The 57,671-nt window shown below is 41.7% G+C and carries 51 protein-coding genes, 3 pseudogenes and 1 riboswitch (2 of these 55 running past the window's edge); of the genes and pseudogenes, 34 read left to right on the forward strand and 20 right to left on the reverse strand.

The window, feature by feature from the left end; all coding sequences use genetic code 11:
* The 8 genes from QSH61_RS07860 to QSH61_RS07895 all read left to right on the forward strand — a co-directional run.
* Positions 1-618, forward strand: partial view of an isopenicillin N synthase family dioxygenase gene (locus QSH61_RS07860; protein WP_010604058.1) — the 3' portion only. The gene continues 225 nt to the left of window position 1, outside the view; 618 of the gene's 843 nt are visible here — the last part of the coding sequence; the start codon falls outside the window, past its left edge; it ends in the stop codon at positions 616-618.
* Between the two features lie 310 nt (positions 619-928).
* Positions 929-1,840 carry an N-acetylglucosamine kinase gene (gene nagK / locus QSH61_RS07865; protein WP_206472714.1) on the forward strand — a complete coding sequence of 304 codons (912 nt, stop codon included), beginning with the start codon at positions 929-931 and terminating at the stop codon, positions 1,838-1,840.
* Positions 1,840-2,964 carry an N-acetylglucosamine-6-phosphate deacetylase gene (gene nagA / locus QSH61_RS07870; protein ID WP_206472717.1) on the forward strand — a complete coding sequence of 375 codons (1,125 nt, stop codon included), beginning with the start codon at positions 1,840-1,842 and terminating at the stop codon, positions 2,962-2,964. Before nagK ends, nagA begins: the two co-directional genes overlap by 1 nt.
* A 237-nt stretch (positions 2,965-3,201) precedes the next feature.
* Positions 3,202-4,335 carry a transmembrane glucosamine N-acetyltransferase NagX gene (gene nagX / locus QSH61_RS07875; RefSeq protein WP_206472719.1) on the forward strand — a complete coding sequence of 378 codons (1,134 nt, stop codon included), beginning with the start codon at positions 3,202-3,204 and terminating at the stop codon, positions 4,333-4,335.
* A gap of 262 nt (positions 4,336-4,597) precedes the next feature.
* Positions 4,598-5,392, forward strand: coding sequence for a glucosamine-6-phosphate deaminase (gene nagB, locus QSH61_RS07880; RefSeq protein ID WP_010604062.1), 795 nt, complete (start codon positions 4,598-4,600; stop codon positions 5,390-5,392).
* 147 nt (positions 5,393-5,539) lie between these two features.
* Positions 5,540-6,442: an NAD(+) diphosphatase gene (nudC, locus tag QSH61_RS07885; RefSeq protein ID WP_010604063.1), complete on the forward strand. Its 903-nt coding sequence runs from the start codon at positions 5,540-5,542 to the stop codon at positions 6,440-6,442.
* A 2-nt stretch (positions 6,443-6,444) separates the two neighbouring features.
* Positions 6,445-7,623, forward strand: coding sequence for a cystathionine beta-lyase (locus QSH61_RS07890; protein ID WP_206472721.1), 1,179 nt, complete (start codon positions 6,445-6,447; stop codon positions 7,621-7,623).
* A 215-nt stretch (positions 7,624-7,838) separates the two neighbouring features.
* Positions 7,839-8,126, forward strand: coding sequence for a hypothetical protein (locus tag QSH61_RS07895; RefSeq protein ID WP_095727881.1), 288 nt, complete (start codon positions 7,839-7,841; stop codon positions 8,124-8,126).
* 241 nt (positions 8,127-8,367) lie between these two features.
* Here the strand turns inward: QSH61_RS07895 and QSH61_RS07900 are convergent.
* Positions 8,368-8,616 (reverse strand): annotated as a pseudogene (locus tag QSH61_RS07900) (site-specific integrase); the annotation flags it as partial.
* Positions 8,617-8,954: 338 nt separating this feature from the next.
* Here QSH61_RS07900 and QSH61_RS07905 point away from each other — a divergent pair.
* From QSH61_RS07905 to QSH61_RS07930, 6 genes and pseudogenes are all read left to right on the forward strand, one after another.
* Entirely contained in the window at positions 8,955-9,317 is a 363-nt protein-coding gene (locus tag QSH61_RS07905; protein WP_206472723.1) for a hypothetical protein, read from the forward strand.
* A 9-nt stretch (positions 9,318-9,326) separates the two neighbouring features.
* Complete coding sequence (locus tag QSH61_RS07910) at positions 9,327-10,055, forward strand: hypothetical protein (RefSeq protein ID WP_206472724.1); 729 nt, start codon at positions 9,327-9,329, stop codon at positions 10,053-10,055.
* Between the two features lie 94 nt (positions 10,056-10,149).
* Positions 10,150-10,854 carry a hypothetical protein gene (locus QSH61_RS07915; RefSeq protein ID WP_102056615.1) on the forward strand — a complete coding sequence of 235 codons (705 nt, stop codon included), beginning with the start codon at positions 10,150-10,152 and terminating at the stop codon, positions 10,852-10,854.
* Between the two features lie 295 nt (positions 10,855-11,149).
* The gene (gene tnpA, locus QSH61_RS07920) at positions 11,150-11,452 is read left to right on the forward strand and encodes an IS66 family insertion sequence element accessory protein TnpA (protein WP_174169042.1); all 303 of its coding nucleotides are present in this window, start codon (positions 11,150-11,152) and stop codon (positions 11,450-11,452) included.
* The gene (tnpB, locus tag QSH61_RS07925; RefSeq protein WP_102056525.1) at positions 11,449-11,793 is read left to right on the forward strand and encodes an IS66 family insertion sequence element accessory protein TnpB; all 345 of its coding nucleotides are present in this window, start codon (positions 11,449-11,451) and stop codon (positions 11,791-11,793) included. Before tnpA ends, tnpB begins: the two co-directional genes overlap by 4 nt.
* A gap of 173 nt (positions 11,794-11,966) precedes the next feature.
* Positions 11,967-12,152 (forward strand): annotated as a pseudogene (locus QSH61_RS07930) (IS66 family transposase); the annotation flags it as partial.
* A 4-nt stretch (positions 12,153-12,156) separates the two neighbouring features.
* Here the strand turns inward: QSH61_RS07930 and QSH61_RS07935 are convergent.
* Positions 12,157-13,235, reverse strand: a protein-coding gene (locus QSH61_RS07935; protein WP_502935079.1) for an IS3 family transposase whose coding sequence is annotated in 2 segments (ribosomal slippage) — positions 12,157-12,983 and positions 12,983-13,235 — 1,080 coding nt in all. Because the reading frame shifts where the segments join, the coding sequence is not laid out codon by codon here.
* A 69-nt stretch (positions 13,236-13,304) separates the two neighbouring features.
* On the opposite strand from QSH61_RS07935, the pseudogene QSH61_RS07940 reads away from it, so the two are divergent.
* Positions 13,305-13,583 (forward strand): annotated as a pseudogene (locus QSH61_RS07940) (IS66 family transposase); the annotation flags it as partial.
* Between the two features lie 307 nt (positions 13,584-13,890).
* Here the strand turns inward: QSH61_RS07940 and QSH61_RS07945 are convergent.
* From QSH61_RS07945 to QSH61_RS08000, 12 genes are all read right to left on the reverse strand, one after another.
* Positions 13,891-15,402 carry an NAD(P)-binding domain-containing protein gene (locus tag QSH61_RS07945; RefSeq protein WP_206472728.1) on the reverse strand — a complete coding sequence of 504 codons (1,512 nt, stop codon included), beginning with the start codon at positions 15,400-15,402 and terminating at the stop codon, positions 13,891-13,893.
* A 2-nt stretch (positions 15,403-15,404) separates the two neighbouring features.
* Entirely contained in the window at positions 15,405-17,141 is a 1,737-nt protein-coding gene (locus tag QSH61_RS07950) for an ABC transporter ATP-binding protein (RefSeq protein WP_174169038.1), read from the reverse strand.
* A gap of 3 nt (positions 17,142-17,144) precedes the next feature.
* On the reverse strand, positions 17,145-18,437 hold the full coding sequence (darE, locus tag QSH61_RS07955; RefSeq protein ID WP_010604503.1) for a darobactin maturation radical SAM/SPASM protein DarE: 1,293 nt from the start codon (positions 18,435-18,437) through the stop codon (positions 17,145-17,147).
* A 12-nt stretch (positions 18,438-18,449) separates the two neighbouring features.
* Positions 18,450-19,124 (reverse strand): ABC transporter ATP-binding protein, encoded by a 675-nt coding sequence (locus QSH61_RS07960; RefSeq protein WP_102056618.1) that lies wholly within the window; start codon positions 19,122-19,124, stop codon positions 18,450-18,452.
* A complete protein-coding gene (locus QSH61_RS07965; protein ID WP_010604505.1) occupies positions 19,117-20,355 on the reverse strand; it encodes an HlyD family efflux transporter periplasmic adaptor subunit in 1,239 nt (412 codons plus the stop codon). The genes QSH61_RS07960 and QSH61_RS07965 overlap by 8 nt, the downstream gene beginning before the upstream one ends.
* 8 nt (positions 20,356-20,363) lie before the next feature.
* Positions 20,364-22,667: a darobactin export ABC transporter permease subunit gene (gene darB / locus QSH61_RS07970; RefSeq protein ID WP_206472736.1), complete on the reverse strand. Its 2,304-nt coding sequence runs from the start codon at positions 22,665-22,667 to the stop codon at positions 20,364-20,366.
* A gap of 1 nt (position 22,668) precedes the next feature.
* Complete coding sequence (locus tag QSH61_RS07975; protein WP_206472738.1) at positions 22,669-23,745, reverse strand: hypothetical protein; 1,077 nt, start codon at positions 23,743-23,745, stop codon at positions 22,669-22,671.
* A 65-nt stretch (positions 23,746-23,810) separates the two neighbouring features.
* On the reverse strand, positions 23,811-23,987 hold the full coding sequence (gene darA, locus QSH61_RS07980; RefSeq protein WP_157782782.1) for a darobactin family peptide antibiotic: 177 nt from the start codon (positions 23,985-23,987) through the stop codon (positions 23,811-23,813).
* A 388-nt stretch (positions 23,988-24,375) separates the two neighbouring features.
* Positions 24,376-24,927: a DUF4136 domain-containing protein gene (locus QSH61_RS07985; protein WP_010604509.1), complete on the reverse strand. Its 552-nt coding sequence runs from the start codon at positions 24,925-24,927 to the stop codon at positions 24,376-24,378.
* Between the two features lie 107 nt (positions 24,928-25,034).
* Positions 25,035-27,812: an Mks condensin complex protein MksF gene (locus tag QSH61_RS07990; RefSeq protein ID WP_174169034.1), complete on the reverse strand. Its 2,778-nt coding sequence runs from the start codon at positions 27,810-27,812 to the stop codon at positions 25,035-25,037.
* Complete coding sequence (locus tag QSH61_RS07995) at positions 27,809-28,357, reverse strand: condensin complex protein MksE (protein ID WP_206472740.1); 549 nt, start codon at positions 28,355-28,357, stop codon at positions 27,809-27,811. Before QSH61_RS07995 ends, QSH61_RS07990 begins: the two co-directional genes overlap by 4 nt.
* A gap of 4 nt (positions 28,358-28,361) precedes the next feature.
* Positions 28,362-29,606: an MksB family condensin complex protein gene (locus QSH61_RS08000; protein WP_206472742.1), complete on the reverse strand. Its 1,245-nt coding sequence runs from the start codon at positions 29,604-29,606 to the stop codon at positions 28,362-28,364.
* A gap of 156 nt (positions 29,607-29,762) precedes the next feature.
* On the opposite strand from QSH61_RS08000, the gene nhaD reads away from it, so the two are divergent.
* From nhaD to QSH61_RS08020, 4 genes are all read left to right on the forward strand, one after another.
* Positions 29,763-31,010 carry a sodium:proton antiporter NhaD gene (nhaD, locus tag QSH61_RS08005; protein WP_174169031.1) on the forward strand — a complete coding sequence of 416 codons (1,248 nt, stop codon included), beginning with the start codon at positions 29,763-29,765 and terminating at the stop codon, positions 31,008-31,010.
* A 145-nt stretch (positions 31,011-31,155) separates the two neighbouring features.
* Positions 31,156-31,326, forward strand: a riboswitch (Lysine riboswitch).
* Positions 31,327-31,414: 88 nt separating this feature from the next.
* Entirely contained in the window at positions 31,415-32,761 is a 1,347-nt protein-coding gene (lysC, locus tag QSH61_RS08010; protein WP_206472743.1) for a lysine-sensitive aspartokinase 3, read from the forward strand.
* A 122-nt stretch (positions 32,762-32,883) separates the two neighbouring features.
* Complete coding sequence (locus QSH61_RS08015; RefSeq protein ID WP_206472745.1) at positions 32,884-33,414, forward strand: DUF924 family protein; 531 nt, start codon at positions 32,884-32,886, stop codon at positions 33,412-33,414.
* Positions 33,415-33,493: 79 nt separating this feature from the next.
* Positions 33,494-34,819, forward strand: a complete 1,326-nt coding sequence (locus tag QSH61_RS08020) for a sodium-dependent transporter (RefSeq protein ID WP_206472747.1) — start codon at positions 33,494-33,496, stop codon at positions 34,817-34,819.
* A gap of 61 nt (positions 34,820-34,880) precedes the next feature.
* On the opposite strand, the gene QSH61_RS08025 is transcribed toward QSH61_RS08020, so the two are convergent.
* Positions 34,881-35,681 (reverse strand): DUF2989 domain-containing protein, encoded by an 801-nt coding sequence (locus QSH61_RS08025; protein WP_206472749.1) that lies wholly within the window; start codon positions 35,679-35,681, stop codon positions 34,881-34,883.
* Between the two features lie 188 nt (positions 35,682-35,869).
* Here QSH61_RS08025 and QSH61_RS08030 point away from each other — a divergent pair, with 188 nt between their 5' ends.
* The 7 genes from QSH61_RS08030 (at position 35,870) to QSH61_RS08060 (ending at position 44,857) form a co-directional block, all read left to right on the forward strand.
* Positions 35,870-37,315, forward strand: a complete 1,446-nt coding sequence (locus QSH61_RS08030; RefSeq protein ID WP_010604517.1) for a glyceraldehyde-3-phosphate dehydrogenase — start codon at positions 35,870-35,872, stop codon at positions 37,313-37,315.
* A 245-nt stretch (positions 37,316-37,560) separates the two neighbouring features.
* Positions 37,561-38,688, forward strand: coding sequence for a M14 family metallopeptidase (locus QSH61_RS08035; protein ID WP_174169028.1), 1,128 nt, complete (start codon positions 37,561-37,563; stop codon positions 38,686-38,688).
* 135 nt (positions 38,689-38,823) lie between these two features.
* Positions 38,824-40,494 (forward strand): alanine/glycine:cation symporter family protein, encoded by a 1,671-nt coding sequence (locus tag QSH61_RS08040; protein WP_174169027.1) that lies wholly within the window; start codon positions 38,824-38,826, stop codon positions 40,492-40,494.
* A gap of 108 nt (positions 40,495-40,602) precedes the next feature.
* Positions 40,603-40,929, forward strand: a complete 327-nt coding sequence (locus QSH61_RS08045) for a hypothetical protein (RefSeq protein WP_010604520.1) — start codon at positions 40,603-40,605, stop codon at positions 40,927-40,929.
* A gap of 2 nt (positions 40,930-40,931) precedes the next feature.
* Positions 40,932-41,213, forward strand: a complete 282-nt coding sequence (locus tag QSH61_RS08050) for a YeaC family protein (protein ID WP_010604521.1) — start codon at positions 40,932-40,934, stop codon at positions 41,211-41,213.
* A complete protein-coding gene (locus QSH61_RS08055) occupies positions 41,203-43,887 on the forward strand; it encodes a DUF349 domain-containing protein (protein ID WP_206472751.1) in 2,685 nt (894 codons plus the stop codon). The genes QSH61_RS08050 and QSH61_RS08055 overlap by 11 nt, the downstream gene beginning before the upstream one ends.
* Before the next feature lie 355 nt (positions 43,888-44,242).
* On the forward strand, positions 44,243-44,857 hold the full coding sequence (locus QSH61_RS08060) for a MarC family protein (RefSeq protein WP_010604523.1): 615 nt from the start codon (positions 44,243-44,245) through the stop codon (positions 44,855-44,857).
* Between the two features lie 146 nt (positions 44,858-45,003).
* Here QSH61_RS08060 and QSH61_RS08065 read toward each other — a convergent pair whose 3' ends face one another.
* Positions 45,004-45,666 carry an FMN-dependent NADH-azoreductase gene (locus QSH61_RS08065; RefSeq protein ID WP_206472753.1) on the reverse strand — a complete coding sequence of 221 codons (663 nt, stop codon included), beginning with the start codon at positions 45,664-45,666 and terminating at the stop codon, positions 45,004-45,006.
* Positions 45,667-45,773: 107 nt separating this feature from the next.
* Here QSH61_RS08065 and QSH61_RS08070 point away from each other — a divergent pair, with 107 nt between their 5' ends.
* The 5 genes from QSH61_RS08070 to QSH61_RS08090 all read left to right on the forward strand — a co-directional run bounded on the left by QSH61_RS08070 (position 45,774) and on the right by QSH61_RS08090 (position 52,565).
* Positions 45,774-46,661, forward strand: a complete 888-nt coding sequence (locus QSH61_RS08070; protein ID WP_206472755.1) for a LysR family transcriptional regulator — start codon at positions 45,774-45,776, stop codon at positions 46,659-46,661.
* Between the two features lie 119 nt (positions 46,662-46,780).
* The gene (locus tag QSH61_RS08075) at positions 46,781-47,584 is read left to right on the forward strand and encodes a PhnD/SsuA/transferrin family substrate-binding protein (RefSeq protein ID WP_206472983.1); all 804 of its coding nucleotides are present in this window, start codon (positions 46,781-46,783) and stop codon (positions 47,582-47,584) included.
* Between the two features lie 31 nt (positions 47,585-47,615).
* Positions 47,616-49,229, forward strand: coding sequence for a sensor histidine kinase (locus QSH61_RS08080; RefSeq protein ID WP_227387192.1), 1,614 nt, complete (start codon positions 47,616-47,618; stop codon positions 49,227-49,229).
* Between the two features lie 244 nt (positions 49,230-49,473).
* Entirely contained in the window at positions 49,474-49,971 is a 498-nt protein-coding gene (locus QSH61_RS08085) for an RNA polymerase sigma factor (RefSeq protein WP_174169024.1), read from the forward strand.
* A gap of 182 nt (positions 49,972-50,153) precedes the next feature.
* Positions 50,154-52,565: a TonB-dependent siderophore receptor gene (locus QSH61_RS08090; RefSeq protein ID WP_206472757.1), complete on the forward strand. Its 2,412-nt coding sequence runs from the start codon at positions 50,154-50,156 to the stop codon at positions 52,563-52,565.
* A 51-nt stretch (positions 52,566-52,616) separates the two neighbouring features.
* Here QSH61_RS08090 and QSH61_RS08095 read toward each other — a convergent pair whose 3' ends face one another.
* On the reverse strand, positions 52,617-52,991 hold the full coding sequence (locus QSH61_RS08095) for a VOC family protein (protein WP_227387189.1): 375 nt from the start codon (positions 52,989-52,991) through the stop codon (positions 52,617-52,619).
* Positions 52,992-53,220: 229 nt separating this feature from the next.
* Here QSH61_RS08095 and QSH61_RS08100 point away from each other — a divergent pair, with 229 nt between their 5' ends.
* Together QSH61_RS08100 and QSH61_RS08105 are read left to right on the forward strand one after the other, a co-directional pair.
* Positions 53,221-53,526: an NIPSNAP family protein gene (locus tag QSH61_RS08100; RefSeq protein ID WP_010604531.1), complete on the forward strand. Its 306-nt coding sequence runs from the start codon at positions 53,221-53,223 to the stop codon at positions 53,524-53,526.
* A 27-nt stretch (positions 53,527-53,553) separates the two neighbouring features.
* Positions 53,554-54,069, forward strand: coding sequence for a GNAT family N-acetyltransferase (locus QSH61_RS08105; protein WP_174169022.1), 516 nt, complete (start codon positions 53,554-53,556; stop codon positions 54,067-54,069).
* Between the two features lie 49 nt (positions 54,070-54,118).
* Here QSH61_RS08105 and QSH61_RS08110 read toward each other — a convergent pair whose 3' ends face one another.
* A complete protein-coding gene (locus QSH61_RS08110) occupies positions 54,119-55,018 on the reverse strand; it encodes a DMT family transporter (RefSeq protein ID WP_206472758.1) in 900 nt (299 codons plus the stop codon).
* Between the two features lie 116 nt (positions 55,019-55,134).
* Here QSH61_RS08110 and QSH61_RS08115 point away from each other — a divergent pair, with 116 nt between their 5' ends.
* Positions 55,135-55,617 carry a MarR family winged helix-turn-helix transcriptional regulator gene (locus tag QSH61_RS08115; RefSeq protein WP_174169020.1) on the forward strand — a complete coding sequence of 161 codons (483 nt, stop codon included), beginning with the start codon at positions 55,135-55,137 and terminating at the stop codon, positions 55,615-55,617.
* A gap of 654 nt (positions 55,618-56,271) precedes the next feature.
* Here the strand turns inward: QSH61_RS08115 and speB are convergent.
* Together speB and speA are read right to left on the reverse strand one after the other, a co-directional pair.
* Positions 56,272-57,192, reverse strand: a complete 921-nt coding sequence (gene speB, locus QSH61_RS08120; RefSeq protein ID WP_174169019.1) for an agmatinase — start codon at positions 57,190-57,192, stop codon at positions 56,272-56,274.
* 3 nt (positions 57,193-57,195) lie between these two features.
* Positions 57,196-57,671: the 3' end of a biosynthetic arginine decarboxylase gene (speA, locus tag QSH61_RS08125; protein ID WP_206472761.1), read on the reverse strand. Its footprint extends 1,438 nt past the window's final position; only the last 476 of its 1,914 coding nucleotides appear in the window; its start codon lies beyond the right edge, outside the window — the gene reads right to left on this strand; the stop codon is at positions 57,196-57,198.

A 57,671-nucleotide genomic window follows, 5' to 3' on the forward strand; every position in this document is an offset into this window, starting at 1 on the left:
GAAGTTGCGAAAGGTTTTACAGTAAAAGACATAAAAGAGTACTTTCACGTTTATCCAAAAGGTCGCGTACCGGCTCAATTAGAAGCAGAGATTCGTGAATATTACCGTTTAGCGAGCGAGTTTGCTCAAGAGTTGCTAAGCTGGGTACAAGCGGAAGCGCCTGCAGATGTGAGAGCGAGATTCTCTATTGATCTCAAAGATATGATCAAAGAATCAGAGCAGACACTACTGCGTATTCTTCATTACCCACCAATGACAGGCGATGAAGAACCAGGTGCAATTCGCGCCGCAGCTCATGGTGATATCAATCTACTTACTGTATTGCCTGCGGCAAATGAGCCTGGCCTACAAGTGCAAAGACAAGATGGCAGCTGGTTAGACGTACCATGCGACTTTGGTTCGTTGATTATTAATATTGGTGACATGCTACAAGAGGCGTCGGGTGATTACTTCCCATCGACAATTCACCGTGTGATTAACCCAACAGGCAAAGCGTCGACGAAATCTCGTATTTCATTGCCGCTATTCTTACATCCAAAACCGGATGTTGTGTTGTCAGAGCGTTACACTGCAGATAGCTATTTGCAAGAGCGTTTGAGAGAGCTTGGGGTTAAGTAATCAGCGAATAACCTGAACGACAAGGTTAAATCGATAAAGCGACTTGATGTAATATTGAGTCGCTTTTTTATTATGTGTCTAACAATCCCTAATCTCTGTTAGTCCTTGTAATTTGACGATTATTGCAATTTTTCACTGACAATCCTCACAATCTGTGCAATATTAGTTTTTTTCAAAATGAAGAAATTTCTTGAAAAATTTAATGACAACGCTGTCATTTGTTGTGTAACATCAATTCAACATGAATGAAAAACCGTGTCTAACGAAAATAATAACGCGGTCCAATCCAGAACAAAGTAGGGGTCTTTACATGATGGCTAAACAGGTTAACCAAGACCAACTATACATCGGCGTCGATGGTGGTGGAACAAAATGCCGCGCTACAATTTATTCTCTTCAACATGGCGTTTTGGGTACGGGTCTAGGCGGTCCTGCGAATCCCTTACATGGTTTAGAGCGCACGCTTGAATCTATCATGGTGTCGACACAAATGGCGTTACAAGACGCGGGTCTTCGTGTTGAACAAGTACATGAGCTAAATGCAGGCCTTGGCCTTGCAGGTGTTAACTTACCCGCGCTCTATGACAAAATCATGCAATGGGAGCATCCCTTTAAACAAATGTTCCTTACCACAGATTTACACACCGCGTGTATTGGTGCTCATGAGGGTAGCGATGGTGCAGTGATTATTACGGGCACCGGCTCCTGTGGTTTTGCCTTAGTTGATGGTAAAACAGTGAACTATGGTGGCCATGGTTTTGCGCAAGGCGACATGGGCAGTGGCGCTTGGATGGGGTTAGAGGCGGTCAAAGCTGCGTTACTCGATCTTGATGGCCTTGGCGAAAAAACATCATTGAGCCAAGTATTACTAGAGCACTTCAGTGCGAAAGGGGCGATGGGTATTGCTGAACAAATGGCTGGGCAGCCGTCTAGTGGTTATGCAAAGCTGGCTCGTTATGTATTAGAACAAGCTAAGCAAAATGATGAAATTGCCCTTTCTATCGTAAAGTCTGGTGCGGAATATATTAGTTGTTTAGCGAAGCGTTTACTTGAATTAAACCCACCTAGACTCTCTATGATCGGCGGATTATCAGAGCCGCTACAACCTTGGCTCGACCCAGAAGTTGCAAAACAAGTCCAATTACCTAAACAACCTCCTGAAATGGGGGCAATTTACTTTGCAATTCAAAGTGCAGGTCAAGAATTAAAAAAGGCGAACTAATGACGACTCAATGTTATTTTGCTCCAGAATTTTTTGATGGTGAAAGTTTTAGAAAAGACGTTTATTTCGAAGTAAACAACGGCCAAATTCGTTATGTAACTGAGTCGCTAGTAACCAATGTATCTAAGCTATCAGGGCTAGTTGCACCAGGTTTTATTGATGTACAAGTTAATGGTGGTGGTGGTGCATTTTTTAACGCCGAGCAATCGACGGCATGCTTGGCGACTATGGTTAAAGCACATGGCCAATTTGGTTCCACGGGATTAATGCCAACCCTTATCACTGACAAAATTGAAGTGATGCAACAAGCGGCAGATGCAACAGCAGAAGCTATTGCTACTAATCAGCCCGGAGTGCTTGGGATCCACTTTGAAGGCCCACACTTATCTCACCCGAAAAAGGGTACGCATAGCGAAAAGTTCATCAGACCAATTTCAGAGCAAGAATTTGCGGTTTACGCGCGTCAAGATTTAGGCATCAAAATGGTGACTTTAGCACCTGAAACTCTGCCACTTAGCGATATCGAACGCTTGATCTCATTGGGTGTGAAAGTGTGTATCGGTCATTCAAATGCGGACTATGACACCGCTAACGCCGCACTTAATGTTGGCGTTGATGGCTTTACGCACCTATTTAATGCAATGTCTGCGTTTACTTCCCGTGAGCCGGGCGTTGTCGGCGCCGCGCTTTGGAATGACAATAGCTGGTGTGGTTTGATTGTTGATGGCCATCACGTTCATCCATTGTCGGCGCAGCTTGCGATTCGTACTAAGCAGCGCGGCAAAATGATGCTCGTGACGGATGCCATGCCTCCAGTTGGGACAGATGATACGGAGTTTGACTTTTTTGATGGCAGAAAAGTTATTCGTACTGGCGATCGGTTGAATTCAACAACCGGTGAGCTTGCTGGCAGTGTATTGGATATGGCAAGTGCGGTGCGAAACGCCGTTAATACGCTTAACGTGAGCCTAGCGGAGAGTTTACGCATGGCTTCTCTGTACCCTGCACAATATCTTGGCCTGTCTCACAAGGGGCATCTAAGATCGGGCGCTGATGCTGATTTCGTGGTGCTCGACAGCGATTTGATTGTGAAGCAAACCTATATTGGTGGTCAGTTGTTATAACTGATTTGTAATTGAAGAGTGGACGAAAACGGCCGCTTAAGTTTCCCTGATCAAACCTCGCAGCAGTACCGCGGGGCTTTGCTTTTTTAGCTTAGCCGATATTATTGGCTAAGCATGGGTGGATCGACAACTCAGAAAGTTACAGTAATGTGCGTAATGCTCAAACCAAACCTTGAAGCAAATGGATTTGCTTGATTGAGCGATCCATAGTTAATGTTTTCACGCGGATAAATAGCAATGACAACGAATAATAAGCCAAAGCGACTAGCGTCTTTAGATGCCTTACGCGGCATGGATATGTTCTGGATCTTAGGTGGCCAGTCTATTTTTGCGGCACTGTTTGTACTGACCGGATGGCAAGGGTGGAAGGCTTTTGAAGCGCACACACTGCACAGTCCTTGGCATGGCTTCACTTTTTATGATCTTATCTTCCCACTGTTTATCTTTTTATCGGGTGTGGCGATGGGCTTGTCGCCTAAACGTATCGATCATCTGCCCTTTAATGAACGTAAATCGTTTTATCTCAAAGCACTGAAGCGCCTTTTGTTACTGTGTGCTTTTGGCGTGTTATACAATCATGGTTGGGGAACTGGGATCCCAATGGCTCCAGACGGTGTTCGCTACGCTAGTGTATTAGGTCGCATTGCGTTTGCTTGGTTCTTTTGTGCTTTACTGGTTTGGCATACGAGCTTGCGAACCTTGGCTTATGTGGGTGTAGGCATATTGACATTTTATTGGTTACTGCTTTGCTTTATCCCGGTTCCTGGTGGGCAAGCGGGGGACTTAAGTGCAAATGGTGTTGGTAGTTGGAATGCGTTCATTGATACGTATTTACTACCAGGGACCAGTTATCAAAATCGTCCGGTTGACCCAGAAGGTGTGCTGTCAAGCTTACCTGCCATTGTAAATGCTATCGCAGGTGTATTTGCTGGTCGTGCGATCGCCAATGCACAAACGCAGGGAGAATGGAAAACCGTTGGTATTTTGGCCGGCTCTGGTGTACTCGCCTTAGCACTAGGTTGGCTTTGGGACATGCAATTTCCAGTTAATAAAGAATTGTGGACAAGCTCATTTGTGCTAGTAACCGTCGGCTGGAGTGCAATTCTACTAGCGGTATTTTACGCGATAGTAGATGTACTGAGCTTTCAACGTTGGGCGTATCCATTTGTTATTATAGGAGCCAACTCCATTATTATTTATTTGGCGTCAAGCTTAGTGAATTGGACCTTTATTAGTAAAAGCGTATTCGGTGGCGTGATTGCCGCCGTGCCGGCTGCGTGGCAACCATTAATTGCTGTTTTTGCGCTACTGGCGGTACAGCTTTTAGTGCTGCACTGGATGTATAAACGCCGTATTTTTGTAAGTGTATAATATTCACAAGCCTCCTTTCAAAAAGCCCACCATTGTGGGCTTTTTAACACCTTTAGATTGCATAGAGTAAAAAATATCCATATTTTTTTTCACTTTTGCTTTACAAGCGAATTATTTCTGATAATAATGACAGCGTTGTCATAATGGTAATAACCTAATGTTGTGTATCCCAATTAGGTTCGATCTGACCTTGCTTTGATTGCACGCGAGGCAAGGCTCAGATCCCATTTTATTCTAATCATCTCAACATTTGGTTAATCGTATGCAAGTAGTCATTTTAAAAGACGCTGCCGAAGTGGCAGCATATGGTGCAGACATTTTTACAACGCAATTAAAGCGTAAAGCTAACTCTGTGTTGGGATTAGCGACGGGTTCAACACCGGTTGCTTTGTATCAAGAATTAATTAAGCGTAACCAAGCAAACGAAATCAGTTTTGCGGAAGTTACCAGCTTTAATCTAGATGAATATTTAGGCTTAGATGGCTCGCACCCACAAAGTTATCGTTACTTTATGCAGCAGCAGCTATTTGACCATATCAACATTGATAGAAGTAACACGCACGTACCGCCGGGGGATGCAAAAAATCCAATTACGGCGTGCGGCGAGTATGAAGCACGTATTAAATCTGCTGGTGGTATTGATGTACAACTGTTAGGTATTGGCAGAAATGGCCATATTGGCTTTAACGAGCCATCTTCTGGATTGACGTCACGCACTCGGGTTAAAACCCTAACGAAAGCGACGATTGATGATAATGCTCGTTTTTTTAAAGCTGATGAGTACCAACCTCATTTGTCAATCACAATGGGTATTGGCACGATTTTAGATGCTAAAAAAGTCGTGTTATTAGCGACTGGTGAAAACAAAGCTGATGCCGTTGTTGCTATGGTGGAAGGCCCGTTAACTGCGGCGTGTCCGGCTTCGGCACTACAAATGCATCGTGATGCTGTAATCGTCATCGATGAAGCTGCGGCATCTAAGCTAAAAGATATTGAATTCTATAAGCATATTGAAAACGAAAATCAAAAGCTGTTGGACTATCTTGCCTCTCTGTAGTGTGAAATCACACTGTAGTTTTCAAAAGCCCATTTATGGGCTTTTTTTTTGCCTGCACCTTTGTGCTATGGTAGCTTTAAGGTCTCGCCGAGGTGGATAAAATGTTCCAGAACACGAAGGAATAGGGGCTTGCTGTATTACACTCAAATGACGTTAGACAGAGCGTCTAACGAAAGAAAAGATCAAAACTGGTTATTATCTCAAATGGGTGACAATAGTCGCTGGTTATTAATTCAAGACGACGCTAATTTAGTGCGTGTCGGAGATAATGAATTACATTATCTTTCTCGCACAGAAGTCGCTGATTTAGCACTTCAAGACGCGATATTCTTAGGTCGTGACGAAGCGCACAGCTATTTTGCGCTTGACGTCTCTAAACAACGAGACAAGCTTTCTTTTATTGACTCCGAGTCAGAATTCATCGATATGCGCCAAGTGGGTCGTAACTTACCAAAGCAACAAGGCTCAATTGGTGTGCTTGCACGAGGCTTATGCTACTGGCATAAAACCCATTGTTTTTGCGGACGTTGTGGGCAACCCAATAAAATGGTTGAAGCAGGTCATGCAAGACGTTGTGTTAACCCTGAATGCCGCCACATGACGTTTCCACGTACAGATCCAGCCGTTATCATGCTTGTCACTCATGTTTTCCCTGATGGCGTTGAACGCTGCTTGTTGGGCCGTCAGGCTGTTTGGCCAGAAGGGGTATTTTCGACGCTGGCTGGGTTTGTTGATCCCGGCGAATCGTTAGAGCAAGCCGTGATAAGGGAAGTGATGGAAGAGGCGGGTGTTGAAGCATACGACGCCACTTATATTGCCTCACAGCCTTGGCCGTTCCCGTCATCACTTATGCTGGGGTTTATCGCGAAGGCAAAAACCACAGAGATTTTTGTCGAGCAAGATGAGCTTGAGCAAGCTAAATGGTTTTCACGGGCGGAGCTTAATACATTTTCAGAGTGGGGTGATACAAAGCCCGGCTATAAACTCACCAGAGAAGACTCTATCTCCAGATATTTAGTTGAATACTGGCGTGCACAATCAGAAGAGTAATTATGAAAAAGCATACTAAAATCGTTGCTGCTGGAAGAAAAGCAGAATATACCAAAGGGGTAGTAAACCCAGTTGTTCAGCGCGCCTCTACTGTAGTTTTTGAGAGCGTTGCCGAAATGCAAGAAGCGATAAAAGGCCGTGGACATCGCACCCTGTTTTACGGCCGCCGTGGCACCAATACCCATTTCGCCTTGCAAGATGCCATTACTGAGCTTGAAAATGGTGCGGGTTGCGCCTTATATCCGTCTGGTGCTGCTGCTATCGCACAGTCACTACTGTCATTTTTAAAAGCAGGCGATCACTTGCTGATGGTGGATACTGCCTATGAACCAACCAGAGATTTGTGCGATAAGCTGTTAAAAGGCTATGGTATCGAAACCACTTATTATGACCCTATGGTTGGCGCTGGTATTGACGCGTTAATTCAAGACAATACCAAAGTGTTGTTCTTAGAGTCTCCAGGTTCAATCACCATGGAAGTTCAAGATGTGCCAGCGATGGTTGAAGTTGCAAAGCGCCGTGGCGTTATCACTATGCTTGATAATACGTGGGGTAATGGCTGGCAGTTTCGTCCGCTCGATCATGGTGTTGATATCAGCATTCAAGCGGCAACCAAGTATATTGTTGGGCATTCGGATGTCATGATGGGGGTTGCCGTTGCAAATGAGCGCTATTGGCCTGAGCTTAGAGAGCACTCGTATTTACTTGGTCAATGTACCTCCGCAGATGATGCCTATTTAGCACTACGTGGGTTACGTACTATGCCTGCGAGGTTAAAACAACATGAGCAGTCGGCAATGACAGTGGCGAAATGGCTCGAAGCGCATCCGCTCGTGGATCACGTTAGACATCCCGCTTTTGAGACTTGCCCTGGCCATGAATTCTTCAAGCGAGACTTTGATGGCAGTAATGGTTTATTTTCAATCGTAATGAAAGAAGGTAGCCAAAAGGCGATTAACCGTTTCTTAGATGCCTTATCCCATTTTAAAATGGGTTTCTCATGGGGCGGCTATGAAAGTTTAGTTACAGCCAATAAAACCATGGAGCATTTGCGATCAACTACAGGTTGGACACTTGGCCCCGTGATCCGCCTTCACATCGGTCTTGAAGATGTAGAAGACTTGATAGAAGATTTAGAACACGCACTTAAGGTCTACGAACAAAACCTCGCGAAATCTTAAAACTTCGGCTCAACTTATCAGTATTGGGTGCTTCACTTTTAACGAGGCACCTCGGATTTATTGAGCCATAATCGCTGTTGGATCAAGACTGAAAACTGTAGAAAGCAATACCAGTTTGGCGCAGTTTAAGCGTAAAGCACAGGGAACCTTTAGAGGGAGGTAATGTCCAAGAGCTACGTCATGAAAGTATTGCAAACTGAATTCAAGGAAAGGTGATGAAGTTAAACAGACTGATTATGTTACCGATAATCTCACTCAGCGCTTGTGTAGTAATGCCTGTGCAAGATACTGCTCACACCAACAAGTGCGAGATTTCATCGGATAGAAAAACCCTAAAGATAGTCGATGTTGCAGATGAAACCAATACGTATTATTCCGTGAGTGGAATTATATTAACGCCGATACTCGTTCCTACTACTGCTATTATTTCGGGAACTTATGTGCTGGCAAATAATGCCTATCGTCTTGGGGAAGAGACGATAAAATGCGAAAACAAATCTTAAAACTAACTACAAACTTATTTAATTGTTGCGTCGTGTTTTGTATTTGAACATAGCGCAACGCCTCAAAACCACTTGTGCGAGCACCTTGGGTTGCTGCGTTTTTATTAAGTATCTAGCCTTCAGATATCTCCTTTTTTACAACTGTTTTCTAATACATTGAAAAAATATAGATATTTTAATGCTTTTAAGTTGTTTGCGTTTCCTTTTTCCCTTCAGAGCGAACGTCCATATATGTCACTTATTTTCCTCTCAAATAGGCTAACGCGTTAAGTGCAATTTTTTGTGTGTTGATAGCCATATTTCGTTGGTCGGCAAGGAAGACTAAAAATTGTGTAACCTCTTCCGTTCCCATTGTCTCAGGGTGACGCTTGTGGTGAAAGTTAATGAATGCCTTAATCCAATATAGGTAGGTTTTTTCTGTACTAATGCTGTAACCACGCATACGCATTTCTTCCTGAAGACCTTTCAGAAATGGGCTTTTTAGACTCATGATAACTGCTTACCTTATGTGGCTGTGTACATATACAGTGTTATCTGAAGTTCTCGGATATCAAGGAAAATAATGAAAAAAATTTTGCGCGTTTACGTATGAATAAATTAAAAATGTTATTTTTATCAATAGGTTATTTGTTTTTGATTTGAAATAATAGGTTTGGGAAACGCGCATGCGCATTTTTCCAGATGGTATATTTAGCAGAATGCTGATAAGTTCTTTGCATACTGATAGTTAACTGCGCGCGTTTTCACTGGTCTAACGAGGTAAACGCGCATGCGCATGAATAAAATGTTAGGCATCATCATGAACATACATATATACAAGGAAACAGAATGGGCTCAGAGGTAATCTTGCCAGGAATTCTGCTAGTTTTGGCATTTTTCCTGAAACTATCAATAGATCGGGAAGTTGACATTCCTAATTCAATATATGCATTTCTAGAGCTACCTGTTGATATATCATTTCTTGCAACTTCATTTATTGCTGCATTCACAATTTCTGCTAACCATCCGGAAAGTGAGAAAGGCTTTATTTATTTTATTTGCTATCTTTTTCTCGCTGGCATGGTGATATTCTTATGGCGAAAGGCCTGTCGCCTATTTGAGGCTGGGAAACACAAGTCAACCATCGGCATTAGTGTTTTGAATTACACGATTTGCTCTGCATGTTTAGTTCGTGCAATTCAACTGGTATAGGAGAGAATAATGTCGATTTTTGCCCAAACTGAAGTTATTTCAATCGCCGTTGCCGTTGCCGTAATGACCCTGGCCCAAGTGGTTGTTTTCTATATTTATAAACAAAATAAGGAACGGAAGTACGATGAAGAGAAGCGCAGAGTGGAAATGGAAAAGCTCCGCGAGTCCTTTGAGAAACGAATTTATGATCTAACGGAAAGACTGATTAGTCGAGAAGACAGATGGAGAGATGTAAACCACTTGGTATTTGATTCGAAGGCGAATAACCGTAATTTTCCAGCAAAAACTGAGAGAGCAAAATATTCCTCATTCTTGTCAGCTTCTGGTTTAAATGACAGTGACTATGAAGTGGAAGGTGATCTCGTATTCGTTATCACTCCATTTAACGAGAAATATGACTCAGACTACGAACAAATATCTAAAGTTTGTAATGAGGTTGGCCTTAGGTGTATTCGGGGTGATGAGCAGTTTATTAAAGGTGATATCCTTTCTCATATCCTAAAGCACATAGTCAAAGCTCGCCTTGTTATTGCAAATATCAATGGACGAAACCCAAACGTATTCTACGAGCTTGGCATAGCACATGCCCTTGATAAGCCGACGTTGATTACATCTAAAACTGTTGAAGACATACCCTTCGACCTAAGAACACAGCAGCTAGTAATTTACAATGAAAAGGAGCAGCTAGCAGAGCAGCTAAGCAAAGCTTTACTTAAGGTCACGCTGAAAAATGCCTAACAAGCGCATGTTGTCGGACTGGCTTTCCACTGCGCTCCAAGCCAGCCGCAAATGCGGGCGTTAGGGCAATTAGAGTTTTGCGAAAGGAGTAAGAATGGCAAATATAGGAACGGTTGATTTTTATATTGGTGTACCAAGTTTACCTCGTGAGGACTTTGAAAATTATTCAACACAGCTATTCGATGAATGGGAAGCTTATGTTGAAAAAAACCTTGATTTAAAAGACTACTCCCTCGTTCTAGAGGTTGAAGAGGGGTCGATCAAAGCTAAAGGTAAAATACTCGCAACAGCAAGTGTTTTGTATTTTGGTATTGCCCAATATGGTTCGTTCATTTCAGGTTTACAGACAATACATAACCAAGTTAAAGCCGTTGGTGATTACTTGGGAGAAAGAGCCAGTTTTCCATTCGATCTCACAAGAGTTAAGCCCAAATTACGAAAAAGAGGTGAGTCTCTTGCTCGTATAGAAAGTCTATTTGTCAAAGTTCAACGTGGCGAATTAACTGTAGAAATGGCGATGAAAGAGACTGAAGCTATCTTTGGCGAAGAACTAAAAGAAGTTCCTGAGTTTTACAGCGAATTGAAGAAATCCTTAGAGCAGACTTTCATAATTCCTGAACAAATGGAGTTGAAGCTAATTGATGAAAACGGAGAAGAATTGGCAACTCCTAGTAAGCCACCGAAACAGCCACGTACACCTCAGCCTCGAACACCTCCGCCAGCTGTAGATCAATTCAGAGTAGAGGTTTGGCGTGAAACGAAAAATGGTAAGAGGAACGTCAAAGTTACGAGTTTATAAAAATTGCCCTAACAAAGCATTTAAGAGTGATTCCCAACGCATGGCATTTTTCATTCCATTTTTGAGTGCGATGTTTACGGTGGTATGTTTAAGTTTCGTGGTTGCGTTGCTCATACCCAAATGCGGCGTTAACCCATAGAAATTTTTATGCGAAATTCGCCTAATACAGCCGACGACCTAAAACATTTCTGTCCAAATACTAGTCGGATGAGCGTAAGCGTCGCCTGAACCACACCTAGCTACTGAATACGCTCAGCCTATAAAGTACAGCTCTGACCTCAATTCGGAGCTGACCATGCCTAAACACAAAACCGCAGAGCAATGGCTGAAACTTATCGAACAACAGGAACTCAGTGGTTTGTCTGTCACTGACTTCTGCACGCAGCACAACCTTAGTACCAAGTCTTTTTATAATCGCCGAAGTAAACTTCGCACTAAAAAACCACCTGAGTCATCTTTTATTGCCGCTAAGCCTGCTGCATCTGAGTCCGTTTCTCTGCCTGAGTTGTTACAGCTCAAGCATGGTCAGAATACGGTGTTGTTGCCATCAAACACAGATGCTCTGTGGTTGGCTGCACTGCTCAGGGCGCTGTCTTGATCTGCTGGCACAATGAGTCTGTTTACTTGCACCGCCAGCCAGTAGACTTTCGTAAATCCATCAATGGCCTCTCGGCGATTGTTGAGCAAGAAATGGCAGCACACGCGATGAGCGGTCAGGTGTTTGCGTTTTGCAATAAAAACAAGGACAAGCTGAAGGTGTTATATTGGGATAAAACCGGCTTTGCCTTGTGGTACAAGCGCCTTGAAAAAGACAAGTTTAAATGGCCCGACAAAGAAGACGATGACGTCATTACACTCAGCGCCGAACAATGGCAGTGGTTATTGTCTGGCTTATCGGTCATTGCCCACAAGCCGCTCAGCTATGGTTATAACGTATGATCATAACAGGGGTTTTTAGATCACGAATTAATCTAAGCTATTAATTTAAAAACAGTTACTCTGTTGATACAGTAGACTGCATGAAAGAAATGAATAAACTGCCTGATGATCCTCAGCAGTTGAAGCAGATCATTGCTTAGCTTCAGGCGCGTAATAACTACCTCGAAGAACAATTCAGACTGGCCCAGCAAAAACGCTTCGGGGCCAGCAGTGAGTCGCACCCTGCACAAGCTGACTTGTTCAATGAAGCCGAAACGCTGGTTGAAGAAGCACCTGAGCAAGACGTGGAAACCATCGAATATCAGCGCAAAAAGCCGACACGTTGTAACTCCACCCAATTTAGTACAGCTATTTCGTAGAATTTTATGCAGCCTCAAGATAACCAATTGGTGTCATATCGCCAAGTGAATCATGTGGTCGCTCATAATTATAAATATCTAACCACTCATCAGTGATTTCACGTACTTCTTGCAGTGACTCAAACAAGTATAAATCGAGCACTTCTTCACGATAACTTCGGTTAAACCTTTCCACAAAACCATTTTGGTAAGGACTCCCTGGCTCTATAAATTCCAACTTGATGTCATTTTTCATTGCCCAATCTTCGAGTACCGTTGAAGTAAATTCTGGACCATTATCCACTCTAATCTGCTTTGGTTTTCCTCGCCAAGTAATAATTTGTTGTAGCGTTCTAATAACTCGTTCAGAAGTTAAGCTTGTATCGACCTCAATCGCCAGTGCTTGTCGGTTGAAATCATCCAGCACATTCAGTGTTCTAAAACGATGTCCATAGCTTAATGCGTCACTCATAAAGTCCATTGACCACGATTCATTATGTTGTGTCGGTGCACTTAATGGTTCAGGTGTTCTTGTTGGAACACGGCGCTTTCCCTTACGTCTCAAGTTTAGTTTTAGCATGTTGTAAACGCGTTCAACACGCTTTTTATTCCACGGCTTACCTTTATTGCGAAGCCTTTTGAATAGCTTAGGCAACCCCCACCTAGGATGGCGCTCTACCAGTGCAAGTAATGCGTCGATAACTTCATCATCTGACGGTCGTTTATGTTTGTAATAAAAAACTGAGCGGCTTAACCCTGCCACTTCACAAGCAAATGCGACGCTGACGTTAAATTGAGCTCTTAAATGCTCTACCCAAGCTCTGCGCCTACTTGTTTTTACAGCTTTTTTGCGATGATATCCTCAAGCATCGAGTGCTTTAGGCTAAGCGTTGCAAACATATCTTTTAGCTTACGGTTTTCTTCTTCAAGCTCTTTAAGTCGCTTAACGTCTGAAGCTTCCATCCCGCCATATTTTGAGCGCCATTTATAAAACGTACTTTGGCCGATACCATGTTTGCGGCAGATTTCTGGCACAGGAATACCTGATTCAGCTTCCTTGATCATGCTGACAATTTGGGTTTCGGTGAACTTGCTTTTTCTCATCGTAAATTTTCCTATTTTAGTTAATGGAAAATTCTACTTATGAACTGTTTCATTTTTTGGGGGAGTTACAAGTGGCCGAAACTCATTAGCTACCTCGATGACGGACATCTAAAGATAGACAACAACCGGGCAGAGCGCGCTATCAAACCGTTCGTCATAGGGCGAAAGAACTGGCTGTTTAGCTTCACCACAAGTGGCGCTGAGAGTAGCGCAATCCTCTACAGCGTGATCGAAACAGCCAGAGCAAACGGCCACACCCCATTCGATTATGTGATGCATTGCTTAAACGAATTAGCCCAGCCACAGTGCGATATCGACAGTTTACTGCCCTGGCATGTTAGCCTCTAGGTGTAGTTAGCCGTACGCTTACGTTACTTGGGATGGTAAATACATATTGTTTAATCGAGGGATGGATAACGAGAATTCCAATGTCGACATCTACTGGATGGATGCAAAGATAATTAATGAGTTAAAAACCAAAAATCTAAGTAAGGAAGCATTATGAGTCGACGTTATATTTTGTCTCTATTATTTATGCTAAGTGGCGCTCGCAAAAGTCATGATACTAAAGCAGTTGCAACAAGTAGCTAGTTAGGCAATCCTATCAACGCAAGTAAACTAACGGGAACTCCTAGCTTACTTGCGTTGTTAATACTTACGCGAAATTAGATACAATTAGTTCCTTTATACCATTGTCCAACTTGCTTAAATCTTCCCATTCACCATAGATATCTTCTAACATATGAACCTCATCGACTAGCTCTCCATTTTTATACTTGCTGACTACAGGATGTAAAAAACCATGTTGAGAAAACTTGAGTTGCTCATCTTTATCACTTGGTATGCGGTAGCTAAATTCCAATCTAAAACCTGAAAATTGCTTAAACTGTTCCTCATTTTCGTAAACGAGTTTTGGGACGCTTTCAAAAAATTCAAAGCCACCATTTGGTTTCTTTGAATACAAATCATAAGCGTTCCCAAACAAAAACCAAATTGTGGTTGCTGATTTTATACGCTCGCTGATCTCATTGTATAATTCTGAAGAAGAATCAAGTTGCTTTCTACTTTGCTGGGCTACAAGATTCAATTTCTTGATAATTATTTCAGATAATGACTCCGCGTTATGCCTAATTCCGTGTATAAAAGGAGTTGAGGAATCTTTGTAGTCATTGCATTGCATATTCGCTCCGCAAAAAAACAGATTCGGAATATTACTACTTTCCCATTTATGATTAAGCTTAGGAAACATGTTTTTCAAGCACAACTCAGGAAAAGTACTTGGTGCGTAGTGATCGAAGTTACACTTAAACCCTGTACAGTTTATGACGTAATCATAAGTGTTTTTTTCTGATTCTCCATCTTCTGAAAAAATCATATTTACCAAATACTGCCCAGAATCTAACTGTTCAATTGATGCAATTTTTCCGTTTAAGATCGCGTTTTGCTGTTTCAAGAAAAAAGTATCTAGAAACGCCTGATTCACTGAGCGTAAATGCCCGGGGTAGTGGCTGACCCAAGCAAAATTGAAATCATCTGGGCTTATTAAATGGGTGTTTGATGAGACTTCTAATAAGCTATCAGCTGTTTCAAATGCCGAGTTACCTTTCCCTAATATGAGTACTTTCTTATTTGTGAATTGAGCTACGTCGTTATTCATTTCTGTATAGGCTATAGAGTGCTCAATGCCTTTTATATTAGGAATGTTGAGTTCGCCGATCCCTGTGGCATCAACTAAGATCTCACTTACATATTCTTTACCGTTACCATCGACGACTGTAAATTGGTGGTCGTCTTTTGTAACCTTTGCAACGTGGGTTTCGTAATGAATAGGTAACTCGTACTTTGTCGCGAATTCACCAAGGTATTTGACAAGGTTGTCCGCACTCGGATAGTAAGATTTATCAAAGTCTTTAAAAGAAAACTTATCGTCGCCATTTAGTAGTGAATTCCAGTCCCATCTAAGGTTCTTCTCTTTATTATCAAAGCCCGTGTTTACCTTATTTATCGATATCAATTTACGATGGACTGGATAAGTTTCAAAGAAGCTTCCTGCAACTTTTGCACGTTCCAAAACAATATGGGACACATTTACTTTGTTAAGATAATAGCTTAATTGTAAGCCCGCAGGTCCAGCACCAATGATGATGACTTTATAATTTAACTCCATTCTCAACACTCCTTTTGTAAGGTTTCGGGGTTTTTGCTTATTTTTCTAAAGTGTTCATTCTTTATTATATTTTGTGGCGTATCAGTAGCCACGATCTGCCCGCTATCAACTACGATAACCTGATCTGAAAGGTAGATGCTATTTAGGTTATGTGTGATTATTAGTACAGTTTTATTTTTTGCTATTTCTTTTAAGTGACTATGAAGACCGGATTCAGTGGCGAGATCGAGAGAGTTTGTAGCTTCATCTAAAATGAGTATATCACTGTCTGAATATAGCGCTCTTGCTATCGCAAGTCTCTGTTTTTCTCCACCAGATAAATTTGCGGCATTCAAGGTGACTTCGCTATTAAAGGTAAAGCCATTGCTTTGCATGACGACATCAAAGTTTGAGAGCTGAGACACTCGCTTGAGCTTTAACTCGTCGACATTATCAAAACTGAGTTGTAGAGTGATATTTTGCCAAAGTGGTCCACTGAAAAAGAAAGGATCTTGTTCGACCATCGTGACCTTTTGGTGAGTCGATTGTGAGTTTTTCTGATTCTGATGAATGAAAATTTCACCTAGATAGCTTTGATATAAACCCGCAATTAGCTTTATTAAAGTGCTTTTCCCGGAGCCTGAGCGGCCGATAATAGAGTAAACTTTATGCTCTTTAAATTTATGCGTTATAGCACATAATGATTCAGAATCTGCCTTTTGATATTTAAACGACAGGTTGGTTAATTCAATTTTATTGTGTGTTGACGTATCTTTGGTGGCGGAAGCTAACCGTTCAGCGGGCTCTTGATTTAGTAAACTATCTAAGCTGCTAACTGCGTTTCGAGCCTTCGTTGTAACGGAGTTTATGTCACTTATTGAGGCGAAGGAGTACGACATCAGTAATAATACCATAATGAACGCGACTAATTCTCCCGACGCCATTGAACCTTCTATGACATTCAACCCGCCTACCCACAAAACAAAGATCACGCTAGAGAAACTGCCCAAAATGATTAATCCAGATACAATAGATTCTAAAGAATGAAGTCTTTTAGTTGCATTGTAGACTTGACTCGCTCCCGATTCTATTTGTTCTCCCAGTAAAGTTTCCATTCTATGGATTTTTATTGATTGTATACCTGATAATGATTCAATGATTGTCGAGTTTAGATTAGCAACGGTTTCCCGTTTATGGGCGTTGGCCTCGGAAACTCGCTGGCTTACTTTAAAAATGATAAGAATAACCAGCGGAACGGTGACTATTGAAAGCAAAGTCATATACAAACTGGTGGCTAATAAATAAATTAGGCCACACAATAAAGTGCCGGAAGCTTGAAAGAAAATGCTTAAAATAAAGTGGACGTAGGTGTTTATAGCTTTAACATCATAGTCGATATTAGAATAAAGCTTGGAAGGGGAAGTAACATCAAATAACTCTTGTTGCTTATATAGCATTCTCCCCATCGCAAAGCTAAGTAGTTTATTGCTTAGCATCTCCTTTATATCAAATACGAGTTTTTGCCTCAAGCCATTCGAAAGCACGAATGTAATTAATAAAAGCAAGATAAATGAGACAAAATAGTTTAAACGTTCTCTCGTGACTGACTCTTGAAACAGTAGCTCAACAGTATAGGCAATGCCAAATGAACTGATGACGACTAAAACATTAAGTACAGCCACAATGAATAGCGTAAAGTGCTGTTTCGCACATAGAGTTTTAAGTTTTTGAAAAACAATACCTTCTGGGATAAATATCATTCTTTATATTGACTCTTCGATAACTCTAAGTAATTTACCAGTTCCACAACATTTATCATTATAGTCTTCGACATGGCGAGCATTTATCACTCTGTCATGCGGACAACCACCATTACAAATTGAGAACCATTCACACTCTCGCATACGATCCGTCGCGTCAATTTCTTCTTTTACAGATGCTTGATTATGATTTGACTTTTCGAGCAGGGTGGCTAGATCTGAATTTAGAAGTGAGCCGTAAATACTGCCAATATCTCCAACATACTTATCACAAGGTGAAACATCACCGTTTGGTTCGACAGTGATTATTTCTTGAGAGCAATTTCCTGCCCAATAACAAGCGGAAAGTTGCTTAGTTTTATCCGATAAAACATCGATAAAATTTTCAAACATTCTGATTCTAACTTTGTCTTTGTAGTGCCCGTACCAAACACGATAAACGCAGCTTAAAAATTCAATGTATTCTTTGTAGCTAATGTAGGCATTACCGATATCATCACCAGGCTTTGCTCGGTTATCTGGGACGATGTTCAGAAATTCTATGTCATTTAATTCAATTGAGTGTAAATAGCTTAAAAGTCGTTCAGGATCTAAGTTGTATACATCTTTGTCGACGACTATTAAAGCACCGTAGGCTATACCATGATGCTTAAGCCGTCGAATTCCTTCAGCAACCTTAATGCTGGTTGGTCTTCCTCGGACGTCAAGTCTCCGAGTATCATTGATTTCAGGTACACCATCAAAGCTAATTCCCACGGACATGCCAATGCCTTTTAAGAAAGTGAGCCACTCATCCGATATATTAACTGCGTTTGATTGCATAGTATTGGTGATGAAGTGATCTGGGCGTCTAAATTGTTCTTGTAACCAAATCAACTTTTTGAAGAACAATGGTCTAAGAAGTGTTACTTCTCCACCGTGCCAAACAAACTCCACTCGAGATACATTTGGGATTGCTAATATTCGTTTAACAATTGAAACGAGGTTTTCGAATTTTATAGATTGATTTGGTCCTTCTGCCCACGAATGGCAATATGTACAGCGTAAGTTGCATAGACGTGTAGCCTTGAGTACAACTACAACTTTACTTGCTTTTAGTGGCTTTGCTTTGAAATCGCTTGCTTTTTCTTCTCTGAAAAGAGCTAATTCTTCATCGTCTAAAATATCATAGTCTTTGATCTCACCAATAAGTTGAGATGCTAAGCGAGAGTACTGATAATCACTCACTTCTATGTCTACGGTTTCTTTACTGTTTTCTGCAGCATCAATAACTTTAATAGAAATATCACCGAGCATAATTTATTTTCCTTAATTAACTAATTCACCATCAACCATACTTACTCGCCTACCTGCAACACTTGCTGCAGCAGCGCTGTGCGTTACCATTATGATTGTAGAAGCGCTTGTGTCATTTACTTCCAGCAGTATATCTAAGACCCGCTGGCCAGTTTTTTCATCCAGATTTCCCGTCGGTTCATCCGCAAGAATAATACTTGGTTTGCACGCCATTGTTCGGGCAATCGCAACCCGCTGTTGTTGACCGCCAGATAATTGACTAGGGTAATGATCTTTCCTCGCAATTAATTCCATACGCTCTAATTCTTGCTCTGCCAGTCCTAGTCTATCTTTGTGTGGCACACCCCTAAATTTGAGTGGCAACATAATATTATCCAACACTGATAGGTCAGGGATTAAATTGAAAGACTGGAACACATACCCCAAATGTTCTCTTCTGTACTTTAATTTCTTTTTTTGAGATATCGCTGAAACATCAAAACCATTTAAATGTAAACTACCGGAGTCAATATTCGAGAATAATCCAATTGCGTTGAGTAATGTTGATTTTCCTGAACCTGACTTTCCTGTAATGGCAATAAATTCACCTTTATCAACTTGTAGAGATACTTTATTTAAGGCAGTAGTTTTAATTTTATTTGTATAGAAGTGCTTACACACGCACTCAAGTTGAATGACGCTATTCAATGTATAATTCCTCCTTATATTTTTTGTTCCAATCTAAAATTACGACGCTTTTACCTAACACCATAGGAGCATCAATCACTACTCGATCCCCAATCCTTTCCTTAATAAGGATAGGAGTCCTAATAGCCTTACTCTGTTTATCCGAGTGAAGATATACGAATGTGGTATCACCTTTTTGAAACGTTGCTTCGGCTGGAAGTGTAGGTAGGATATTCTTATCGCTATTGGCAAGTTCTATTTCGACAGATTGGCCGACTTTAATGTTACCTTGCCATTCATCGGTATTTGGCATCTCAAGGTTCATTTTGAACTTTCCCTGCTTAATTAATGGGAATATTTTTAATATCTTTAAGTTAATATTTTTATTGTCTATCTTGGCTGTAGCTCTTGTTTCTTTATTGATTCGCTCTAGATAAAATTCATTTAACTCTACTTCAATTAAGTATTCACCCACCATATCTAGGGAAGCAAATTCTTCTTTAGGCAATATCTGTTGTCCTGACTCGACATCAAAGCCAACAAGGTTGCCTGTGATAGGGGCCCTAATAAGAAGCTGCTGCTCGCTCTCCTGAAGCTTGAGTAGCAAACTATTTAATATTTCCACCGTTTCACCTATCTGCTTTAGCTGATGTGTAATCTGATTATGTTGTGATTGGTAGTAATTAGTCAGAACACCTTGTTTCTCTTTCCATCGAGTCAGGTTACTTTTTATGTCTTCTACATCTGATTTTTGAGAAAGATTCTTTTCTAATAACCTGAGTTTTTGATCCAGTTCTCTTTCAAGTACATCTACGTTATAAAGGGCATCTTCTAATGACAACTTTGAAGAGGTAAGCTCACGCCTCAAATTTAATCTCATATTTTCCAAATTACTAATCTGTTCTGATATTTGAGCCATTTTTTCTGTCAACTTTAATGTGTAGTCATAGTTTTCTAGCTCTAAAATAACATCTCCCTTTTCTACAAGTGTATGTTGCCGATTGATAAAGCTTTTTACTCTGCCGCCAATGTCAGAGGACAGCTTGATAGATTTCATCGGACGTATCGTACCTATAGATGTAATTGCTGAATGAGAGTTTGTTACGGCAATAATTTTTGCTTTTTCATATGGTATACTTGATATCGACTTGTTGCTGTGGAATAAAAGAAAGAAAAAGATGAATGTCATTAATAAGAAGAACGCTACTATCTTTTTACGCTTACCTTTAGGGTTTTCTATTATAGTGTCCATTTAAATCTTTACTGCCTCTCTAGATACTTTTTGCTAACAACAAAAAAGCTAAGAATTATCACGCTGATGAAGATGGCTGCGATGGCCATAGAAGAAAATATATAGCTCGTAAAACCAAAGGAGAAGTTATCAGATATCAAAAGGTTGTCTTTAAGAATATAATAACCAATGCAAGTTCCAACTAAAGAAGAAAAAGTATATAAATAAATATTGTTTTTTAGGGTGTAAGAAAAGATATCTTTCAATCCAGCTCCTAGTTGCTTCATTATATCTAGAGTGTAACTATTACGCTCTACATCAACTAAGCTGTTGGCAATTGTATTTAGGGAAATCAAAACTATGTTCAGAGCGACAACCCAAAGTAAATAATTGGCGATTTTTGATAAGTCTGAATACTCTGACTCAAGTGCTGCATAGCTTGAGCTAAAATCTAATTTATTATTTATGCTTATACGATCGACAATTCGGTTAGAAGTGTTAAGTAATACCGATGTTGCTTTCTCTTCATTAAGGACAATCATAATAGGATCATGAAATGGTTTTACCTTACTTAAAAAAAAGTCACTAACTACTTTAACTATTTCAATTTCTTCTACGCCATTCCCTAAGTCAGCATAAAATTTATGCATTGATAACTTTTCGATAGGAATATTGTCATATAAATTTGCGAATGCTTGAGTTACTACAACCCTTGTCTTTCCATTTATATGGCTGTCATAATTTGAGTGAATGATACTGTCTAAGTCTAGCGGATTTAGACCAAATACTTTTATAAATTCTTCACCTGCATAAAAGTAGTTAATTGGTGTGATATTCTGATCTATTTTTTGTTGTGCTGTGGAAACCGTGACAAAGTGTGATGATTTATCAAATGGGTGCCAGCTAGCTACAGCAGAAACTTCTCCATATTCGGCATTGATTTTATTTCTCAGTGTAATAGGACTTACATCATTAACACCATCTAGCTTTATGAAGTGGCTTTTTGCGATATCGTAGCCGTAGTCGGCCTTTTTTTCGGTAAACAGTTCATAAGTTAAGCTAACTGCGATAAAAATTACAATAGAAGTGATTAACATCTGAAGAAACACAGTGACTTTTGTAAGCCACATCGTTTTTAGTCCTGTCGATTTGGTGATGGACTCATTGCTTTGATACGACAGAACTCTCTTAATAACAAACACATTAGATAGAGTGTATAGGGATGTAATTGTTATTATTATCAAGGATAATGTAAATAATTTTTCCTCTGTGTTGATCGTAGATAAAATATCAAACTCACCGGAAAGAGGTGGGAGGATAAGGTAAAATAATATAGCTGATGTGATATTGGCTATGATAAGAGAATTTTTGTTTTCTAGTAGAGAAATAAAGATAATCTGTATTTCGCTACCGCCAATGCTTGTTAATGTCTTTATACGATCTAATTGAGAGATTTTTATTGAGATTGTCGAGCTTAAAAATCCAACGGTTCCAAGAATGAAAGAAAATATGCAGATTCCAAAGATTAGATATAAGCTTGATTTTGAAAATGTAATTCCAAGCGCGTCAGGGTGATTCTTATCATAATGAAGATCTGAAACTGCTCTTTTTGAAAGGTTAATAAATGAACTTGGGGTGAAAGGCGCCCCAGGGATCTGCGGTGCGTTACTACTAACGATTTTTTCTAGATCTAGGTCATTTCTGTTTACCAGTTCGACAAATAGATGAAGATGAGTGTCATACCAATCAGTATAACTTTCTTTTATTTTTCCATTATATAAATGATCGAAGTTAACAATCACATCTGGTTGGATTGATAAGGTGTCATCTATTTTTATTACTTTCTCTATTCTATATAAACCAGTATTGTTTATTTTTATTGTTTTTCCAATTATTTTACTCTTATCTTCCGCTATCTTTTCAGCGAGCGTGGACGAGATGAAAGCTCCACTTATACCCAGCTCTTCAGAGCCTAGATTTAGCATGAGTTGTGCAGTTTTATCTAATGCATAGACTTCAGTGCCTTTTAATTCTATATCATTATATAATATAGTTATATTCTCACGATAAACTTTGCCTACCCTTTTTACAGCTTGATCTTTTTCTAATACAGGTATAAGTGCAGCAGGCGCTTTAGAGCTTACCACGGTTTCACCGGATGGTAGGTTAAATTGGGTTTCAATTTTATATATGTCGCTGGAAAGTCCAGAATTTATAGAGCTGTCTGCTAGAAAAAAAATAAACATCAATCCAAGTAAGACAGCGCCCAGTGATAAAGATAAAACCCCGGTGACAGCGGAAAGTGCTTTTCCATCGCTCAATAGTTTAGACATCTTAACTACCTAAACTCTGCAAATTTTTGAGCGTGTCGAATAGTCTTTGTTCTATTTCAAACTTTGAATCAGTGATAGCATCTAAAAAGCTCGATGATGAAAAGCCTCTAGATGCTTGTTGTAGATAATAATATGCATTATCTGAAGGCTCATAAGCATACGCCTTTCGCCAGAAATTCTTCAAACCATACCAAGTGTAACAGGCTTGAATATAGGTATTTGGATCTAACATTCTACCTGTCCAAGGCGATTTGATGATACGAGAGTGAAATTTTGTTGGTAGACACGGCTCATACAATTCAGCTAGGTCAAATAGATTATGTGTCATCTCATGAACGATAGCATCGGCAATTGTTTCAACACTCACCTCACTAAGATTAGGATTAATCAAGACAATTAAGCCATTGCTAATATTAGTTGAAGCACAGTTAAAACGATTTTTTGTCTTATCAAACCGGATTGCTATTGAGCAAATGCTCTCTTTTAAAATTGTGTAGCACGGATCTGAAACCGCTTTTATGTAATCTAGCGCATTGTAAATTTTTGGAGTCGAGCATTGAATAAGCTCTGGAGTAATGCCCGTATCGTCCCAAGGAATATCTTTTTGGACACCTCTTGCTAGGTCACTAAAGTAGTCTAGAAGAATGTTTGAGTCGGGATGAACATTTTGATTTTTAAACAGTTTATCTGAGGATGCTTGATAACCAAGATCACCGCGTAAGTTCCAAGTGACTGAGGTTTCATCAATGAAATCACTTTGGATAATATAGTCAGGGTTAAATTCCAAGAAAGAAAGTTCTGTAATTAGTAATCTCTCTATCGTTGATTGATATTTTTCATCACCACGGCGTGCGATCAATGTATTCCAAAATCTTGGTAATTTTAAAAGCTGGTACAGATCATTAGTTGACAGTCTTTCAGAGAGCTTATCAAACAATTCTGAGAGCGGTTTGTTTGATAATACCTCTTTCTCAATGATATCTATCATTAATGTTAATTTACATCGCGTAAATATCTCAACAAAGGAGTCGTTCTCAAACTTCAGACAACTGGGTAATTCGCTCGTTAAAATATTCATAACATTCGTCCTAAATAAAGCTGTTAACACTGCACATCTTTAACAGCTAATCAACCAAAAGGTGGTTACTTCTCGAACGACTTAGACCAGTTCCAAGCGGTAATTGGTGGAGCAATCGCAATGCTATCAACACGAGATTGGTCAACGTTTGCAATATTTAGTGTTTGATCTGAAAAGCTAGCTTTTAACGCATCTAGTTTTTCTGCAACAGAAATTTTTTCTTTTGGTGCTTCAACGATCATTTTTAATTCCTTCTTAAAAGTTAAATTATACCTTGAGGATACATCCTCGAAATATTTGTACATTAAATGATAATGCAGTGTCAAATTTTTTATTTTAACTTGTTAGAGTGTGACGTTGGTTTGCACTTATTTTCTTTAACTTAATTTTTTGTAAGTCATTGGATTGTTAGTTTTTATTGGTTTTTTATTTGATGGGCCTAGCTTGGGGCATGGCGAAGCTTACGCTGAGAATGAAGTTGTGTTGAATTTATGTTAATTTTATGGGTTTGTTGGTGGGCTGTTTGGCTATTTTTAGAGTTTGCATTATGGTGATAGATTTTTGGAAGATGTAGATGTAGATGTAGATGTAGATGTAGAAGTGGAGTAATACATACTCCACTTATAAAACTTAATGCTGTGCTTTGGGAGGGAAGTTAGCCAATAGTTCTGAGATGGTTTTGTTTATTGACTCTGTTCTTTGATCCGGTGATTGATTGCTACGTAAGCGACCTTCTTTTGCTCCACGCCAAACTAGCTGGTTAGACGCTTTGTCTATCATATCGAGTACTAGCGTGCCCACTTCATATTCACGTGTTGTGGTCTGTGTTTGCCAGCCAATACCCCAGTAATTCCAACGCGCACCATACGTGGTGTGAAGCGAGTCAGATTCAATTTTTGTATCAACTGATGCGTGATAGTTAACCAGTAAGTCAGCCGATTGCGGATCGGTGAGAGTGAAACCTTGTTTGCTCATTTCGTTTTGAATTGCACTGCGGATCCGCTTTTCCATTAAGTCATTGACTTGGTATTCACGACCATTATTTTTTAGGTCCGCTTCAGGTGACCAAGCATAGGTTTTGTAGTTAGCGAATTGTACAGACTTATCATAATCCCAATCAGGGGTTTTGGCGCAGGCCGCTAACATCAGCACCAAAATGGCGATAACAATATTCTTAAACATGTGTCTTTACTCCTTAGTCGGATGTTTGCTCTACCTTAACGTGTTAAGGCGTTAAATGGTAGAGACAAGCACCCTTTAATAATTGTATCTAAGACATTAACTTGAGATTAATGTTCCACTTCTATCCAGTCTTTTTCATCTACCCAGTTTTGGCTACCTTGTGCAACACTGCGGATCGGCACTAGGTAGTCACAGCTGATCTGTGGTTTCACCGATGCAAAAATTGGCACAAACCCAAAGCTTAGTGCGGTTTCGATAATGGCCTTTTGGTTTTGTGGGTCGATATCCGCGGCTTCATCGATGTAAATCGGGATACGATACATTGCTTGCTCTTGATCAGATAACAGATAGCGAATAAATAGCATGCCACATAAAAGCTTGATGGTGATCCGTGTACCGTTTGAGCCGGCCGAGTCAATTTTATCGAAGTGTTCAATGTCACCCGCGCGGTTGACCACTTCAAAGCGAATGTCAAAGAGGTCAGTTAACGTCAATCCCGCTTTATCACTTGCAAGTTTGATGATGTGATCTTTCGCCTCATTAACGGACTTTTCTGAGCTAGGCTGCTCGCTAAGTAAGTCTAAGCTTTCGCCTTTTTCGTATAAATCTGAAGTGCTGATAATGGTGTCTATGCTATCGATAAGCATTTTACGAGGGATCACATTAATCTTAAACGCTTGCAAGTTAGAGATACGATGCTGGCTTATGCCTTTGTTAAAGCTGTTCATCTCTCGGCGTAAGCGGTCTAAGTCTTGACGCAGTCCTTTAATGGTTGCGGCCACTTCAGTGAGCGCCACTCGTGCTTGTTTATCGACGGCATCTCGTTCGTTATCTAGGTTGTGATACGCGCTGATCAGCTTTTGATACTTAATAGTAACGTCTGACTCGTTTTCAAACTTAGTGATCCCAGCATTGTAGATATGCAAGTAGGTATTACGCACATTAACGTCTAAGTTTCTAAGCTCATTACAGTCTTTATTAAACTGGTGGGTCACTTCAGACAGGTTATCAAAATCAAGATTAATTTCGATTTCGTACGGTGCCAGTTTACCCGAGTATAGGTCTAGTGTGTGATCGATACGTTCTGACTTTACTTGTTTTAAGCGGTCGGCTTGGCGTACCAATAAGTCTTGCTTGCTTTTAATGATAGAGCGGCGATCTGAAATCGAACCGGCATTACGCTGAATATCATGTAAATATTCATCAACTTGCTCACGTTCCATCTCAAGCTGCTCTTTTAGTGCTTGCTGAGCATCGACGGATTGCAACATGGTTTGATATTGCTCAAAGCGTTTCATGGCCGCTTCGGTAGCCATTAGTTCATCATATAGAGCATCACGTTCTTTTTGTTTTTCAGCGACGTTTGCGGCGACTTCACGCTGCTGCTTTAAGTCGTTAAGCGACTGTTGTAGTGACTCCAGCTGTGCTTGCAGTTGGGCTTTGTTCTCACCGCTTTGCATTTGTACTGGACTCAGTTTTTTCAACTTAACGGTAGCACCAGGTACTTTAAGCTCACCACCTTGAACTGACTTAGATAGGGACTCCAAAAATGCGCCAAAGGCATCTTCGTCGGTGATATCAATTTCACCTTGAGAGGTGGTTGAAAACGATAACAAATCCGGATTCAAGATCCGTGAGATCTCTTCCACTTCTTTTAAAGAAAGATCTTCACGCATACGAGTAAACAGGTTGAACTCAAGGTTCTTGAGTTGCAGTTTTAAACTCTTAATCTGCTTTTGCGTTTCGTTGATGCGAAAATCAAGGGTATGGAGACTTTGCCCCTGTGCACTATTAATAGAGAAGGAAAGCTGCTCATATTCCTTTTTCAACAGAGTTAAATTGGTTTTAAGCGTTGCATGATTCGTTAGTTCAAATTCACGTTTTAACGCGTGGAAATCAGTAAACCATTGTTCTATTTGGGTTTGTTTACGCTCGATATCTCGAGACTGTTGGACGTACAGCTGCTGCTTAGACTCAAATTCGCGCTTTTCAGCTTCTATGTCTTCTAGCTGTGTTGCCAGCTCTGCAATTTGCTCGTTGTGATAGTTATCATATTCAACCAAAGCTAAATCGAGTTTCGGTGCGTAAGCCGCCAGTTTACCTTTTAATACCGCCTCATTTTCAAGCATTTTCTCAAGGGCTGAAATTGGCTCTTGCATTGACTCCAGCGCATTTAGTTCACGACGCGCACGGTTAACCTTATCAAAAGCGCGACGCCAGACTTCATAAAAATCGACTTTCGAGTTCGACATATGGCGTTCGAACACCTTGAGCATAAAGCGCTTTACGTCTTGTGCACCGAGTTTGTGCAGATTCAAAATACGACGGAATATTTCTTTATATACAGGCGCATCTTGGACATTATTCAGTGGGATCATCTTCAGGTTGATATCGCCATCAAATGGTGTGGCGCCACCTGTGAGCAGGGCATTAAGTTCTTGTGCTTTTAGCTCTACAGGCTTAAGTTGTTTTTCCTGTAAGTGATTAAATAGCTTGGTGTACTTGATGATACTTTTACCCTGGGTGTAATCATCAAGATTCAGTTTGCCTTGATAGCAAAAAAACTGATGCGCGTAACCGGCGATTTTACCCAGTCCCGCAACGCCAATGACCACATCGCCGTGGGGGAGGTTGGCTTCAAGCAAAATATAGGATTGATCAGAAGAGAAGTAGAACTTACGCGTTTCTTCTAAATCGTGGCCATCCCATTCAGTCAGTCTTAAATCGTTGATAAGTGGAAACTGTAGCGCGTTGATCACCGAGCTTTTACCGGTGTTATTCGGGGCGCAGATAGACGCACTTTTATCCAGAGGAATGACACACTTAGCGTATCCGGCGGTATTTAATAATGCGAGTTTACTTAGGCCGTACAACTGCTCGCTCATAGCTCGTCCTCAATATCATATTGTTCTTCGTTTACTTCCATTAGCGCGTCAATGTAGCGATAAATCGGTGCAAGTAGCATAAAGCCTTGCTCAACCTCACGGGCTAGACCCAGTCTCACCATACGTAAAAACACGTCTTTTCTGAGATCTGAGCCCGAAAAAATCTCCAACTGGTCAAAAAGATGCTTATTGAGCTGTACTATGGTTTGCATTCGCTCTAAATCGCAGCTTTCATCAAATAGTACGCGAAGCGGATCTTTACCTTGGTTGGCATAGTGCTCAATTAAAATATAAATGGTTAGGGCAATCGCACGGGAAATTTTCCCCATATTTGGCGTGCTTTCATCGCTTGCCAAATAATAAAAACCACGGGCATCGTGCTGTAAGTCATGGCCTAAAGCTGAAAATAGCGCTTGATAGCTATCAATTTGCTGATCTAACTCTTGCCAAAGGGTAGTGTCTTGCTCACTGATATGATACCCGCTCACCAGTTTTTTATTAATGGCTTGGAGTTCATTGAGCATGTCTAAGTTAATTGTCGTCATAATGCTAATCTTGTTTTGCTTTGGCACTAAATGGATATAAAGAGAAGGTATGCGATGCGATAGTGATCTTACTCTTTTGTTGCTCTTGGCTAAGTGCCAAGTCAGATTCGTTGATCAGTTTTTGATAAAGGAACAGCATTTCGTCTGCTTCAAGATCAGGGTAGCTATCGCTTAAAAAGCCCAATAGTGCCTGGCGCTTTTTACCGGTTTGTTGAAATCTCGTTTTTACCGAGTTGTAATCTGGAATGTTAGGGCTTTGATAAGCTGGCACATCGTCGTGATCGGGCAGCTGATATTCTTCATGCTCAAATTCAACGAGACTTGCCATATATGCGACCATGTGACGCTTTTGCCCAAGGTTAAAACGTTGAATGTCTGACACAAATTCTGGTTGAACTGGTGAGAGTAAACGGTCAACACCGCGCTTTCTAATTTGTCCAAGGACTTTAGAGGCTTGCCGCGTAATGAGTGTATTGCGGCGTAGCTCTTCACGTAACGGCATGAGGAGATCGGCACTGCGGCTTAAACTTTCTCTACCAATGAGGTGCATATCTAAAATGCGTGTTCTGAGCTGCTCCAGCATGCGTTTGTCTGCAGCACCACGGCCTAATTGTTCAATCTCGTCAATTTGCTCACTGACCTGAAGCTCTATCTGATCGAAGCAGCGTTGGAAAGGGCCATGAATATCAACCATTTCCAACATAGGTTCGATATATTCGTCAAAAGCTTCTAATACGGCTTTATATCTCATGCCAAGAGACAGCGTTGAGGTGTCAGACTTTGCTTGTTCAACCAAGTTCATGATAGCGCTTTCGTTATGCTCGAACAGCTTAACAATTTTACGAACGCGTTCGTCCATAATGCGGCTAAAGCGGCGTAGCTCAGAGTAGTCAGCCTCTTCACCGGCTTGTGCGATGCGATTACCTAATCTTTCTAAGTCTTTTACCAGCACCGTGATCTCTTCCGCTAAACCGAGGCTTTCTTCTTGTAAAAGAAAGCTGGCGAAGTCAGCGATTGCACGGTTGATTTCTAACTGTGAAGATTTAGCTAAAGGAATAATAATTTCTTGTTGGAGTAATCGATTGGTTTCTTTATATATCCGTTCACTCGACCAGCTAGAATTTTTCTGCTTTAGGATGTTTTGTACATCTTTTAGACTGAAATCTGCGAGCTTAAATCGTTTAAAAAGTAGCTCGAGTACGCTCCAGTGTTCATTTATCGTATTTAATAATTTTTTTGCTGGGATCATAACTTTCCAGTGTGTAGTAGAGAAGTTTCATCACCACTTCATCAAATTGTCACAAAATGTTTATTGTACGTGGCATGGGGCCTGCGATGGTGCTAGAATCCGCCCCGAAATCGAACCCACCCCTTGTTACATTTAATTACAGGTTGTTTGCGCATTATGGTCACGCCCATTATTCTAACCCTGATCGCCATCGCTTTTATACTCATCGTTATAGAAGATATTATTCACGTAAACAAGGCCAAAACAACGCTTTTTTTTGGTACTTTATGTTGGATTATCGCCTTTATCTCTCCAATTCATGGTCAAAGCCCAGAAATTGTACAAATTGAACTAGACCATAACATTTTGGAAATCGCGACGCTTTGGCTGTTTTTAATGGCTGCCATGACGTTTGTGGCCTACTTGAACTCAAAAGGGTTTATCCAAAATATTGTTCACCGGATCATGCCAACCCATATTAGCGAACGCAAGCTAATGTTTTTGGTCGGTGCTTTTGCATTCGTATTTTCGTCAATATCGGATAACATCACCGCGACGCTTATTTCATTAGCTGTAGTCATGTCTTTGAAATTAGACCCGAAAAAGCTAATTAGATATGCGACATTAATCATCTTCAGTGTTAACTCCGGTGGGGTATCATTGATCACCGGTGATGTAACCACCTTGATGATATTTTTGGCCGATAAAGTAACCATCCCTGATCTGCTTTTACTAATTGCCCCTTCTATTTTTAGCGTATTTATCTTAGCTGCGATGCTATCAATCGGCATGAATGATAAGATCATTTTTGAAAAGGCTGAATTACGCAGAATTGAAAAGACCGATATCACCATTGCGCTCATCTTCTTATCAACCATTTTTGCTACGTTATTCTTAAGCGTGCAATACCATGTACCGCCGATGCTGACTTTCTTATTTGGCTTGTCTTTGATGTTCTTAATGGCGCAATTCTTGATGCGCAAGAAAGACGTTAATAAGAAAATCATCGACTATATCCGTGAAATTGAATACGACACCTTGTTGTTCTTTGTGGGTGTGCTGTTATTAGTTGGCGCGTTGAAAGAGGTCGGTGTACTGTCTAAGTTTACCGATTTATATCTGCATCTTGCACCGGAATACGCAAACTACTTGGTCGGTTTAATGAGTGCGGCGGTAGATAACGTGCCTTTGACGGCTGCGCTATTAAAAGCAGATATTACGATGACTCCAGCGCAATGGCTAACCTTTACTTATGCGACTGGCGTTGGTGGCTCTATGCTCATCATTGGTTCTGCAGCGGGGATCATTGCAATGAGTAAGGTTAAAGCGTTAACCTTCTCAAGCTATCTTAAAATGAGTATCTACCTGCTTATCGCATATACCATTGGATATAGTGGCGCGTATTTCGCGGGTCAGCTTATTTAAGACCAATGGATTTAATTTTTTAGCGCTTTGGGATAAGTTTTTCATAAATAACTTGACACCTAGACGGCTAAAAGATAATTTTCTCACATCGCCCGCATTTATTGCGGGCTTTTATTTTGCTTTTATTCAGATTAACAAAGGCAAAATAAACAGAAGAGGCGCGATGCTTAGGTAGTTAGTGTGAGGTGACGAGACCAATGACCACTAGTGAGGGAAGTATTCGCCGAGGAGAAAAGTTGCTCGTCGCAACGATTCTTCGGTTTACGAGGCTGAATCCTCGGAACTGTCACCGTATTGGTGGAGAGCTTCTGGCAAAGGTCATTTCAAGCGTTCGTCTTTTTAGAAATCCCATGCCGAGTTCTCCTTATAAAATTTGACTGTGCCAACAGTCGAGAGGAGAGAAAATGAATTCGCAGTATGTTGTAGCCAAATTTGGCGGTACCAGTGTCGCTGACTTTGAGGCTATGTCTCGTTGTGCTCACATTGTTCGTGACAACCCAAATGTTCGAGTGGTCGTTGTGAGTGCGTGTGCTGGCGTAACCAATCACCTTGTAACGCTAACCCAACAAAAGGAAGATGAGGCCGGGCGCAAAGCGGTTGTTGCAGCGGTTGAAAACATACAGCAAGCGATTATCGACCAAGTGTCTTTGGATGCTGATCTTGCTGAGGGTTACAAGCAAACTTTCAGTGAATTTGAAAGCCTTGCGAGTTTACCTGCACTTAGCAGACAGCAATGCGATGAAATGTTGAGCTTTGGCGAACGTTTTTCTTCTTATTTGTTTACCCAAATACTACGTAATAACCAGGTTCAGGCGTCGCGCTTTGATGTGCGTAAAGTGCTTAAAACAGATAATCAATTTGGAAAAGCGAATCCAAATGTTGCAGCTACACGTGAAGCTGCGCAAACCAATTTGGTCGCGCTACTTGGCGACACAGTGCAGGTGACGCAAGGGTTTATTGGTAGTGACCAATACGGCCAGACGACTACGCTTGGTCGTGGCGGTTCTGACTATAGTGCAGCATTGTTAGCAGAGGCAATTGACGCGTCAAGTGTGCATATTTGGACCGATGTCGTTGGTATTTTCAGTACCGATCCGCGTTTGTGTGTAAAGGCTAGACCTATTCCTCGTTTGAGTTTTGATGAAGCGGCAGAAATGGCGACATTTGGTGCTAAGGTGTTACATCCCGCAACTATATTGCCAGCGAGTCGTAAAGGTATTTCAGTATTTGTTGGTTCAAGCCGTGATCCGCAAGCGGGTGGCACTTGGATTGAAAAAGAGAAAACGGCGCAAGCAGGCATTCGCGCAGTGACACAACGCAAAAACCAAATACTATTGACGTTAAAGAGCCCTGAAATGCTTCTTGCTAGCGGCTTTTTGGCTCGTATCTTCACCATTTTAAGCAATTACAATATATCGGTTGACTTGGTAACGACTTCGGAAATTAGTGTTGCGCTTACGCTGGATAATGCGCCGAATGCTTCTCGACCAGAGTTAGAACAAGCTTGTTTGGATGAACTTGGCGAGTTTTGTCATGTGTCCGTTGAAAATAATCTTACTTTGGTGGCCATGATAGGTTCTGAGATCCAGTTGAAGAAGTGCCAGCTCAATCTCATGGATGTGTTGTCAGAGTTTAATATTCGACTAATATGCCATGGTGCGAGCAAGCACAATCTGTGCTTTTTAGTTGAGCAGCAGGAGTCAGATCAGGTCGTGCAGTCAATTCATGCTAAATTACTAGAGGTTGCGTAAGTGAATTTATTGTTTTTTAGGAACTAATAAAAAAGTTGCATTATTGAGTAATGGATGGCACTTTGTTTATAACGGTTAGGGTCTGCTGACCTTCAAGTTTGTTTTTCCCTAGGAGTGCCATCATGAATTATAAAGACGTCTACGAATTCTGGTTTGTTGAATGCACTGAATCAGATTGGTGGAAGAAGTCTGCGGACTTTGATCGCATCATAAAAAATCGCTTCGGTATTTTGCACCAAATGGCGCACCAAGGTGAGCTTTCGAGCTGGAGAGCAACACCACTTGGCGCGCTGTGTGAAATCATTATCTTAGATCAGTTTTCACGCAATATATTCAGAGACACTCCAGAGGCGTTTGCCAGTGACGCATTGGCGCTAAGCCTCACCCAACACGCCATCGAAAAGGGCTACCACCGCCAGCTCAACGATACTGAATTGATGTTTTTATATCTACCTATGATGCATAGCGAAAGTCGCATCATCCATCGTGCCGCAGATCATTATTTTCGCGACCTGCCCAATTATGATTTTGAAGTCGCGCATAAAAAAATTATCGATAGATTTGGCCGTTATCCCCATCGAAATGAAATACTCAATCGCGATTCAACAGAAGAAGAAATGGACTTTCTAGAGACGCCCAACTCGAGTTTCTGAGGCACGGCTCGAACCTCTCGCATTTTTAGTGGAAGTACGTATAATCGGCCGTCTACAAAAATAATGATTGATTACAGACATGGCTCATACGCGCGATGGATTTCAAAGCCGACTTGGCTTTGTGTTAGCAGCAGCTGGTGCGGCTGTTGGACTTGGTAATATTTGGGGGTTTCCCACACAAGCCGCAAACCACGGTGGCGGTGCATTTTTACTGGTTTATTTTGCGGTAATTTTCTTACTCGCATTACCTGCACTTTACACAGAATTGTACTTAGGCCATCAGGCACAAGCAAACCCAGTTAAAGCACTTAAGACAGCCTGGCGTGAAGGTAATCCGAAAATAGGAGCCGCGGCGGGGTATATCGGCCTTGCTGGTGCTATCGTGATGCTTAGCTTTTACTCCATTGTGGCTGGGTGGATGCTGTCTCATGCACTTGATCCTCTTGCGCAAATGGCTGAACTAGATGCTGCTCATCAGTTTCTTAGCGGTGATTCGATGCTGAGAAACTTTATCTTTACGCCACTAATGTTAATTTTGACTGCGAGCATTATTCTTAAAGGCGTAAAATCAGGCATAGAAGCTTGGTCGCGCAGACTTATGCCGTTGTTACTGGTATTACTGCTTTGCCTTATTGGCTATATGGCGACATTAAACGGTGCAGCAGAAGGGTTTAGAACGTATTTAATTCCGGACTTTTCAAAAATTAGCGATCCTGACTTGATCATTGCGGCGATGGGGCAGGCATTCTTTTCGTTGTCGTTGGGTGTGGGCTGCATGATGATTTATGGCTCGTACTTAAAACCGAATGAAAATCTACCTAAGCTGACGTTTAGTGTTGCAATGCTAGACACCAGTGTCGCATTTTTGGCCGGTTTACTTATTATCCCTGCAATATTCGTTGCGCAGCAAAATGGTGTTCAAGTATTTCAAGACGGCAAATTAATCGGTGAAGGCCGGTTGATTTTTGCCATTTTACCCGAGCTATTTGCCAATATGGGTGAAATGGGATTATTAGTTAGCCTGACTTTCTTTGTGCTTATGTCTATTGCGTCGGTAACGTCTACCATTTCTTCAACAGAAATTCCGGTATCTTTCTTGGTTGAAAACCATGGCTTTCAACGTAAACAAGCGACTTGGTTGGTTACGTTAGTTATCTTATTAGCATCGAGCACGATTATTCTAAACTTTGATTGGTTGTTCGAATTGGTGATCAGTCTATTCACGCAATATCAGCTACCATTGATGGGGCTGTTCTACTTTATTACTGTTGGCTGGGTTTGGAAGCGCGGTAATCAGCTCCACTTAGAATCCCGTGGTGCACATTACTGGTTTGCTCAGTACGTTAGATTTGTTTGCCCAATCTTAATGACCGCGGTATTTATTAACGTAGCACTGGCAAAGTAGTGATCATTTATTCTCAAAAACGGGAAGCATTGGCTTCCCGTTTTGATTTTTATAACTAAGCTCAAAAATCTCGTGGGGAAACAAACTCCCCAGCTTGAATGCTTTCGTAAGTTCTTTGCGCCAATGAATCTAAGTTGGCTAAATCTTTGCCCATTGAAGCCAGTTGGTTTGTTACTGGAATAATATCAATATCTTCAACCCCAGAAAGCTGGGCCACTCGGGCAAAAGTATATGCGTGCTTATACTTTTCGTGTTTGTAGAAAATACTGACTAAAGATGAATAGATTTCTGGGTTAGGGGTATGACCTCTTTTATTCAGCTCTAATACGCGGTAGAGAATATCAACGGTTTTATCGTCATCTACTTTGGCATAAAACTCTGCGAGGAAAAGCTGAATTTCGGGATCGTTTTGGACCCTAGGGTCGTCTTGCATATTCAGTAGCTTGTTCATTGCTGTGCGATCACTGTTACGAGACCAATGATAATAGAGCAGGCCTGGGTGGTTACTGCCTTTTGTTTCATTGTAAATACGCGTCATTTCTTTTAGTGCGGTGAGATGACCTTCCACTCGTGAAGTGGTTTTTTCTTTTAACTTGATGTGCTCAATTTTGGCGGCGCGAGAAACACATTGGTTGTAGCTTTCTAAATTTTGCAACAAGTCATATTTGTTTTCGTCCGTTGGAGACTTGTATTCGTGGTAGCGCGCGTAAATTAGCGACGCACGTTCGTCTTTACAGTGACTGTCTTTATTTAAGTCTTCACAAAAACCAGGCGTTTCGCTACACACTTGGTTCAAGGTTAGGGTGTCGTCGCAACCAGCAAGTAGTAACGCTGCAAAGACTAGCGACTTTTTAAACGCCATAGTTTGACCTCAATGATTTTTTATAATTATAGGGGGTTACGCCCGAATAAACAGGGTAGAGCTAATAGTTTACTAGTTTAACGCAATGAATTGTTCGGTAACAGTGGAGAATCACGGCAGTTTAAATTAGAATAGCCGTGCCCATTCGGGCTATCCGTTCAAAGAAAATTGTTTATTAGGCAGAAAAAATGACCTTATCTCACGAGCAAGAATATCAAAACAGCTGGCAAGAGCGTCAAGATTATGCAGAAAGCATGCAACCCCTAATCGGTCGTCTATACCGTAACAAAGGCGTTGAAATCTCTGTATACGGTCGTCCTCTTGTGAGCGCAAGCACCATTGATGTTATCAAAGCACACAAAACAGTAGCACGCTTTGAAGAGCGTAAACTACGTCTTCGTGAAAGCTTTCCATTCTTAGAAGTGATCAGCAAAATGGAATTAGCACCAGGTCGTGTTGACCTTGGTAAGCTAGCTTATGCCTACATTTATAAAAATGCAGGTGAAGGCCGCTCAATCGAAGAGTTTTTAAATGCAGAACTTGCAGAATTACTAAACCAAGGTGCACGTCCAGAACCTCGTGACGTCGTTCTTTATGGTTTTGGTCGCATTGGCCGTTTATTAGCACGCCTACTTATCGAACGTGGCGGCTCTCACGCTGATTTACGCCTTCGTGCAATTGTTGTTCGCGGTGGCCGCGATGGTGATCTCGAGAAACGTGCAAGCTTATTGCGCCGTGACTCAATTCATGGTCCTTTCAATGGTTCAATCACAGTAGACCATGAAAAAGGTGCGATTAAAGCAAATGGTAACTACATTCAGATTATCTACGCAAACTCACCTGAAGAAGTGGATTACACAAAATACGGTATTGAAAACGCGCTTATCGTAGATAACACAGGTGTGTGGAAAGACGAAGATGGCTTAGGTAAGCACCTTAAGTCAATCGGTGCGTCTAAAGTGTTACTTACAGCGCCAGCTAAAGGTGACATCAAAAACATCGTTTATGGTGTTAACAACTCAGACATTCAGTCTGAAGACAAGATTGTGTCTGCAGCAAGCTGTACAACTAACGCAATCACACCGGTATTAAAAGCACTTAACGACAAGTTTGGTATTAAGAATGGTCACGTTGAAACGGTTCACTCTTACACCAATGACCAAAACTTGATCGACAACTACCACAAAGCTGAGCGTCGTGGTCGTAGTGCAGCATTGAACATGGTTATTACTTCAACCGGTGCTGCGAAAGCGGTTGCTAAAGCACTTCCAGAGCTTGCTGGTAAACTAACTGGTAACGCAATTCGTGTACCAACACCAAACGTATCAATGGCAATTCTTAACCTAAACCTAGGTAAAGAAACAACTGCTGAAGAGCTAAATGAATTCCTTCGTGAGTCTTCACTTTACTCTGAACTACGTGACCAGATTGACTACACTGCATCAACAGAAATCGTGTCTACTGACCTTGTGGGTAGCCGTTATGCAGGTGTGGTTGACTCAAAAGCAACCATCGTTGATGGCGACCGCGTAGTACTTTACGTATGGTACGATAACGAGTTTGGTTACAGCTGTCAGGTTGTACGTGTAATGCAAGACATGGCGGAAGTAAAATTCCCGAGCCTACCTCGCTAACACGAAATTTACGACAAAAAGCCAGCACCAGCTGGCTTTTTTAGTTTTTGAAACAAATTGGTTGTGGTAGGCTTGCAAAGATAGGTCAGCTACAATTAGCTAACAAAAAGTTACACCTTAACTTTGTGCAAAGGCAGGCACAGTATTACCTCTTTTTGAGGCTTAATATTGTTCTAGACTGAAGCAAAGTTGAGTATGGTAACAGTGTATTTACACAACAGTTTTTAACTTATTTAGGGAAACCTATGCGCATTACGAGTAATTTCGATAGTGGTAATATCAAGGTGGTAAAAGCAGAATCACCTGCGGATATTCAACTAGAAATCAATAAAGACAATGAGTCTGACTTTTTTCAATGGTTTCACTTTAGACTTGAGTCTACGCCTTTTTTAGAGCACAAAATTCATATCAACCAACTACTAAACTCAGCATACCCTGAAGGTTGGGATGACTATCATGCGGTTGCATCTTACGATCGTCAAACTTGGTTCCGTGTGCCAACCCGTTATGAGAATGGCACATTAACTATCGATTTTGAGCCTGAATGTGTTCATACCTACTTTGCTTATTTTGCTCCTTATAGTTATGAGCGCCATTTAGACTTAGTCTACTGGGCTCAAGCCCACGATGCGTGCGTTGTAGAGACGCTAGGTCAAACACTTGACGGCCGTGATATGAGCTTACTCACTATTGGTGAGCCGTCAGATGAGAAGAAAAAGATTTGGATCACGGCGCGCCAGCACCCGGGTGAAACGATGGCAGAGTGGTTTGTTGAAGGTCTACTTCACAAACTATTGGATGACGAAGACCCACATGCTGCTGCACTGTTATCGAAAGCGATATTTTATGTCGTGCCAAATATGAATCCGGACGGCAGCGTTCGTGGTCATCTTCGCACTAATGCAAAAGGCGTTAACCTTAACCGTGAATGGCAAACCCCGACACTTGAGAACTCACCTGAAGTTTATTATGTATTAAATAAAATGCATGAAACTGGGTTGGATATGTACCTAGATATTCATGGTGACGAAGCACTACCGTATAACTTCGTTGCGGGCAGTGAAGGTATTCCGAGTTATGATGAGCGCCTACAGCGTTTGGAAGAGTCTTTCAAGGCGGCACTGTTAACTATCACACCTGAGTTCCAAGATGAATTTGGTTACGATAAAGATGCACCGGGTGAAGCAAACCTTACTGTAGCATCATGTGCTGTTGGTGAAGCGTTCAAAGCGTTGGCTTATACCGTTGAAATGCCGTTTAAGGATAATGCAAATCTGCCGGATCCATACTTCGGTTGGTCAGACCGACGCTCATATCAGTTTGGTCAAGACACCTTAGCTGCAATCTTAAATGTGGTTGACGACTTAAGATAAGCTTAAAGACGGGTAATCACCATATTGATTACCCGCTTATTTTTGTGCGTTTAAAAGAACAACAAAATAATATTTAAAAATAATAAGGTAGAACACCTCAACAGGGTGTAATAACAACAATAAAGGGGAATATTCGTGGATGCGTTAGGCAGCTTATTAGATAGCTTGGATGGAATGTTAGGTGGTTCACCTTGGTTCCCGTATGTACTGTTAGGGGTAGGTTTGTTTTTTACAATCTACTTGAAATTTCCACAGATCCGATATTTCAAACATGCTTGTAAAGTCGTTACCGGAAAATATGATAAAAAGGGCCTAGAAGGGGATACCACACACTTCCAAGCACTCGCAACGGCACTCTCTGGCACAGTTGGTACTGGTAATATTGGTGGGGTGGCGCTGGCAATTTCAATCGGCGGGCCAGCAGCATTATTTTGGATGTGGATGACGGCCTTTTTTGGTATGACAACCAAATTTGTGGAAGTCACGCTATCGCATAAATACCGTGTACAAACAGATGATGGCACAATGGCTGGTGGTCCAATGTATTATATGGATCGCCGCTTAAACATGAAGTGGCTAGCGGTATTGTTTGCAATTGCTACTGTGATTAGCTCATTTGGTACAGGTAGTTTGCCGCAGATCAACAACATTGCTCAAGGTATGGAAGCGACCTTTGGTTTTGCACCGATGGCAACAGGTGCGGTGCTTTCTATTCTACTTGCTTTGGTTATTCTTGGTGGTATCAAGCGTATTGCTGCCATCACTTCTCGCGTTGTGCCATTAATGGCTGCGATTTATATTCTTGGCTCTTTTGCCGTTATTTTCTACAACATTGAGAATATCGTTCCTTCTTTCCTTTCTGTATTTACAGATGCTTTCACGGGATCTGCGGCAGCGGGTGGTTTCTTAGGGGCTTCTTTTGCGTATGCATTTAACCGTGGGGTTAACCGAGGTCTGTTTTCCAACGAAGCGGGTCAAGGTTCAGCGCCAATCGCGCACGCCTCGGCAAAAGCCGATGAGCCAGTGTCTGAAGGTATGGTTTCCATTCTTGAACCGTTTATTGACACAATTATTATCTGTACCTTGACGGGATTGGTTATTTTGTCATCGGGTGTGTGGACCGAAAAGTTCGAAACTCATTTTGAGCGCTCGTCTATGGTTATCTTAGACGGTAAATATGACGAATCGAATCAACAAGACCGAGATGCATTGTACGCCTACTTGAATGGTAAAAAAGAGCATACTGTCAAACCTTTCAATGGTGAGATTGAAGTCGTACAGGGTAAGGCGGTAACAGAAAACTTTACCGTGATCCACTCGCGTTCTATTGGTGAGCAAGTACGTTTTGGTATTACAGAGCGTCACAAGTACACAGGTACCGTCGAAGTGAAAGACGGCTTGCCAACAGACAATAGCATCAGCGTGATTGGTTACTCTTTAGTGCATTCGGCAGAGCTGACAACCAAAGCATTTACCCGAGGTTATTTGGGCGAAAATGGTAAATACATCGTTTCGATTGGCTTGTTGTTATTCGCGTTTTCTACGGCAATTGCGTGGTCATACTATGGCGACCGCGCGATGATTTATCTTCTGGGTAGCCGCTCGGTCATGCCATATCGCGTATTCTATGTTGCAGGTTTCTTCTGGGCGTCGTTTGCTGATACGACACTAGTGTGGAAGTTGGCTGCAGTGGCCATTGTAGTGATGACCTTACCTAACTTATTTGGTATTTTACTACTCAGAAAAGAAATGAAATCTTCAGTTAAAGAATACTGGGAAGATTTCAACAAAGAACACAAACAGTGAGTGAATTTTAATTAAAATTATCTTGTCATTTAAGGACAAGAGTTTGCAAAGGTAGTAGAATAGGGCGCCTCACAGGTGCCCTTTTTTGTATTATGGAGAAGTAACACGATGGCAATAGCACAGTGCCCAAGCTGCGGTAAATCTATTTCCTCCAAACATAAGTCCTGCCCGCATTGTGAAACCAATTTAGCAGACTTTTCTCAAGAAGACAGAGAGAGAGCGGCCTCTAGAAACCGTGTAAAACGTCAGCAATCAGTAATGAATTACTCGTTTATTGCACTGATCTTAGTGCTAGGCGGATTCTTATATATCTATTGGCAGCAGCCTGAACCTAACTCGTTTGAAATGATCGCAAGCAAAAGCGCTATAGGCATAGGTGCGGTTTGGTACTTAATTAATCGAGTCATCCTCGTTATTTTGAAAAAGAAAAAGTAGTAATGAATGTAGATAGCTTAGTTCAAAATATTACCCCTGAAGTATTCGAGCGTTTGCAATACGGCGCGTCAACTGGAAAGTGGCCTGATGGTACGTCGCTAAGTGATGCGCAAAAAGAGCAAACCGTGCAGTTGGTCATGCTATATCAAGCAAAAGTAGCCAAGTCCAATGAGCAGTTCACCATCAACGAAAAAGGTGAAATGGTGCAAAAATCCAAACGCGAATTACAACAAGAATTCAAAGCCGACAACGAAATAGCTAGGTTCAGTGAAAATGATCTTTAAACACCTTTTTACACCGAAATGGAAACACCCTAAGGTTGACGTTCGCTCACAAGCAGTGGACAAGTTAGACTTAAGCAAAGACGCAACTTTACTACATACGCTAGCACTTGAGGACGAGTCTGCACAGATCAGAAAAAAGGTACTTACTAAGGTAAATGACCTTGGTCTTTGGTGGAAAGTTTATAAGCAAGATAGTGAGCTAAAAGAGCTTGCTGAGCAGAAAATTTCGAGTGCGGTTATTAATCAAGACACCGCACTGCAGAGCAACATTCGTGATGAATACATTGAACGCTATGCACCAGCTAAAACGCTTGAGAAAGTCGCGTTAATTGAAACCGATTTAACGAACAAAGTTAAACTGCTTAAGCGCCTTGCGAACGCCACGTTAATCGAAAAATCCTTCAAAGAAGGTGATGAAGCACTTCAGATCGCTATGTTGGAACTGATTGCACAGCATTCACTTGAAAAGAGTGTCCTAAAAGCAGCCAAAGGTGAAGCGCTGACTTCTCTTACTGGATCACTGGAGCAGCAGCGATTAGCAAAAGAAATGCCTACTCAAGTTGCTGAGCAAACGCGGGTTGTACTTGCCAAGTTAAACGCGCTAAGAGATAAGCAAAGCTATGAAATTGTGAACGCGCAAGCACAACAGTTATTTGCACAGTGGCAAAGCATTGAGCTTAAGTGGTTAGATGCTGAAACGGTAACTGCACTAGATGAAAAGTATCAACAAGTAGCAGATAAATTAAACCGTCATCTCAATGAGTTACAAGTTAAACATCAAGCGCAGCAAGCTGAGTTAATGCAAAAGCAAAATGAAGCCCTAGAGGTTGCTGAATTAACTGCTGAACTTGAAGCCATTGAAAAATCGGTCGAAATTGCATGTAAAACACTAGACTTAGCCTCGCACGATGTACTGGTTAAGCGTAGTGAAGTATTAAAAGGCAAAGTGTCTGCACCTCAATATGTCACCGTTGAAGCGCTTGGCGAGTTCACCCGAAAACTGCAAAATATTGAGCGTGATCTTGCCGATTTGCCCGCACTTATTGCTGCAAGTGAAACCTTCAATAATGCCTTAGCAGAGTTGAAAGCAGTTGAAGTACCAACTTCATTAGAATCGCTTGATACCCAAGTGCAAGCACAAAAAGACCGCTATGTTGCAGCGCGTAAAGCACTAGATTCACTGCCTAAGGTATTGCATAGATCAGCAAAAGCTGAGCTATCAGATGCAAGCCAAGTGTTTATGACAGCTATCGAGCCGCTGAAAAATGAGCAAGAAAAAGTACTCAAAATCGCGAAGAAGAAAGCACGCGATGTGCAACGATTAATTGATCAGGGCCGATTTAACGTGGCATTTGGCGTTTTTAATGGCTTTATCGAGCAGTTTGAGTTGCTAACGCCAAGCTACAAAAAGCAGCTCGAAAACCAGCATGAAAGCTTGTCTCAAGCATTAAAAGATCTTAAAGATTGGCAAAAGTATGCTGCTACACCTAAACGTGAAGAATTGCTTGCGGAGCTTGATAACAAACTCGCTGAGGAGGCGGTTGACCCAGTTAAGCGTGCTGAGGAAGTAAAATTACTTAGAGTACGTTGGAACGAGCTTGGTCATGTTGAAACGGAACAGGAAAAGGGACAAGCCGCTCAATTTGATGAAAAAATTGAATTATTGTTTGTACCGTGTCGCACTTACTTTGCGGAGCAAGAAGTACAGCGTGAGCAGGCAAAAATTGCACGTGAAGCGCTGATCGAGGAAGTGAAAGCGCTGCTTGGTACTTTGGATAACGAAGGTATTGATTGGCGAGAAGTTGAAGCACAATTTAATCGCCTAGCCAAAGCATGGAAAAATGCTGGCAATGTGGATGCCAAAGTCTATCAAAAGCTGAATTCGATTTACCGTGAGCACCATCAAGCGGTTTACGAGAAACTTAAAGCCTTCCATCAAGCCAATGCCGTTGAAAAGACCAAGCTAGTTGAAACTGCACAGCAGCAGCTAGAGGCTGAAGATTTGGCAGCAGCTTGTGACTTACTGAAATCATTGCAAAAACAGTGGCAGCAAATTGGTTTTGCTGGTGCCAAACAAGAGCATACTCTGTGGAAAGCATTTCGTGCCCATAATGATGCCGTGTTTGAAAAGCGCAGCGCACAATATGCAGAGCAAAAAGCACAGGAGAAGTCGCAGGAAGCCGAGCAGCGTCAGTTGTTAGCAGAGTTCGACAACAAGGTCATAGAAGCGGTAACTCAAAATGAACTGGTTGCTATTCGTAACGAACTCAATACGTTTATTGTAGTGCCAGGACTGAAGCAAGAAAAGAATCGTTTATTGTCTCAAGTGAAGTCGAAATTAGATGATCTATTTTCTTCACAGCGTCGTGAAAAGTTCAATGAACTGGTGGAAGCAGTAGACACTGACGGTGATATTCCTAGCTCTTGGCAAGGCAATAATAAAACCTCGCTAAACGCTGCTCAGTTGCTATTGAGGCTTGAGATTTTAACGAATCAGTCATCACCGGAAGCGTTGCAAAGCGAAAGAATGTCTGAGCAAGTCGCGATGCTGGATGCAAAACTGCAAGGTGAAGAAAGCAGCCTTGAGACTTACCTTATCAGTTATCTAGCTGAGGCTGAAAAAGCCGATATAGTGACTTCAAAGGGGAGATTATTGGCGGTCTTAAACGCTTAACTTCCTATACAGCCAACTTAAACCGTGCGGTTTGAGTTGGCCTCTTTCCGAATCAAGACCTTCCATTATTTTTCTCCTTGTTATCGCTACTTTGTTGATTATATATTTGGATTGCGTTGATTTCGGCCTGATACAAGCTCAATCACTTTCAAACCCACCTAAATCTTAAGTTCATCAGACATGATTAACTTGCTTGATATCAGCTTTAGTAATGAGCACGAAAAATTTAGTTAAGAAAAGCTATTTTATAGATCTATCTATAACAACTTGTGATACTGTTAATTTTAGTAAGATATTGATAATAAGTGAAAGGCAAGCTTCTACACCCCTAGATAATTTAAATTGGAAGCGGTTTATGACTGAGAAAATTTTGCACGACTTTCTAACCATATGGGTCACCATCGACCCTATTGGCACTATGGCGATATTCGTTGCGCTTACAGCTAATCTCTCTACTGAAGAACGTAAGAAAACGGCGATCAAAACTATAGCCTATGCTTCCATCATTTTGATAGGGTCCATAATTATTGGACAAATTCTATTAGGAGCTTTGGGTATTAGCCTACTTTCTTTTCAGGTTGCTGGTGGAGTTATATTGTTCTTATTTGGATTACAAATGGTTTTTTCTAAAGAATCCAGCGAGAATACGAAAGAGCCGATGCATGATATTTCCGTTTTTCCTTTAGCAATACCTTCTACTGCATCTCCTGGTGCAATTTTGGCAGTAATTTTAATTACTGATAATCACGTTTATACCATTCAAGAACAGCTAGTTACAGCTACTACTATGTTGGTTGTATTATTTATCACACTTTTAATGTTACTTTATTCCACGCGAATACTTCAATTTATCGGAGTTGCAGGAGCGTCACTACTTACTCGACTTATGGGCATGATACTCGCAGCATTATCAGTAGAGTTCATTATGGAAGCCATTGGCGTCAGCAAGTGGGTAGAAAACGCGCTATGATTTCATTAAGTATATGCATGCTAATCAATGTGGTTACTACTGTAATAATCCAAATCAGTTTAAAAGGAAAGCCCAAACTCAGAAAGTAAGATTACCTATTGCTATAAGCACTAAGCTGCGTGAGCGTAATACGCTCACTTGTGCTCTTACTTAGCGCTAAGTATTTGCGCTAGTTTGTGTACATCATCAATAGCACGTTGTTTTGAGTGCTTATGCCTGTCATCTCCAAACTCTTGATACTCAGATGCGATTTCATAAAACGCCTCAGCACCTAAATATGGAGCCAACTGCTCGATATGGCTACTTAGATGATTCAAATGATATTGTGACTCACCTTTTTTAAATGCAAATTCTCCCCAAGATGCCAGTAATACGAGAGTTTTACCCGATAAAATTGGCTCAAGTGGTTTATCACCTCGTGCTAAATCAAAGCTGAAGGTTTTATTTACTCGGATCGCCAGATCAAACCAAGCCTTTAGCACGGCAGGCATGCCGTAGTTATACATAGGGCTTGCGATCACGATAATATCGGCATTGGTCACTTCTTTGATAATTTCGTCAGACTCAGCGAGTACTAAGCGTTGCTCTTCGCTCAACACGCCTTTTGCAAATGCAGCCGCTATAAATGCTTCATCGATGAATGCAGGTTGTTTCACGGAGAGGTCGCGATGGGTGATTTCCACTTCATGTGTGAAGCAGCTAAATTTTGTCAAAAATTGCTCACCTAACATCCGACTAATTGACTGATGTTGCGAACTCGTCTCACTATACTTTCTTGCGCTACTACTTATATATAAAATGTTTTTCATGGCTTTTCTCCAGTTGTGTCTTGTGTTTTATTTTGTGCCTGCGAGAGCAATGTGACAACTGAGAAGAATCCATAAATAGATGAGATAAACTAACTTATAGGTTTGCTATGTTCACACATTTACCGTCTTTGAATAACATAAAAACCTTTGCGGTTGCTGCGCACTACTTGAGCTTTAAAGATGCGGCGCGGGTACTTAATGTTACGCCTACGGCAGTGTCACATCAGATAAAGTCACTGGAATCACAGTTAAGGGTTCAGCTTTTTGAGCGAAAAACGCGAGCAGTGCAATTAACACTACAAGGACAGGCACTTGCAAAGGTGTGTATTGATTCACTCAATATGCTCGATAATGCGTTTATTGATTTTACCGAGCAAAAGAATGATTTGCTTATTTCATGTTGTAATTCATTTGCTGCACTTTGGCTTGCTCCGAATATGGCTGCCATTAATCATGCTTTCCCAAACCAAACCGTCACAATATGCGCGAGCGATCAACTCATTGATTTAAATAAAGAGAAGCATATTGATATCGCCCTGCGTTATGGCAAAGCGGATCCGAATTCTAATGAAACTCATCTTATTACCGAGAAAATTGGGCTTTATGCTAGCCCAAATTATCGGGTGCCAGACCAAGGTAAACCTGTACTATTTCTCACCCATTGGCAAGACGAAACGGGGCTTGAAAATATTCCTTGGCGAGCGCACATTGACGAAAGCCATTATGACTTGCGTTATTTTGAGCAAGAACACTTTGTCTTGCAGGCGGCTGTGGCCGGGCAAGGGCTGGCACTATTGAGCGATGTATTAGCAGAGTTAGCAGTAATACAGGGGTGGTTAAGTAAAAGCCCAACAATGGAGGAATTTTCAGGCTATGGCTATTGGCTCAGGCAAACGACTTATCGCAAGAGTTCGGCGATTGTTCACCAGTTTACCATTTGGCTGGCAAGCGCGTTACAAAATATCAAGGCCAACAAAGATAAGGACATAAGATAAAAAGATAAAGGACAGGCACTTTTATCAATGAGCAAATAAGCCGTTTTTTAATATTGATCTATACTTTTGTGGAGCTTAAGTCCTTATTCGAAAAGTGTTTATTGCTAGGTGGTGATGTGATGATAAAAATCCTGCTGATGAGTCTCATTTTATTTCCCGCTTTATGTTTGAGTGGTGATTATACCTTCGCCTTTGTGCCGCAGCAGTCTGCAAATAAGTTAGCCAAAAATTGGCAGCCTATTCTCGATTATCTCAGTGATAAGACCGAAGATAACTACACGTTTAAAACCGCTAAAGATATACCAACCTTTGAAGCTCGGGTGTTGAAGCAAGAGTATGATGTGGCATACATGAATCCCTATCACTTTGTTGTATTTAATGAGCAGGCAGGTTATCAAGCTATCGCCAAGCAAAGAGATAAAATGATCAAAGGGATCATCGTGGTTAAAAAGGGAACGGGTATTACTGACTTATCGCAGTTGCGAGGAGAGACGCTTGCTTTTCCGGCTCCTGCTGCATTCGCTGCAAGCATTTTGCCCCGTGGTGAACTTGTGAAACAAGGTATTGAATTTACACCAAGGTATGTCTCTTCCCATGATTCTGTTTATCTCAACGTGTCGAGAGGATTTGTCAAAGCGGGCGGTGGTGTTATGCGTACTTTCAACAACGCCGATCCCAAAATTAAATCACAACTCGACATTCTCTGGACGACAAAAGGTTATACGCCCCATGCATTTGCCGTAAAAAAAACAATGCCAGAAGATGCAAGGCAAAGATTAGTAGAGGCGTTGACCTCTCTTGAGCTGAGTGAAGAGGGCATTAGGCTACTCGAAGCGGTGAATTTCAAAGGCATTATGGCGGCGTCGAACGAGGACTGGCAAGACGTAAAAGCATTAGAATTAGAAACCTTAGTTGGCAATTAGTACGCGGACTATTAAGAAGCCCCACAACTGAATGAAAAGGCTATCGTTAAGACTCAAAACCATGATTGGCACCGCTATTATTGAAGCGGTGTTGTTGAGTGCGCTCATATTTGTAGTGATTGATTTTATGATGGAGTCTGCAAATGACGCCATGAATAAACGCGCAACGACAACCGCAAGCCTGTTTGCGAGTGCGACCAAAGATGCGGTGCTGTCATACGATTTGGCCACACTGGATGCTTTTACCAATGAGTTATTAAGTAACCCAGATATCCTTTACGTTAAAGTCATCGATGGTGAAAACCAAACTCTTTCTTTTGCAGGTAACGAGCGCTTAAAAGAACGTACATTTGAAGGTGATACGTTAGTTGAAACAGTTACCGACGGTATTTTTGATATTCATGCTGATATTGTTGAGGGTGGGACACTGTTTGGCACCATTCAAATAGGCATAGATATTGGCACCATAAATCGAGCTATGTCAGAGGTAAAACGCTGGACGGTTTCCATCGCGCTGTTTGAAATGGCGTTAGTTGCTATTTTCTCTTATTTTCTCGGTATATATCTCACAACCAATCTGTATATACTGAAGAATCAAGCTAAATTTATCGCTCGGAATGTCAAAAACGGCGTGTTTGATTTCAAATGGAAACCAATACAGAGTAAAGATGAGTTACAAGAGCTATCTTTGGCGTTTGATGAGCTATCACAAACCTTAGCCGAAGAGCATGAGCGTCGAGAGCGATATAAGCATGACTTGATTGAGCTAAATAAACATCTAGAAGAATTAGTGGCGCAAAGAACTGAAAAACTGAATCAGAAAAATCAGCAGCTTGAGGCTACCAATAGAGAGCTTGAAGCCGCACAGCAACAGCTTGTTCACTCAGAAAAAATGGCATCGGTGGGTCAATTAGCCGCCGGGGTTGCCCATGAAATAAATAATCCGCTCGGTTTTGTCATGAGTAATCTCGATGTGATGCGTCACTATCATGGCGATTATGCCGAACTTGCAAAGCGTGCGATTCAGCTTGAACTTGAACCCAGTACACTCGTAGCGTTTAATCAGTTTATTCAAGACAAAGACTTTGCTTTTATTAATAGCGATTGTACTGAGCTTATTGACGAGTCGATGACTGGGCTACAAAGAGTGTCTGCGATTGTGAACGACCTCAAACAGTTTTCAAGGGCAGATACTATTCAATTGCAACCTTGTGATATTAACGCCTGTATTAAGACAACGTTAAATCTGGTGGAGAGTAAGCTCAAATATCATGCTAATGTGATCACACAACTGAATGAAGTCCCTCAAGTGCTCGGTAATCAAGGTAAACTAATTCAAGTATTAACGAATTTACTGATCAATGCGGCTCAGGCATTGAAAAGCGAAGGAGAGATCCGCGTCTCAACAAGTCTAGAACAACAGCGTGTACTGATCCGAATTCAAGATGACGGGGTGGGGATCCCCGAAGAAATAAAAGATAAAATATTTGACCCATTTTTTACGACTAAGCCCATTGGCAACGGGACAGGCTTAGGCCTTTCAATAAGTTATGACATTATTAAAGAGCATGGTGGCGAGCTTGTAGTAGAAAGTGAGGTTGGGATTGGAAGCTGTTTTACTATCACCCTGCCTGTTTCTCCTTGAACTCGAAAAGCAGTTTGATCTTGCCCTTGTTATTCAACACTCAAGTATAAATTATCCGCAGTTCAGATCCGCATTCTGGTAATGAATATCAGTTGGTGTGAGCCTGAGACAAAGGATTTCTAAATAAAGGGTGATGGATTACCTTCACCCACTTAGGCTTTATATCTCAGAAGTATTGCAATTTTCATAAATGGTAATTATTATCATTCGCAATTTTTGCAAGGGCTTGCGTGTTGACTTATAAATGATGTATTCACAAGAAATATTACAGTCACTCTCCTCAAATGAATGTGCACTTAAACGTTTTCTGACTAGCAAGCTTGGTTGCTCAGATACAGCGTCAGATATTCTACAAATCATTGCTGAAAAGCTGTTAAAGATGAAAACAAATCGAAATGTAGAAAATCCAACTGCCTATCTGTATCGCTCCGCCCACAATGAAGTCATTAATTACTTCCGTACTGAACAGGCTAGAACCCAGTATGAAAAAGCGTACATGACGACATGTATTGATAGTCAAATAGCCGATATTTCAAAGTGCCATATCAGCTCGTGTGAGCTTCGTTGCATAAACTTGGCACTGGACGAGCTGCCATTGTTAACCCGGCAGATATTTTTTATGTACACCATCAAGGGTGTTAAACAACGAGATATTGCCACACAGTTAGCAATTAGCCTGTCAAATGTAGAAAAGCGTCTCACCGTAGCAATCAACTTTTGTAAAGAGGTACTGTCTCGTTAAGTTCAGGTGGCACTTTCGCTGCTCGCACATAAAAAGTATGACGAACACCTTTCAGTTACTACTTATCTTAATGCTCGCCGTTACGCTAAAGCGGATTTTTATAAGATTTTTACGGGTTTGCTAATTCGTAGACGTCTTAACGATGAATTATATAAATGGGTACATGAAAATAGAGGATGACCATGAAAAGCCATACTTTTAGAATAAATAAGTTTCAGCATGCGATAAATATATGTAGACGGAGCTTATTTATTTCTAGCGCAGGACTCATATTGGCAACTGCGAACGTTTATGCTAGCGATACTACGTACCAACTGAATATAGAACCCCAAACGCTTTCTACAGCGATAACCGAACTGTCGGCTGCAACGCAGCAGCACATTATTGCAGATGGTGTCGCGCTAGCAGAGCAAAGAACGATACAAGTGAAGGGAAACTATACGACGGAAAAAGCACTTGAAATTCTTTTGAAAGGAAGCGGGTTTGTTGCAACTAAAGTTGGCGAAAATCGTTTCTCAATCCATGAAGTAGGCGCAGCTCTCGCGCGTGATAATGAAATTGAACGTATTGCGGTGACGGGCAGTTATGTGGTCAATGAACCAATAGACACGGCAACAGGTTTGGGTCTGACATTGCAAGAAACCCCGCAAACCGTGAATATTATTACCCGGCAAAGTATTGAAGATCAGGCGTTAACGTCACTAACCGATGTGATTAATAATGCTTCTGGCATTTCGGCCAAAGCTTACGATAGCTCAAGGAATGCGTTTTCGTCTCGAGGCTTCAATGTTGACAACTACCAAATTGATGGGGTGCCAGTACAGTGGAATGGCGCGCAGAGTGCTGGTGAGTCGCTCACCGACACGGCGCTTTATGAACGTATTGAAATCGTGCGTGGAGCAACAGGGTTGTTGACCGGTGCAGGAGATCCGTCGGCATCGATTAACTTGGTTCGTAAACACGCAAATTCGAGTGAACTTAGTGGCAAGGTAATTGCGCGCTTAGGGCGCTGGAACAATTATTATGCGAGTGTTGATCTGGGCACCGGGCTAAACGAAAGCGGATCTGTTAGAGGTCGAACGGTTATGGTGCTGCAAGAAGGCGACTCTTTTGTCGACTATGAAAAAAAGAGTAAACAGGTTTTTTATGCCACCGTTGATGCAGATTTGTCGAATGCAACCTTACTGCGATTAGGGTATAGCATTCAAGACAATGAACCCAAAGGCTCTCAATGGGGCGGGCTGCCAATATTCAACTCTGATCTCAGCCGTACAGACTTTGATCGTTCAGCTTCAGTGGCCGCAAAATGGAGTAGTTGGGCCAGTACACACAAAACATTTTTTGCAAACCTACATCACAGTTTTAGTAATGGATGGGAGTTGGTTGCCCATGCGAATAAAAATGTCAGCACTGCAGACATGTATTTACTTTGGGTATCCGGACTTCCTCATCCTGTGACGGGGGCTGGGATGACTGCTTCTGGATCGCGCCTAGAAAATGAAAGAGAGCAGATTGACTTTGGTGTCAGATTACAAGGCATGTACTCTTTATTTGACCACGAACATGAATTTGTAGTTGGGGTTGCAAAGAGCGATCAGGACTTTGTGTATTACGGCTATGAAGGTGGGGGGAGCAAAACTGCCAAACCAGTCACAAACTTTTTTGAGTGGAACGGGGAATTTGACCAGCCAGATTGGGGTCAAAAATACATCAGCCAGGATTACACCACTGAGCAAACAGGTTACTTTGCTGCGACACGAATACATTTGAGCGATAAATTTAAGGCAATTGTTGGTGCACGGTTAGCGAGCTGGAATAGGCAGGGTGTATCCTATGGAACAGACCAAGACTATGGCGATGATGACGTATTTATTCCCTATGCGGGGCTACTGTATAGCTTAAATGACAGTCATACGATTTATACAAGTTATACGGAAATCTTTAAGCCGCAGAATGCGGTTGACGCTGATGACAATTACTTAGACCCCCTCACTGGGCTCAATTATGAAATTGGTTTGAAAAGCACTTATTTCAATGATGCGTTACATACCAATATAACTTACTTTCAAACACAGCAGGAAAACTTAGCGGTTGTTGACCCTGATTTTGTTCCACGTCCTGATAAGTTAGCTGCATACAAGGAAGCAGATGGTGTTGAAAGCGACGGTTACGAGCTCGAAGTAGTCGGTCAGATCATGGACGGCTGGAAGATTAATGCCAATTATACTGCATTCGAAGCAACCGCTGAGGATAGTAGTGGCACATCAAATACGGTTAATACGCGATTTCCTCGAAAAATATTTAGATTATTCAATACCTTTGAATATAACCAATTTACATTGGGTGCAGGTATTTCTTGGGAGGGTGAAAATTACACTGACATAAAATCACCATTAGGCAATGTACGAGTTGAACAGCCAGCCTATTCACTTATCAATTTAATGGCTAGATACCAACACAACGAGGCGCTATCAGTACAACTAAATATTGATAATGCTTTTGATAAAGAATATTACAGTCAGATCGGCTTCTACTCGCAGCTAGCATATGGTGAGCCAAGAAATATTAGTTTGAGTCTTCACTACAAACTATAAATTTGAACTCCATATTCGATGGAAAAGAAAGGTATAGAGCTAGAAATAGCGCTATACCTTATCACTAGTAAACACGCGAATACGATGTCTATCAGGGTCTAATACGACGAAACTAGCACCATATCCCTCGGCTTGCGGGACCTGAGCAAACTCAATATCTAGTAATTTCCATGTATCGTATAAAGCCAAAAGCGCTTCTTGGCTTGGTTGCATAATAGAGATTTCAGAACCGCCCCCGGTAATGCAACTTGGTGGTGTAAGGGCTGTGTTTTGTTTAAGTGCAATGGAGACGTTGTGTGCACATTTCATAGAAACAAAAGTTGGAGAAAGCTGCGCTGCCTCACATTGGAATAGCTGTCTATAAAACGCTTCGCTTAGCTTGATATCGCTTACATATAACACCAAAGAATCAATGGTGATCATCATGGGATTCCATCATTTTTTAAAAGTTGCAGCTAAGATACGCTCTTAGTGTGTCAGTTACTGTCAGTAGCTTTACGCTGAGTCCAAAACAGGAGTTTGAGCATTTAATCGAGACCGATAGTCCCATATCACTTTAACTTCATGTTATTAACGCTTAAAGTAATCTCGCACACTGTCTATCGGTGTGTAGAGCAATGTGAAACTGGTGTTTTTAACAAAAAGGAAAGGTTGTATGGTTACTTGCTACTTAAAATATGTTGTTGATCCGGCAAAAATTGCTGACTTTGAGGAATATGCGAAAATGTGGATCCCACTCGTCAATCGCTTTGGTGGGCAGCATAATGGCTACTTTTTACCATCGGAAGGTGCAAGTAATATTGCTTTGGCATTATTCACCTTTCCCAGTTTGGCGGCCTATGAAACGTATCGTAATGAGTCGTTTCAAGATGCACAGTGTCAGGCTGCAATTAAATTTGCAGAAGATACCGGTTGCATAATCAGCTATGAACGCAGCTTCTTTAGACCTGTATTTGAATAGAGGTGAGTAAATGGAGCTGAACATCTCGTGGAACTAGATATTTCTGCCAATCTCAAACTACAAAACCTTGCCGTGACGCATGCAAAGCCATTATTTTATTGCGTACAAAGCAGTCGTGCAAGTTTACAAAATGTGCTGCCGTGGGTTGCGACATTACATACCGAGGCTGATGCAGAGCGATACATCGACACACGTATAAACAACCAAGTCGGCGGACTTTGGTCTGCTATTGAATTTAATTGCGAGTTTTGTGGTGTGTTTGGGATCAAATATATGGATGCGCAAACGCAAACTGCTGAAATTGGCTATTGGCTTGGCGAAAAGGCAAGAGGTCACGGCTTAATCGGTCTAGTGCTTGAACAGGTTATTGCCAAGCTTCGAGAGGTAAGTGATATTAAAACTGTGGAGTTTCAATGCTTACAGTCAAATATTGCGAGCCAGCGGATCATTGAAAAAATAGGCGGCCAGTTTGTTGAGTCCTGTGTCAATGATTTGGGCGTAGCAGGTGACGAGTCGCTATATATTTATCGACTCGCACTTTAGTTTCGCCTTTTTAAAGGAACGAGCGCATAATTGCTATGCGCTCAACTGATTAGTTTACCTCACACTTAGGAGGCACAGCTCGGCTTCGTAGGGTAGTGACGATAATTTGCGGTAATAGCGGCATTACAATCATGCCAACCATCAAACTATACTGAAGCGGCGTGAACGTCTCGCCCAGTAGCACCAACCCCGTCAAAATACCCGCAATCGGATTTGCAATACCACCAAAGGTAAAGTCCACCACAGACATACGTTGTAGTAACCACACGTACAAACTATAACCCAGTGCGGTGTTCAGGAGCACGACCCATAATATGCCGCTGAGATTAGTCATCGAGAAATTGTTAAAAGCTGCAATATACTTAGCTGGTGCGATCACACCGTGAACGCTTGATGCGAGTGTGAGAATAACGCCGCCAATAATGAGTTGCCAAGTTAACACTGTCCACCAATGCATGCGACCACCAAGAGACTTAGTGATTGAGCTGCCGATCACGATACAGGTTATTGCCGCAAGTATTGCCGCTAAACCAAGAGGGTTTAAACTCAGTGAACTCGGATCAAATAGCAACCAGGCCAACACAATAAGCGCCGCACCGCATAACGCTTGCACCAATCCCGGACGTTGCTTATTGACTAACCAATGATAAAGCATGGCGAACACCGGCACAGACACCATGCCCACGCTAGATATGGCAGATGGTAGCGTTAACGACATCACGAAGATCATGCTAAAAAAGGCCGCGATATTAATCGCCCCAAGGGCGCATAGTATTTTCCAGTCAGTTTTTTTTGGCAAACTTGGCTTAACTGCTAGCAAAATAAGCCCAGCTGGAAGCGCTCTAATAGCGCCAAGTAAAAGAGGCGGCCAGTCCGCAAGGGTGTATTGTGTCACCGCGTACGTGGTGCCCCATAAAAATGCAGGGATCATCGCAAGGAGTATATTCACATTAACTATCTTTATATTGAGATACTTTTCGCTAAGGTATTACTAAAAACACTTTTTGTAAAGTATCTTTATGTTAAGATATTTCTTTACAACGTTTGTTGTCGGGGCAAATATTAATGGATGCGATTGATAGAGTACAAGAGCAGTGGGCTCGCGAAAAACCACAGTTAGAAACAACGCCCATGGCGATAATGGGTCGCTTAGTGCGCATAGCTAAACATATGGAAGCCGAAGTTGAAAAGCTACATAAGCAATACGGATTAAATTTGGGCGAATTTGATGTGTTAGCTACCTTGCGCCGCAGCGGCAAACCATTTCGCTTAACCCCATCAGAGCTATTTAAAACCATGCTACTCACCTCTGGCGCGATGACCAATCGTTTAGATAAGCTAGCGGCAAAAGGCCTTATTAAGCGTGAGCATTGTAAAGAAGACCGCCGCAGTGTAACAGTTGAATTAACAGCAGAAGGCCTCGCCCTGATTGAAAAGCTGATTGAGCCGCATATCGCCATTCAAGCCCAATTGGTTGAAGGGATGAGTAAAGAGCAGCAAACCTTGTTAAATGGTGTGTTAAAAGAGTGGTTAACGCAATTTGAGTGAGGATATAAACAGTCTTGTAATATGTCGGTTAGGTTGGAATAAGTGAAGCACCACCACAAGTGTTTCATAGTGTAAATAATCTAGTGGGAGGCGGTTCACCCGCCGAGAAGTTATGTTTTCAAGCTATTGTTGATGATGAGTTTGCAGGCGACCACTTCGAGTTGACTAATGAGTAGAGCCTTCCTTGGCTAATATCAAAGCGCATCCACGCGTTCCTCGTTCATTCTTTTGAAACGACGCGGTCGAGCGAACCAAGAAAACGTCGCCCCGACATCACACTTAATCCTCAAATCCTAACCCGATATAGTGCAACCATCATGTAAGGCACATCCCTATGCCAGACAAGACTTAGCCAACATCCTGTCGGCACATTGCATATTGGTTTATACTTTTCGGGTGTGATGGAGGGGGAATAAGTCGCCTGTGGATTTCCACTTTCTCAATAGCAATAGAGTCGTTTACAAGTTCAGAAAATTGAGGCTCCAAATTCGCAGTATAAATATTTTTGTGGGAGGCGGTTCACCCGCCGAGAAGTATGTTTTTTAGGTGTGACGAAGGAGAATAAGTTGCATGTGAGATCTTCTACGACTTTACAGTAAAATCCAAACAAAAAAGCCACCTGGTTAAGGTGGCTTAATCTAACCCCGCATCCGGTTATTTATGCTTTACAGCCCACAGATGCAGTAGTTCGTGTGCAATGGTGGCGGCGGCGATTGCGGTGAGCTCGCTTTGGTCGTAGGAAGGGGAGACTTCTACTACGTCCATACCTATCATGTTTAGCCCTTGCAATGCGCGTAAAACCTTCAGCACTTTGTCGCTGGTTAGGCCGCCGCATACTGGGGTGCCGGTGCCTGGTGCGAATGCTGGGTCTAGACAGTCGATATCAAAGGTTAAGTACACCGGCAAGTCGCCAACGCGTGCTTTGATTTGTGCTGCTATTTCTTCGGCACTTAAGTCGTTTGCTGCCATAGCGTCAATCACGCCAAACTCGTGGCCTTGCTCTGTGTACTCGGTTCTAATGCCAATTTGCATTGAATGCTCTGGGCTTATTAGGCCCTCAATCGGAGCATGATAGAACATAGTACCGTGATCATAGCGTGAGCCTTGGCTGTACGTGTCTGTGTGCGCATCAAAATGTACAAGCGCCATTTTGCCGTGAATTTGCTGATGAGCACGCAGCAATGGCAGGGTCACAAAGTGATCGCCGCCTAGGCTTAATAGCGTTTTGCCTTGCTGCAAAATTTGCAGAGCAGCTAGCTCGAGTTGCGCAGTAAAATACTCAGGATCGCCAACCGGGTAAGTGAAATCGCCAGCGTCCTGAAGTTTAATTTTGTCCCACAATGCAAATGACCAAGGGTATTTTTTACTTTCCCAAGCTAAGTGCACGGATGCGCGACGGATTGCATCTGGACCCAAGCGTGCGCCTGGGCGTCCAGAGGTTGCCAAGTCAAATGGCAAGCCAAGTACCACAACGTCTGCATCAATATCTGTGATATTGCGTACCATTGGCTGACGTAAAAACGTCATGCCGTTGGAGTACAGAGAATGATCGGTGTGATCGAATAAGTGGCTCATGGGTTAAAAATCTTCCAAATAAGTATAGCCGTCAAGGCCGGTTTCAAGCTCTGCCAGGCAAGTAGCTCGTTCTTCAAGCGGTAGTTTGCTTTCAACTAGGTTGGCAAAGTTACGCTTAAATTGTTCAACATCAAGGTGTACATAACGCATCATATCGGCAACAGTGTCGCCCGCATCGACATTACCAAGCGCCAATTCGCCTTGGTCATCTAATGTGGCTACAACGGTGTGGGTGTCGCCAAATAGGTTGTGCATGTCACCTAAAATCTCTTGGTATGCACCCACCAAGAAAAATCCCAATAAATAGGGTTTATCTTTGCAAAACTCTGGTACTGGTAGGGTGGCTTCAATACCTTGGCCATCCACATAATGCTCCACCGTACCGTCAGAATCACAGGTAATATCCAGTAATACCGCGCGGCGCTTTGGCGCCTCTGTTAACCCGCTGAGTGGCAGGACAGGGAATACCTGTTCAATAC

This window comes from Pseudoalteromonas sp. JC3 (assembly GCF_030291895.1).
In the GTDB taxonomy this organism is placed as follows: Bacteria; Pseudomonadota; Gammaproteobacteria; order Enterobacterales; family Alteromonadaceae; genus Pseudoalteromonas.

Excerpts from the sequence above, each read along its gene's own strand:
- darB (WP_206472736.1), bottom strand. The coding sequence starts at position 22,667 with ATGTCTAAACTATTGAGCGATGGAAAAGCACTTTCCGCTGTCACCGGG.
- nagX (WP_206472719.1), top strand. The coding sequence starts at position 3,202 with ATGACAACGAATAATAAGCCAAAGCGACTAGCGTCTTTAGATGCCTTA.
- QSH61_RS07895 (WP_095727881.1), top strand. The coding sequence starts at position 7,839 with ATGAAGTTAAACAGACTGATTATGTTACCGATAATCTCACTCAGCGCT.
- QSH61_RS08000 (WP_206472742.1), bottom strand. The coding sequence starts at position 29,606 with ATGATCCCAGCAAAAAAATTATTAAATACGATAAATGAACACTGGAGC.
- QSH61_RS07915 (WP_102056615.1), top strand. The coding sequence starts at position 10,150 with ATGGCAAATATAGGAACGGTTGATTTTTATATTGGTGTACCAAGTTTA.
- QSH61_RS08060 (WP_010604523.1), top strand. The coding sequence starts at position 44,243 with ATGACTGAGAAAATTTTGCACGACTTTCTAACCATATGGGTCACCATC.
- tnpA (WP_174169042.1), top strand. The coding sequence starts at position 11,150 with ATGCCTAAACACAAAACCGCAGAGCAATGGCTGAAACTTATCGAACAA.
- QSH61_RS08015 (WP_206472745.1), top strand. The coding sequence starts at position 32,884 with ATGAATTATAAAGACGTCTACGAATTCTGGTTTGTTGAATGCACTGAA.
- QSH61_RS08030 (WP_010604517.1), top strand. The coding sequence starts at position 35,870 with ATGACCTTATCTCACGAGCAAGAATATCAAAACAGCTGGCAAGAGCGT.
- QSH61_RS07905 (WP_206472723.1), top strand. The coding sequence starts at position 8,955 with ATGGGCTCAGAGGTAATCTTGCCAGGAATTCTGCTAGTTTTGGCATTT.
- QSH61_RS08025 (WP_206472749.1), bottom strand. The coding sequence starts at position 35,681 with ATGGCGTTTAAAAAGTCGCTAGTCTTTGCAGCGTTACTACTTGCTGGT.
- nudC (WP_010604063.1), top strand. The coding sequence starts at position 5,540 with ATGACGTTAGACAGAGCGTCTAACGAAAGAAAAGATCAAAACTGGTTA.
- QSH61_RS08115 (WP_174169020.1), top strand. The coding sequence starts at position 55,135 with ATGGATGCGATTGATAGAGTACAAGAGCAGTGGGCTCGCGAAAAACCA.
- QSH61_RS08065 (WP_206472753.1), bottom strand. The coding sequence starts at position 45,666 with ATGAAAAACATTTTATATATAAGTAGTAGCGCAAGAAAGTATAGTGAG.
- QSH61_RS07985 (WP_010604509.1), bottom strand. The coding sequence starts at position 24,927 with ATGTTTAAGAATATTGTTATCGCCATTTTGGTGCTGATGTTAGCGGCC.
- QSH61_RS08035 (WP_174169028.1), top strand. The coding sequence starts at position 37,561 with ATGCGCATTACGAGTAATTTCGATAGTGGTAATATCAAGGTGGTAAAA.
- nagK (WP_206472714.1), top strand. The coding sequence starts at position 929 with ATGATGGCTAAACAGGTTAACCAAGACCAACTATACATCGGCGTCGAT.
- nagB (WP_010604062.1), top strand. The coding sequence starts at position 4,598 with ATGCAAGTAGTCATTTTAAAAGACGCTGCCGAAGTGGCAGCATATGGT.
- QSH61_RS08050 (WP_010604521.1), top strand. The coding sequence starts at position 40,932 with ATGAATGTAGATAGCTTAGTTCAAAATATTACCCCTGAAGTATTCGAG.
- QSH61_RS07945 (WP_206472728.1), bottom strand. The coding sequence starts at position 15,402 with ATGGAGTTAAATTATAAAGTCATCATCATTGGTGCTGGACCTGCGGGC.
- QSH61_RS07975 (WP_206472738.1), bottom strand. The coding sequence starts at position 23,745 with ATGAATATTTTAACGAGCGAATTACCCAGTTGTCTGAAGTTTGAGAAC.
- QSH61_RS07965 (WP_010604505.1), bottom strand. The coding sequence starts at position 20,355 with ATGGACACTATAATAGAAAACCCTAAAGGTAAGCGTAAAAAGATAGTA.
- QSH61_RS08090 (WP_206472757.1), top strand. The coding sequence starts at position 50,154 with ATGAAAAGCCATACTTTTAGAATAAATAAGTTTCAGCATGCGATAAAT.
- QSH61_RS07995 (WP_206472740.1), bottom strand. The coding sequence starts at position 28,357 with ATGACGACAATTAACTTAGACATGCTCAATGAACTCCAAGCCATTAAT.
- QSH61_RS08075 (WP_206472983.1), top strand. The coding sequence starts at position 46,781 with ATGATAAAAATCCTGCTGATGAGTCTCATTTTATTTCCCGCTTTATGT.
- darA (WP_157782782.1), bottom strand. The coding sequence starts at position 23,987 with ATGATCGTTGAAGCACCAAAAGAAAAAATTTCTGTTGCAGAAAAACTA.
- speB (WP_174169019.1), bottom strand. The coding sequence starts at position 57,192 with ATGAGCCACTTATTCGATCACACCGATCATTCTCTGTACTCCAACGGC.
- QSH61_RS08055 (WP_206472751.1), top strand. The coding sequence starts at position 41,203 with ATGATCTTTAAACACCTTTTTACACCGAAATGGAAACACCCTAAGGTT.
- QSH61_RS08095 (WP_227387189.1), bottom strand. The coding sequence starts at position 52,991 with ATGATGATCACCATTGATTCTTTGGTGTTATATGTAAGCGATATCAAG.
- QSH61_RS07910 (WP_206472724.1), top strand. The coding sequence starts at position 9,327 with ATGTCGATTTTTGCCCAAACTGAAGTTATTTCAATCGCCGTTGCCGTT.
- QSH61_RS08070 (WP_206472755.1), top strand. The coding sequence starts at position 45,774 with ATGTTCACACATTTACCGTCTTTGAATAACATAAAAACCTTTGCGGTT.
- lysC (WP_206472743.1), top strand. The coding sequence starts at position 31,415 with ATGAATTCGCAGTATGTTGTAGCCAAATTTGGCGGTACCAGTGTCGCT.
- nagA (WP_206472717.1), top strand. The coding sequence starts at position 1,840 with ATGACGACTCAATGTTATTTTGCTCCAGAATTTTTTGATGGTGAAAGT.
- QSH61_RS08080 (WP_227387192.1), top strand. The coding sequence starts at position 47,616 with ATGAAAAGGCTATCGTTAAGACTCAAAACCATGATTGGCACCGCTATT.
- QSH61_RS07890 (WP_206472721.1), top strand. The coding sequence starts at position 6,445 with ATGAAAAAGCATACTAAAATCGTTGCTGCTGGAAGAAAAGCAGAATAT.
- QSH61_RS08100 (WP_010604531.1), top strand. The coding sequence starts at position 53,221 with ATGGTTACTTGCTACTTAAAATATGTTGTTGATCCGGCAAAAATTGCT.
- darE (WP_010604503.1), bottom strand. The coding sequence starts at position 18,437 with ATGCTCGGTGATATTTCTATTAAAGTTATTGATGCTGCAGAAAACAGT.
- QSH61_RS07950 (WP_174169038.1), bottom strand. The coding sequence starts at position 17,141 with ATGATATTTATCCCAGAAGGTATTGTTTTTCAAAAACTTAAAACTCTA.
- nhaD (WP_174169031.1), top strand. The coding sequence starts at position 29,763 with ATGGTCACGCCCATTATTCTAACCCTGATCGCCATCGCTTTTATACTC.
- QSH61_RS07990 (WP_174169034.1), bottom strand. The coding sequence starts at position 27,812 with ATGAGCGAGCAGTTGTACGGCCTAAGTAAACTCGCATTATTAAATACC.
- QSH61_RS08085 (WP_174169024.1), top strand. The coding sequence starts at position 49,474 with ATGATGTATTCACAAGAAATATTACAGTCACTCTCCTCAAATGAATGT.
- QSH61_RS08045 (WP_010604520.1), top strand. The coding sequence starts at position 40,603 with ATGGCAATAGCACAGTGCCCAAGCTGCGGTAAATCTATTTCCTCCAAA.
- QSH61_RS08020 (WP_206472747.1), top strand. The coding sequence starts at position 33,494 with ATGGCTCATACGCGCGATGGATTTCAAAGCCGACTTGGCTTTGTGTTA.